This is a genomic window from Brevundimonas sp., assembly GCF_036732845.1.
GTDB lineage: Bacteria > Pseudomonadota > Alphaproteobacteria > Caulobacterales > Caulobacteraceae > Brevundimonas.
This window is the reverse complement of record NZ_DAINBO010000003.1, coordinates 56666-111896: the sequence shown is the minus strand read 5'-3', so window position 1 is coordinate 111896 and position 55231 is coordinate 56666. Positions and strand designations below refer to the sequence as shown.

The window sequence follows — 55231 nt, the reverse complement described above, 5'->3', positions numbered from 1 at the left end:
GCATGACGCTGAGGCCCTTCAACACCATCAGCCGGAGCGCGCCGCCGACCCTGCTGATCCACGCCCAGGACGACGCGGTGGACGATCCCCGGCACTCCATCGCCTACGCCCGCGCGCTGGAGGCGGTCGGCGTTCCGGTTCAGACGCACATCTTCCCGAAGGGCGGCCACGCCTTCGGCATGCGGCCGACCGGCCAGGCCGTCGACCAGTGGCCGGACGTGATGGAGGCCTGGCTGAGAAGCCGCGGCGTGCTGCCGAAGGAAGCAACATGAAAACCCTCGGCGTGATCGGCGGCATGGGACCGGTGGCGACCGTGGCTTTTCTGGAGCGGCTGCAGGCCCTGACGCCCGCGACGCGCGACGAGGACCACATCCGGGTCCTGGCCGACATCCATCCGCGCATTCCCAACCGTCACACGGAGCCAGAGGCGGCGGGCGAAGAGATCGGGTGGATCGCGGTGCGGCTGGCCGCCATGGGGACCGAGGTCCTGGCCATGCCGTGCAACACCGCCCACGCCCATGCGGATCGGATACGGGCGGCGGGCGTCCCCTTCATCGACATGATCGCCGAGACGGTGAAGGTCGTGGCCGACGCGGGCGGGCGGCGCGTCGGCGTGCTGGCGACGCCGGGCGGAGAGGCGCTGTATGTCGCGGCCCTGACGGCCGCGGGGATGACGCCGGTGGTGCTGGAAGGCCAGGATCGGGCGGCCTTCATGAGCGCGATCTTCGGCGTCAAGGGCGGCGAGGCGGAACGGTCGCGGGCCGAGATAATCCGACTGGCGCGGGCGCTGGAGACGGCCGGGGCGGACCATCTGATCGGCGGCTGCACCGAGGTTCCGCTGTTGCTGAAGGCCGAGGATGTGAGCGCGCCTCTGACCGACTCGGCTGAGGTGCTGGCGGCGGCCTGCGTGGCGGCCTGCGCCTGACGACGGTTGCGGCGGGCGGCGGCGCGGGTCAAAGCTGAGACCGTGAAAAAACAGTCCCTGATCATCGATTGCGACCCCGGCGTGGATGACGCCGTCGGCCTGATGCTGGCGCTCAATGCGCCCGAGCTGGAGGTGCTGGCCGTCACCGCCGTGGGCGGAAACGTGCCGGTGTCGGCGACCAGCCGCAATGCGCGCATCCTGAGACAGGTCGCGGGACGAACGGATGTGCCGGTGTTCGCCGGGGCCGAGCGGCCGCTGGTGCGCGAACCGGCCGGAGCGGGCGAATTCCACGGCGCCGAGGGACTGGGCGACCTGAAGCCGTTCGAGCCGCAGGGCGCCCTGGCGTCCGGTCCTGCGGCGGACGCCATCATCGACATCGTCATGGCCCGGCCGGAAAAGAGCGTGGCTCTGGCGGTCATGGGACCGATGACCAATCTGGCCCTGGCGTTGCGCAAGGAACCGGCCCTGGCGGCGCGGCTGGGACCGGTCTCGGTCATGGGCGGGGCGCGCAGCGAGGGCGGCAACATCACCGCCTCGGCCGAGTTCAACGTCTGGGCCGACCCGGACGCGGCGGCCGAGGTTCTGGCGTCCGGCTGCGACGTGGTGATGTTCGGCCTGGACGCGACGCATCAGGTGCGGGCCACCGACGCGCGGATCGCCGCCATAGAAGCCGTCGACAGCGACAGCGCGCGCTGGGCGGCGTCGATGATGCGGTTTTCGCAGCGGGTGGAGCGCAAGATCGTCGGCTGGGACGCGCCGCCGGTGCACGACCCCTGCACGGTCGCCTGGCTGATGGCGCCGGAGCTGTTCACCCTGAAGCCGTGCGACATCCGGGTGGAGACGCAGTCGGACCTGACGCGCGGCCATACGGCGGTGGAGTTCCGGGTCGCGCCGGGCCAGGCGCGGCATCGCTGGGCCACGGCGGCGGACGGCCAGGGGGTGTTCGACCTGATCACCGAGACCCTGAAGCGGGCCGCGTCATGACGGCGATCACCGTGGTCGGCTCGATCAACCTGGACTTCGTGGCGACGGGACCGGCCCTGCCCGCGCCCGGCGAGACGGTGACCGGCGCCACCCTGGCGCGGCATCCGGGCGGCAAGGGCGCCAACCAAGCCCTGGCGGCGCAGCGGCTCGGTGGAGACGTGGCCATGATCGGCCGGGTCGGGCGCGACGCCCTGGCCGAAGAGGCGCTGGCCCTGTTGCTGGAGGCCGACGTCGATGTCGGCGGGGTGATCGCGGACGACGCCCTGACCACCGGCGTGGCCCTGATCGCGGTCGACCCCGAAGGCGAGAACCAGATCGTGGTGGCGGCCGGGGCCAATCACGCGGTCACGCCCGAGCAGTTGCCGCAGCGGATCGAGACGCCGCTGATCGTGCAGTTGGAGCTGCCGATAGAGACGGTGGAGGCGGCCGTGGGCCGGGCCACGGGCTTCGTCTGCGCCAATCTGGCGCCCGCCGCGCCGGTGTCGGAGGCGTTGCTGCGCCGGGCCGACCTGATCGTGGTCAATGAGACCGAGGCGGCCTTCTACGGCGACCTGCTGCATCACGGCGGCGGGCGGGTGATCGTCACCCGAGGCGCCAGGGGCGCGACCCTGTATCAACGCGGCGTCGAACTGGCCCGCGCGGCGCCGCCCAGGGTGACGGCGGTGGACGCCACCGGGGCCGGGGATGGCTTCGTCGGCGCCGTCGTCGTGGCCCTGTTGGAAGGGATGGAGCCGGCGGACGCGTTGAGGTTCGCCTGCGCCGCCGGGGCCTTGGCGGCGACGCGGCCGGGGGCGCAGAGTTCGCTGCCGACACGCGACGAGGTCGACGCCATTGTGGAGCAGGACGCATGAGCGAGCGCGAAGTCTATCCGGTCGATCCCAAGGTCGCGGCCAGATCGCACATGGACCAGGACGCCTATCAGGCGGCGCGCCGGGCGGCGCGGCACGAACCGGACGCCTTCTGGGCCGACAAGGCCAAACGACTGGACTGGATCAAGCCCCCGACGGGGATCAAGGACGTGTCGTTCCACGCCGACGACTTCCGCATCCGCTGGTTCTGGGACGGGGTGCTGAACGTCAGCGCCAACTGCATCGACCGGCATCTGGCGACGCGGCGCGACGAGACGGCCATCCTCTGGGAAGGCGACGATCCGGCGGACTCCAAGGCCATCACCTACGGCGAGTTGCACACCGCCGTGTGCCGCATGGCGAACGTGCTGAAGGCGCACGGCGCCCGCAAGGGCGACCGGGTGACCATCTATCTGCCGATGATCCCCGAGGCCGCCTACGCCATGCTGGCCTGCGCGCGGATCGGGGCGGTGCATTCGGTGGTGTTCGGCGGCTTTTCGCCCGACAGCCTGGCCGGACGGATCGAGGACTGCGGCTCGACCCTGGTCATCACCGCCGACGAGGGTCTGCGCGGCGGCAAGACCGTGCCCTTGAAGGCCAATGTCGATGCGGCGCTGAAGAAGGTCTCGGGCGTGACCTCGGTGCTGGTGATCAAACGCACCGGCGCCGACGTGCCGATGGATGCGGATCGGGACTTTGACTATGCGCTGGAGGCGGCGCGGGTGAAGGCCGACTGCCCGCCCGAACCGATGGGGGCCGAGGACCCGCTGTTCATCCTCTACACCTCCGGCTCGACCGGCAAGCCCAAGGGGGTGCTGCACACCACGGGCGGATACCTGTTCTGGGCCGCCTGGACCCACGAGATCGTGTTCGACCACCGGCCGGGCGAGGTCTTCTGGTGCACCGCCGACGTGGGCTGGGTGACCGGCCACAGCTATGTCGTCTATGGCCCGCTGGCCAACGGCGGGACGACGCTGATGTTCGAGGGGGTGCCCAACCATCCCGACGTCAGCCGCTTCTGGCGGGTGGTGGACAAGCACAAGGTCGACGTCTTCTACACGGCGCCCACCGCCCTGAGGGCCTTGATGCGCGAGGGCGACGGGCCGGTGAAGGCGGCGTCGCGCAAGAGTCTGCGCCTGTTGGGCACGGTGGGTGAGCCGATCAACCCGGAGGCCTGGCGCTGGTATCACGAAGTGGTCGGCGAGGGCCGCCTGCCGATCGTGGACACCTGGTGGCAGACCGAGACGGGCGGCATCCTGGTGTCGCCCCTGCCCGGCGCGACCGACCTGAAGCCCGGTTCGGCGACCAAGCCCCTGCCGGGGGTGGAGCTGGAGATCGTCGACGCCGAGGGCGCGCCGCTGGTGGGCGCCGTCGCGGGCAATCTGTGCATCACCGACAGTTGGCCGGGCCAGATGCGGACGGTCTATGGCGATCCGCAGCGGTTCTTCGACACCTATTTCTCGACCTATCCGGGCCGGTATTTCACCGGCGACGGCTGCCGCCGCGACGCGGACGGATACTATTGGATCACCGGACGGGTCGACGACGTCATCAACGTCTCGGGCCACCGCATGGGCACCGCCGAGGTGGAAAGCGCCCTGGTGTCGCACGACGCCGTGGCCGAGGCGGCGGTGGTCGGCTTTCCCCACGACATCAAGGGCCAGGGCATCTACGCCTATGTCACGCTGAAGGCCGGGGTCGAGGCGACCGAGGCGTTGCGGGCCGAACTGGTCAAACACGTCCGCACCGAGATCGGACCCATCGCCGCGCCCGACGTCATCCAATGGGCGCCGGGCCTGCCCAAGACGCGCTCGGGCAAGATCATGCGGCGGATATTACGCAAGATCGCGGAGAATGAGCTGGGGTCGCTGGGGGATACGTCGACCCTGGCCGATCCGGCGGTGGTGGACGATCTGGTGCGGAACCGGCACGTGTGATCCTTCTCCCCTCGGGGGAGAAGGTGGGCCGCGGAGCGGGTCGGATGAGGGGGCTGTGTCAGATGCGCTGACTGGCTGACAGTTATCGCGGATCTGGCTTACCCCTCATCCGTCATGCTCCGCATGACACCTTCTCCCCCAAGGGGAGAAGGAAGACTCAGAATCTCACCACCAGCCGCACCACCTCTGCGTCCGCCAGCCGGTCGAAGCCTTCGTTGATCTGGTCCAGCGGGATCGTTCCGCTTTTCAGCCGGTCCACCGGCAGACGGCCCTGGCGGTACAGGGCGACGTAGCGGGGCAGGTCGCGGCTGGGGACACAGGTCCCGACATAGGACCCTTTCAAGGTGCGCTCCTCGCCGACCAGGGCGGCGATGTTGACGGCGGCGGCGGCGTCCGGCGGAGGCAGGCCGGCGGTGACCGTGGTTCCGCCGCGGCGGGTCATGGCCCAGGCCGCTTCCAACGCGCGGATCGAGCCGGCGAATTCCAGGGCCGCGTCGGCGCCGCCGCCGGTCAGGGCGCGGACCCGGTCCACCGCATCGGCGTCGCCCGCATTGACGGTCACGACCGGCCCGAGCGAACGAGCCAGGGCCAGCTTGTCCTCGGCCAGGTCGACGGCGACCACCGGCGACGCCCCGGCGGCCAGGGCGCCCAGCACGGCGGCCAGGCCGACCCCGCCCAGACCGACGATCACCACCGACTGACCCGCCCGGACACCCGCCGTATTCACCACCGCCCCGACCCCGGTCAGGACGGCGCAGCCGAACAGGGCCGCGTCCTCGAACGGCACGGCCTTGTCGATGGGGGTGACCGAACGGCGCGACACCACCGCCCGCTCGGCGAAGGTGGAACAGCCCAACTGGTGATGCAGCGGCCCCTCGGCGTTCGACAGACGCACGCCGCCGCCCAGAAGCCCGCCCGCGACATTGGCCTTCAGCCCCGGTTCGCACAGGGCCGGGCGCCCCTCGGCGCAGGGACCGCAATGGCCGCACGAGGGCATGAAGACGGTGACGACATGGTCGCCGACGCTCAGATCGTCGACGCCCGCGCCCAGAGCCTCGACCACGCCGACGGCCTCGTGGCCCAGGACCATGGGCATGACGCGCGGCCGGTCGCCGTTGATGACGGAAAGGTCCGAATGGCACAGACCCGCCGCGCGCACCGCGATCAGGACCTCGCCGGGACCGGGCGGGTCCAGGCTCACCGTCTCGACCGACAGGGGCCGGGTTTCGGCATAGGGCCGGGCGGCGCCCATGGCGCGAAGGACGGCGGCGCGGGTCTGCATGGTGGCGATCTCCCCGACCGCAGGCTAAGCGGTCCAGACCGGTACGGCCAAGGGGAGTTTCGGATGAGCGAGAGAGCGCCGCGCGGCGTACGGTCGGATTATGTCCGCTTCGTCGCCCTGACCACGCGCTGGGCCGACAACGACGCCTACGGCCACGTCAACAACGTCGTCTATTACGCCCTGATCGACACGGCGGTGAACCAGCTTCTGATCCAGGCGGGCCTGCTGGACGTGACGAGCGGCGCGGTCATCGGCGTGGCGGCCGAGAGCGGCTGCCGTCACCACGCCTCGGCGGCCTATCCCGACGTGATCCATGCGGGCGTGCGGGTGGGCCGGGTCGGAACCTCCAGCATCCGCTATGAGGTCGGCCTGTTCCGAAACGACGAGGACCAGGCCTGCGCCGAGGGCTTCTTCGTCCACGTCATGGTGGCGCGCCAGACGATGCGGCCGGTGGAGATCCCGGCCGGGCTGCGCGGGTTTGTGGAGAGGCTGGCGCGGTAATCTCCCTCCTTCTTTGTGAGGAGGGAGATTTTCTGTTTAGTCGTCCAGACGGCCCGTCAGGGCCAGGGTCCCGACGGCGGTCAGAACGCCCAGGGCGAAGGCGGCGACGAGGGCGCCGGCGGCGACGGCAGTGGGCACCGTCACGGGCCGGGTCTCGTACCATTCGACGATGTCGGCCTCGCCAAAGGCGTCGCCGTGCAGGTCGCCGTCATAGAGGTCGTCGATCAGAGCTTCTTCGGCGCCCATGGCGTCATCTCCCGTTCGGCGGGGATAATACGCCGCCAACCCTTGCGGTTCCGTGACCGTGACAGGACGCCCGACCTGCGTTAGACGGGCGCGCCCGCCCACGCGGCTCGCGCTCAAGCAGCGAGCGGCCGCGCCGCGAGCGTTAGCGCACCAAAAGAGACTTCCATGGCCGGCCATTCCAAATTCAAGAACATCATGCACCGCAAGGGACGCGCCGACGCGGTGCGCTCCAAGCTGTTCTCCAAACTGTCGCGCGACATCACCGTGGCGGCCAAGTCGGGCATGCCCGACCCGGCCCTGAACCCGCGCCTGCGCCTGGCGGTCAACAACGCCAAGGCCGAAAGCCTGCCCAAGGACGTGATCCAGCGCGCCATCAACAAGGCGGCGGGCGGCGACGTCGATACGATGGAGGAGATCCGCTACGAGGGCCGCGGGCCGGGCGGAGTCGGAATCATCGTCGAGGCCCTGACCGACAACCGCAACCGGGCCGGATCGAACATCCGCGCCGCCTTCACCAAGAACGGCGGGGCGCTGGGTGAAATGAACTCGGTCGCCTTCATGTGGGACCGGGTCGGCAAGATCCACTATCCGGCCGAGGCGGGCAGCGAGGACGCCGTGATGGAGGCCGCCATCGAGGCCGGGGCGCAAGACGTCGAGAGCGACCTGGTCAAGCCCGACATCTATGAGGACGCGCCGGGCCACACGATCTGGACCGCCTTCGAGGACCTGAACGAGGTGGCCGAGGCCATGTCCAAGGTGCTGGGCGACCCGAAGTCGACGGCCATCGTCTGGAAGCCCCAGTCCGAGGTTCCCGTCACGGGCGAGGCGGTCGCCACCCTGATGAAACTGTTGGACGCCTTGGACGCCGAGGACGACGTTTCGGCCGTCTATTCCAACGAAGACGTCTCGGATGAGGACTTGGCGACATACGCGGGGTGATCTGACCGTCACCGAGCGACGCACCCGACTGTCGGAAGCCGGGGCCTGGGCCGTCGTGGTCGGGATCGTGGGCCTGTTCTCGGCCCTGGTCGGGGCTATGATTTGGCAGGCCGAGACCTCGCTGAACATGACGGCGGAACGCGACGTCGACCAACCGGCCATCCTGGTGGTCCCTGACCCCGTCCCCCCGCCCCAACCCGCCCCGGTGACGCGCGACGGCCGGGTGCTGATGATCCGCAACCCGGCCTGGGCCGTGCGGCCGACGCCCGAATACCCCGCGCGCGCCATCGCCGCCGGGATCGCCGAGGGCGAGGTTGAACTGGAGTGCGAAGCCCTGGCCGAAGGCCGGGTCGGCGTCTGCCGCATCATCCGCGAGACCCCGCGGGATGTGGGATTCGCTGGGGCCGCCCAGGTCTCGATGCGCGCGGCGCGGCTGCACGCCAGCCAGATCGACGGGACGGACGTCGATTCCCGCATCCGCTTCCGGGTCAGGTTCCGATTGCAATAGCGCCCGCCCGGCACGCGCGCCGCTTGCGGTGCGGCGAGGCGCGGGCGTAGGCTGGCGATTCGTCAGTTTGCGGAGCGAAAATTGCATTTCGACCTGAACCTGATCTGGCCCGTCGGCGCGGCCATGGCCGCGGGCGGCCTGATCGGGGTGGAGCGCACCTATCACGGCCATCCGGCCGGGTTCCGCACCCACACCCTGGTGTGTCTGACGTCCTGCATCCTGATGCTGGCGGCCATGCATCAGGCGACCTGGGACTTCGTCGCCCTGCCCGGCCAGAATGTGGTGATCGACCCGACGCGGATGGCGCACGGGCTTTTGACCGGCATCGGCTTCCTGTGCGCCGGGGTGATCTTCCGCGAGGGGTTTTCGGTCAAGGGACTGACCACGGCGGCGTCGCTGTGGACCACCTCGGCCATCGGCGTGCTGTTCGGCGTGGGCATGACCGAGCTGGCCCTGGTCGGGGCCGGGGCGACGCTGACGGTGCTGGCCATATTGCGCCTGCTGGACGCGCGCCTGCCGCACATCGCGGTGCTGGACATCACCCTGACCTGGGCGCGGGGCCGGGCGCCCAGCGAAGGCGCGCTGCGCGATCTCTTGGCCGGGTCCGGCATCCAGGCCATGCGCATCGGCCATGTCGTCAGCCGCGACGGCCTGGACCACGAACACACGGTCAAGGCCAAGGGACCGACGCCGGTGGATGTCGACGGCCTGTGCCGCCGCCTGTCGGACCAGCCCGATCTGATCGCCTATTCGGTCATTCCGCGCGACGAATAGGGCGCGCGGCATCCGGTCCCAAGAATCCGGTCATTGTCCGTCAACCTTGTTTGCGGCATGACTGGAACGGATGGCGAACGAAACGACTCGAATCCTGGGGCTGGACCCCGGTTTGCGGCGCACCGGATGGGGCGTGATCGCGGCCGAGGGATCGCGCCTGCGCTGGATCGCCCACGGCGTGGTGACCCCGCCCGAGAGCGCGCCGTTCAGCGAGCGGCTGCTGCATCTGCTGGAGGCGGTGTCGCAGGTCTGCGCCGCCCACGCCTGCGACGAGGCCGCGGTGGAGGAAGTGTTCGTCAATATGAACCCGGTCTCGACGCTGAAGCTGGGCCATGCACGGGCGGCGGTGATGCTGGCCCCGGCGCGGTGCGGCCTGCCGGTGGCGGAATATGCGCCCAATCTGATCAAGAAGGCCGTGGTCGGCGCCGGCCATGCGGACAAGGGCCAGATCGCCTTCATGGTCAAACGCCTGCTGCCCGCCGCCGGAGAGGTGAAGGCCGACGCCGCCGACGCCCTGGCCGTGGCCCTGACCCATGCGCAGATGAGGAAGCGGGCGATGATCCTCCCCCGTGCAACGGGGGAGGGGAACCACGAAGTGGTGGAGGGGGCGACCCCAGACACCGGCCGTGGCCCTCGCCCCCTCCACCGCCTTCAGCGGTCCCCCTCCCCTGCTTCGCTACGCTCGCTGGGGAGGATCGTGACATGATCGGGCGGCTGCGCGGGGTGCTGGTCGAGGTCGAGGCGGACCATTGCGTCATCGACTGCGCCGGGGTGGGCTATGTCGTGGCCTGCGGGGCGCGGACCCTGCAACGGCTGCCCGCGCCCGGCGACGAAGCGATCCTGCATATCGAGACGAACTGGAGCCAGGAGAACGGGCCGCGCCTGTACGGTTTCCTGACCCGCGACGACCGCCGCGCCTTCACCACCCTGACCGGCATCCAGGGGGTCGGACCCAAGGCGGCGCTGAGCGTGCTGGACGTGTTGCCGCCCGGCGATCTGGCCGGGGCCGTGGCGCGCGAGGACAAGGCGGCGGTGGCGCGCGCCAATGGGGTCGGGCCGAAACTGGCCCTGCGCATCGTCACCGAACTGAAGGGCAAGCCGCTGGGCGACCCCAGCTTCACCCCCTCGGCGCCCGGCGTGCACGCGCCGGTTTCGGCGCCGGCGCCCAGCCTGACGGGCGAGGCGGTGTCGGCCCTGCTGGGCCTGGGCATGGCCGAGGTCAACGCCCGCCGCGCCGTGGACCAGGCCGTCCTGCGCCTGGGCGAGGACGCCGAACTGTCGGCGGTGATCAAGACGGCCTTGCAGGAGTTGGGGCGGTGATGGGCTTCCAACACGCCCTTCCCCCCGCGAGAGGGGAAGGGTCATGAACGACCGCATCATCTCCGGCGCCCCCGCCCCCGGCGAGGCGCACGATCGCGCCCTGCGGCCGCAGACGCTGGATGAATTCGTCGGCCAGCCCCAGGCCAAGGGCAATCTGAAGGTCTTCATCGAGGCGGCGCGCGGGCGGGCCGAGGCGCTGGATCACGTGCTGCTGTTCGGCCCGCCGGGGCTGGGCAAGACCACCCTGGCCCAGATCGTGGCGCGCGAACTGGGCGTCGGCTTCCGCGCCACCTCCGGCCCGATCCTGGCCAAGGCGGGCGACCTGGCGGCGATCCTGACCAATCTGGAGCCGCGCGACGTCCTGTTCATCGACGAGATCCACCGCCTGGCCCCGGCGGTCGAGGAGATCCTGTATCCGGCCATGGAGGACCATGTGCTGGACCTGATCATCGGCGAGGGACCCTCGGCGCGCAGCGTGCGCATCGACCTGGCGCCCTTCACCCTGGTCGGGGCGACGACGCGGGCGGGGCTGCTGGCGACGCCGCTGAGGGATCGGTTCGGCATTCCGCTGCGGCTGGAATTCTATTCGCCCGAGGACCTGACCCGGGTCGTTCTGGGCGCCGCGCGCAAGCTGGGCGCGGTCATGACCGAGGACGGGGCGCTGGAGATCGCGGCGCGGTCGCGGGGCACGCCGCGCGTGGCCGGGCGGCTGTTGCGCCGGGTGCGCGACTTCGCCGACGCGGAAGGGGCGACGCGCATCGACAAGATGGCGGCCGCGCGCGCCCTGGCCCGGCTGGAGGTCGACGAGGCGGGGCTGGACAGCCTGGACCGCCGCTTCCTGAAGGCGCTGATCGAGAACTATGGCGGCGGGCCGGTGGGCATGGACACCTTGGCGGCGGCCATCGCCGAGGCCCGCGACGCGGTCGAGGACGTGATCGAACCCTATCTGCTGCAACAGGGCTTCATCCAGCGCACGCCGCGCGGCCGCATGGCCTGCGCCAGGGCCTATGCCCACCTGGGCCTGGCGGAGCCGCCCAAGACGCCCGGCGCGGGCGCCCCGGATCTGTTCGAGGGCAAGTAGGACTTGCCGTGGGGCGCAACCCCGGCATGATCGCGGTCCATGAGCGACCGTCGCCGCCGGACCGACCGTCTGATCGCCGTCCTGGGCCTGCTGGTTCTGGCCCTGGGCGCCGCGGCCGTGTGGCGGGTGGCCCAGGACGGCGGCCTGGGGCGCAGGCCCGAGAGCGCGGGCGAACGCGCCCTGCGCCAGGTGCGCACCGAACTGGGGCGCACGGCCGAGGTCCGCTATATCGAGCCGGGCGTGGGTCCCGTGTCGTGCGGCTATGCGGCGCGCGGGCCGGGCCAGGCGGCGGTGGCCTTCGTCTCGCGGCCCCAGCGCATCCTGTTCGGCGACGATCCCCTGCCCCGCGAATTCGCCGAGACGCGCGACAAATACTGCCCCGGTTTCGCGCGGCGGCCGGGCGCGACGACGCCCTGATCCGCGCCGTCTTGCCAGGGACGCGGCGCCGCTCTTAGGCTGCGGCGACAGGAGTTCGCCCCATGATCCTTCGCCTTCTCGCGGCCCTGGCCGTGCTCGCCGGCGCTTCGGCCCTCAGCCACCCGGCCCAGGCCGCCGATCCCGTGTTCAGCGACACCGCCTGCCCGGCCGATTGGCCCAGCGGCGTGCGCGAAGTGCGCTGTGGGACCCTGACGGTCGATGAGGCGCGCGACGGCTCCAGCGATCGGCGCATCGACATCGCCGTGGTCATCGTCAAGGCGTCCCGTCCCTATCGCGACGCCTCGGGCCGCCTGCTGCCCCCGGTGGTCAATTTCCACGGAGGACCGGGCGGCGACTCGACCCCCGGCGTCGGCGGCGCCCTGCGCGCGGCCCAGCAGAACCCCGACATCTTCGCCGTCGATCAGGACATGATCTTCTTCGACCAGCGCGGCGCCGGACGCGGGTCGCCGTCGATGGACTGCCCCGGCGTGGAGCTGACCGACGCCGGCCCCCCGTCCGACAAAGACCGCGACGGCCTGATCGCCTGCCTGAAGGACTGGCAGGCCAAGGGCGTGGATCTGAACTGGTACAACGCCGCCGTCATCGCCGACGACGTGCGCGATCTGGTCCAGACGCTGGGCCTGGAGAAGATCGACCTGAGGGGCGGCTCCTACGGGCCGCGCATCGAGGCCGCCGTCATCACCCACCAGCCCCAGATCGTCCGCGCGGCGGTGATGGACAGCCCCTGGCCGCCCGAGGGCAACTGGGCCGTCGGCACGCCCGAACAGGTCTCGGCCGCCGTTCGCATCATCCTGGACAAATGCGCGGCCCAGGCCGATTGCGCGGCGCGATACCCCGACATGCAGGCCCGTTTTGAAACCGAGGCGCGCCGCTGGCTGGCCGGGCCGGTCACCGGCGCGGACGGCCGCACCTTCACCGTCGATGACCTGTCGGCCTTCCTGATGGACACGACCTACAGCCGCGTCGGCGTGCGCCGCCTGCCCGCCGACATCGCCAAGATCATCGCCGGGGACCTGACCCCGATCGCCGAGATCGCCGAGGATCGGACCTATTATTTCGAGGGCCAGCACATGGCCCATCTGTGCAAGGAGGAGCTGCCGTTTGAATCCAAGGCGCGCCTGATCGCGGGCGCGGCGGGCGATCCGGTGGCCCAGGTGCTGGTTCCGTCTCTGTCGCGCCTGTTCGACGTCTGCGCCGCCGTGGGCGAACGCCCCGCCGATCCGATCGAGAACGCGCCGGTGACGACCGACATCCCGACCCTGTTCGTCGCCGCCGAGATCGACCCCGGCTGTCCGCCGCCCCTGACCGAGGCGGCCGCGCGCGGCTACGCCAACGGCCAGGTGGTCATCGTCGTCAACGCCACCCACGGCGTGATCGGCGCCAGCCCCTGCACCCGCGCCATGGCCCGGGACTTTCTGCGCGATCCCTATGCGCCGGTGGACCGTAGCTGCCTGCCGGCGGCCAACACCCCCCTGGCCTTCATCCTCGACCCGCCCGCCGCATGAGCGAAACGCCAACCGCTGGTCGATTCGAAGGCCGCGAGCATCGGCTGCCGGTGCGGGTCTATTATGAGGACACCGACTTCACCGGCCTGGTCTATCACGCCAACTATCTGCGCTTCTTCGAGCGGGGGCGGTCGGACTTCCTGCGGGCGGCGGGGGTGGGCCATGCGGAGCTGCTGGAGGCCGAGCCGCCGTTGGCCTTCGTGGTGGCCGAGATGGCGGTGAAATTCGTCAAACCCGCGCGCATCGACGACGCCCTGATGGTGCGCACCCGCTATGAGGCGGTCAGGGGACCCCGGCTGATCATCGAACAGACGATCACGCGCGGCGACGAGGTGTTGTGCACGGCCTCGGTGACGGCGGTCTGCATCCATCTGGACGGGCGGCCCCGGCGGCCGTCGGCGGGGCTGATGGACAAGGTGCGGCCGTGGCTGTCCGGCGAAAGCTGAACCGATCACGCCCCTGTCAGGCGCAAGGGCGTGACGCAACGGCCACGGCCCGCTAGACCCGGCGCCACACAACCGCCACGCCGTCCCGGAGATAACGGGACGAACGAGACCTCCAAGGACCGCGAGCACCGCCCATGACCACGCCCGCCGACGCCGCCATGCTGAACCCCGTCGAGCTGTTCATGACCGCCGACTGGGTGGTCAAGGCCGTGATGGTGGGTCTGGCCGGGGCCTCGATCTGGTCGTGGGCGGTGATCATCGACAAGGCCGCCCGCTTCACCGCCCTGAACCGTCAGGCCGACGCCTTCGAGCGCGCCATCGGCTCGGGCCGGTCGCTGGAGGATGTGGCGGCCCAGGCGGGTCCCGATCCGGCCCACGCCCTGCCGCGCATGCTGGTCATCGCCCTGACCGACTGGCGCGAGGCGCGGGCGCGCGGGGCGCTGAACGAGCATCAGTCGAACCTGCTGATGGCCCGCATCGACCGGGCGCTGGACAGTTTGATCGCGCGCGAGGGCCAGCGGATCGAGAACGGTCTGGGCGTGCTGTCGGTGGTGGCCACGGCCTCGCCCTTCATCGGCCTGTTCGGCACGGTGTGGGGCATCATGAACGCCTTTGGGCGCATCGCGGCGGCGGGCAACACCAATCTGACCACCGTGGCGCCGGCCATCGCCGAGGCCCTGTTCGCCACGGCCATCGGCCTGGCGGCGGCCATCCCGGCCTATATCGCCTACAACAAATTCTCGATCGACGCGGGCAAATTCACCGGTCGGCTGGAAAGCTTCGCCGACGATCTGCAGGCGGCCGTGGCGCGGCGTCTGGGCGGCCCGTCCGCGCCCGCACCCCAGCCCGAACACCGGGGCTTCTGAGCATGGCCCTGGGCGGAGCGGGCGGCGGCGGCCATGTGCGCGGCCGCAGGCGGGCCAGAAAACGGCCCCTGAGCGAGATCAACGTCACGCCGCTGGTGGACGTGATGCTGGTGCTGTTGATCATCTTCATGATCTCGGCGCCGCTGCTGACGGTGGGGGTTCCGGTCGAACTGCCCAAGACCGAGGCCAGCGCGGTCGAGACCAACAACGAGCCGCTGAGCGTGTCCATCGACCGCGACGGGCGCATCTTCGTCGGCGACAGTGAGACGCCCTACGACAGCCTGGCCCAGCGTCTGGCCGAGAGCGCCGACGGAAACGGCGCGGCGACCGAGCGGGCGGTCTTCATCCGCGCCGACGGCCGCGCGCCCTATCAGGCCGTGGCCCGGGTGATGGCGCGGCTGTCGGCCACCGGCTTCACCAAGCTGAACCTGATCACCGACACGGCCGCCGGGGCGCCCGCCCCCGTGCCGCAAACCCCGCCGGTCGAAGCGCCGGCCGAGGGCTGAGGTGGCTGGGGCCTCGAACCGAACGACGTCCTGGCCCGCCGTGGCGGGGGCCGTGGGGCTGCATGTCGCGGTCGCGGGCCTGTTGCTGCTGTCCGGCCTGCATGAGGCCAAGGAGATTCAGCCGCTGGTGAATTCAGTGCCGGTGTCGATCGTCTCGGACCAGGTGATCGAGGCCGCCGCCCCCGACAATCCGCAGGAGACGCCCAGCCAGGAGGACGGCGCCGCGGCCCCGCCGCCCGAGGTGGTCGCGCCGACCCCGCCCGCGCCCACGCCCGCGCCGCCCGCGCCCGCCCCGACGCCCAGGCCCGCCGAAAAGGCGACGCCGCGCCCGCCGACGCCCCGTCCGCCCGCGCCGACGCCGCCGACCAAGGCCCAGCCGACCCCGCCGCGCCCGAACCCCGCGCCGCCGCGTCCCGCGCCGCGCCGCGAGGAGCCGTCGCTGGATCTGGACGCCCTGGCCGGGCCGCCGCGTCCGAACCCGAACCGGGGCCGCCCCGCCCCCGGTCAGCAGGGTCGGGGCGCCGCGCCCCAGGCCACGGGTCCGCAGGTCACGGCCATCTTCAACCAGGTCTACAGTCACTGGAACGTCTTCATCGCCTGCAACATGCCGGGCGGCGACCAACTTCGGATTCAGGTCGACGTCAGCCTGTCGGCGAGCGGGCGGATCACGGCGGGACCGACCCTGGTCAATCCGCGCGCCGATCCGGTCTATCGCGCGGCGGCCGAAGAGGCCGTGCGGGCGCTGCGCGCCACCGCCCCGTTCGACGTGCCCGACGGCTTCCAAGGCGGCGCCTTCCGCCCGACCTTCAACACCGAACGAGCCTGCCGGGACCGCTGATCAAACGGGGATCATGTGCAACGCCGCAGCGCCGCCTCGAACCGCACGCGGCGAAAGACGGCGGTCCAGGGTCGCCAAGGCCCCGCCCCGACTGACCGCCAGGGCCAGCAGATAGGTGTCCGTGACCTGGCCCGAGGTCTTCACCATCTCTCTGTCGATAATCGGCGAGGTCATCAGACTGAGGTCTTCGGCCCAGAACTGATGGCGTCCTTGGGCCAAAACCGTCGCCAAGATCGGCGCGACGGCTGCGGGCGACGTCGTTGCACTGGGATAGCGCGAATGGCCGACGATACGCAGGACGCCGTTCTCGGTTATGGCGCAACTGGCCCAGCTCGTCCGGCCCTCTCGAGCGAACCAATTATGGGTGATGGCGTGGGCGATGTGATTTTGGTCGATCAGAGCGATGAGAACGCTGACGTCCAGCAGGAAGGTCACGGCAGTTCATCGCGCAAGACGTTGATCATTTCCGTGGTCACGACGACACCGGGTCGATGCGGCAAAAGCAGGATGCCATTTCGATACTCCGGCGTGCTGGACGGAGTCAGCGCCTGGCGTGCGAGCGCCGAGATGACGGCGCCCAGGCTGAGCCTCTGCTGACGCGCCATGGCCTTGGCCGTTTCCAGCACGTCGTCGTCGATGGTCAGGGTGGTGCGCATGCCGAAACGGTAGCGCATCACGCATCACGCATCAATGTTGGCGCGCCCCCGACCCCAAAGTCGCCCCATTCGCCGCCATGCTGGTTTTCGGTAACCGGTCTGGCGATAAGGACCGGGGTAGGTCATCGCCGCTGAGAGATTCGTCATGCGTCTGCAACTGCTTCTGGCCTCGGCCGCGGCCCTGGTCGTCGGCTCTCCGCTCGCGGCCCAGACCCAACCCGCTCCGACCCAGGCGGCGCCCGCCCAGCAGGGACCGATCGAGGTCGACATCGACCAGGGCGTGCTGCGCCCGCTCCAGATCGCCGTGGCCCCCTTCAGCGGCCAGAGCGGGTCCGAGATCGCCAATGTCGTCTCGGGCGACCTGCGCCGCTCGGGCTTCTTCGAGCCGCTGAACCCGTCCAGCTTCGTCGAGACCGGCCTGACGGTCGCCAATGCCCCCAACTTCCCGCAATGGACCGCCATCGGCGCCCAGGCGGTGCTGTACGGCAGCGTCACTCCGCGCGCCGACGGCCGCAACGACGTGGGTTTCCGCCTGTACGACCCGTACCGCCAGTGCCAGCTCGTCAGCTATCAGTTCACCGCCACGCCCGAGCAATGGCGCCGCATCGCCCACAAGATCGCCGACGTCGTCTATCAGCGCATGACCGGCGAGAGCGGCTTCTTCGACACCCGCGTCATCTATGTCGCCGAGAGCGGCACCCAGTTGAACCGCCTCAGCCGCCTGGCCATCGTTGATCAGGACGGGTTCAACCCCGTCTATCTGACCCAGGGCGACGAGGTGATCATGTCACCGCGCTTCTCGGCCTCGAACCCGGAAGAGATCACCTATGTCGCGCTGGGCCGCGATTACAGCCGCATCTATCTGTACAATCTGTCGACCGGCCGCCGTGAGAGCCTGGGCGAGTTCGACGGCCAGGTGCTGGCGCCCCGCTTCTCGAACGACGGGTCCAAGATCGCCTTCTCGATCATCCGGGGCGGCAACACCGACGTCTATGTGATGAACCTGCGCACCCGCCAGTTGTCGCGCCTGACGTCCGACCCCGGCATCGACACCTCGCCCTCGTTCAGCCCCGACGGATCGATGATCGCCTTCAACTCCGACCGCTCGGGCAGCCCGCGCATCTATGTGATGCGGGCCGACGGCGCGGGTCAGCGGGCGGTGTCGCGCGGCGGCGGCGTCTACACCGCCCCGGCCTGGTCCCCGCGCGGCGACCTGATCGCCTTCACCAAACAGCAGGGCGGGCGTTTCCACATCGGCGTGATGGATTCCAGCGGCGGCGGCGAGCGCATCCTGTCGTCCAGCTATTTCGAGGAAGGCCCGTCCTGGGCGCCGAACGGCCGCTACATCATGTTCGCGCGCCAGACGCGCGGCGGCGACACCCGGCTGTGGACCGTGGATCTGTCAGGGCGGGTGACCGCCCAGGCGGGCTATGACGGACGCGGCTCGGACCCGGCCTGGTCGCCGTTGCTGGACGCGCCGCCGGCCAGCCTGGGCCTGAACCAGGGCGCAGATAGCTGCCCGGCCTGATCTTTTGAGGGGCGACCGTCGGGTCAACTGTGCGTTATCATGGCTGGCGCCCCATTCCCGCCACCGCTAGCAGACTGAATACAGTCACGCTTCGCCGCCGCCGTTTCAGGAGACGACCCATGATGAAACCCACCACCCTGGCCCGCCTGTCCGTCGTGGGCCTGGCCGTCGTGGCCATGGCCGCCTGTACGCCGCGCCGCCCCGCCGTCGAGGGTTCGACCCCCGGCGGCCCGACCGCGCCCGGCGGCGACACCTATCCGACCCGCCCCGGCGGCGGCGTCGAGGGCGGAAACATCGGCTCGGCCGTTCCCGGTTCGGAACAGGATTTCGTCGTCAACGTCGGCGACCGCGTCTATTTCGACCTGGACAGCTATGAGGTCCGTTCGGACGCCTTCCCGCGCCTGGACGCCCAGGCCGCCTGGCTGAACCGCTATCCGACCGTGCGCATCCGCATCGAGGGCAACGCCGACGAACGCGGCACCCGCGAATACAACCTGGCCCTGGGCGCCCGCCGCGCCGAGTCGGTGCGCAACTTCCTGGTCGAGCGCGGCATCGCGCCCGGCCGCATCGACACCATCAGCTACGGCAAGGAGCGGCCGATCGCCGAGGGGGCGAACGAGGACGCCTGGGCGCGCAACCGCAACGCCCACACGGCCATCGTCTCGGGCGCGCCGCGCTGATCGCATCCCGGTCGTCCTGGCGGGACGGCCGGTCTTCAGAGGGCGGGAAGACGGCGCATTCCCCCGGCGTCGGCTTCCCGCCTTTTTTGTTTGCCCGGATGGATGCGACTTCATTAGACGACCGTGGCGATGCGGGAACTCCGCGCCGCGCTGACGGGGGACGCATTCCATGGACATCGACGCAGCGGGCGGAGCGGCCACGGCCGGGCTGATCGGCGGGGCGCTGGAACGGCCGTCCGGCCATGCGGGCGAGACCCACGGCGAGTGCACGGACTGCGGCGCGGCGACCGAGGGCAATTTCTGCTCCAACTGCGGCCAGCCGACCCATGTGCATCGCACCCTGCTGCATCTGGCCGAAGAGGTGCTGCACGGCGTCGTCCATTTCGACGGCCGCATCTGGCGCACCCTGCCGCTGCTGTTTCTGAACCCCGGACGGCTGACGCGCGAGTGGATTGCGGGCAAGCGCACCCGATACGTCTCGCCGTTGGCCATCTTCCTGTTCGTCGTCTTCCTGATGTTCTTCGCCTACAGCTTCCTGGGCCACAGGGAGGACGGCGGGGCGGTCCCGATGACGATCGACCAGCAGATCGCCAGCACGGAGGCCGGCCTGGTTGTCGCCCGGCGCGAGTTGGCGCAGGCGCAGGCGGGTCTGGAGCTGGCGGTTGGGGAAGAGGGCAAAACCTATACGGATGCGGCCCAGCGAGCCGCCATCGCGGGTCTGGAGCGGCGCCTCGACCAGCAGAAGGCCGCCAAGGCGAGCGGTCAGACGACTGTCGTCGCCGGTGATGGCTGGATGGCGACCTTGTCGGAATCCGTCCGCACCGGTCAGACGAAGATCAACACCGGGAACAAGGCTCTCGACAAGACCCTGACCAAGAAGGCGCTGAACCCGGAGCTGGCGCTCTACAAGATCCAGCAGACGGCCTACAAATTCAGCTTCCTGCTGGTGCCCTTCTCGATCCCGTTCCTGGCCCTGCTGTTCCTGTGGAAGCGCGGCTTCACCCTCTACGACCACGGGGTCTTCGTGCTGTATTCGATCACGGCCATGTCGATCCTGTTCACGGCCGCCATCCTGATCGGGTCGCTGTGGGGACCCCTGGCCGTGCTTGCGGGTCTGGTCGTCTGTTTCGGGCCGCCGGTGCATATGTACGCCCAGTTGAAGGGCGCATACGGGCTGTCGGTCTTCTCGGCCCTGTGGCGGACCCTCGTGCTGCAAGTCCTCTGCGTCATCGTGGTGGGACTGTTCCTGACCACCATCGTCATGATGGGGCTGACCGGCTGACGCCTTGCCCGCGCCGCAAATCGGTGGGATGGCTGACGCCATGTTGAAGCTTTCCCGAAACATCGTCCTGACCGCCGTGGGCGTGGCCCTGATCGGGGGGATCGTCGTGGCCCAGACCGCGCCGATGGAGCCGATCCAGTGGGACAAGCGGCGGCTGGACCAGTTGGACCGCAACGTGCGCCGCCTCGAACGCGCGGTGACCCAGCGCAACGCCGCCGGCCAGCCCGTGCTGGTCGAGCCGGACCCCGAGGTCGTCGCCCTGCAAGGCCGGGTCGAATCCATGGATCGCCGCCTCAGCGATCTGGAGGACACCCTGCGCCGGGTGAACGCCGAGACCGAGCGCCTGACCTTCGGCATCGACGAGGCCCAACGCGACAACACCGCCCTGCGCAACCGGTTGGTCGACGCCGACCGCCGCATCAAGGCCATCGAGGACGCGGCCGCGGCCGAGGCCGAGCTGAACGCCCCGATCGTCGCCAACTCTCCCACCGGAGCGGCGCCCACCGACATCGCCGCCGCCGTGCGCCTGTTGGAGACCGATGCGGCGCGGGGCGAGCGCGCATTGCAGACCGTCATCGCCACCTGGCCCGACACGCCCCAGGCGCGCGAGGCCAATTCGCGCCTGGGCGACCTCTATGTGTCGCGCGATCAGCGGGCCGACGCGGTGCGGGTGTACGCCGCCGCCCTGCAAGGCTGGCCGACCATCAACTGGGCCGGCGAGACGACGCTGAAGCTGGCCGACGCCCTGATCGCCACCGACCGCAAGACCCAGGCCTGCGCCGCCCTGGGCGAGTTCCAGCGCCGCTATTCCCAAGGCGGCACGGCGGCCCAGCGCACCCGCGCCGGCCAGCTTCGCGGCCGGGCCGCGTGTCCGGCCAACTGACAGGCCTTCTGACCGAGCGCGTCTTTCGGGCGCTGGACGCCCGGCTGGAGCGCGATGTGGACCGCCCGGTCGCCCTAGCCCTGTCGGGCGGCGGCGACTCCATGGCCCTGCTGGACCTGGCCCGCGCCTGGGCCGGGGCGCGCGGACGGCGCCTGCTGGCCCTGACCGTCGATCACGGCCTGAACCCCGACAGCCCAGACTGGAGCCGCCGCGCCCAGACCGCCGCACGCGCGATGGGCGCGGACTGGCGCGGCCTGTCCTGGGACGGAGCCAAGCCGACGACCGGCCTGCCCGCCGCCGCGCGCCAGGCCCGGCACCGGCTGCTGGCCGAGGCGGCGCGGGCGGCCGGGGCGCGGGTGATCCTGACCGGCCACACCGCCGACGACGCGATCGAGGGCGACTGGATGCGGGCCGAGGGTTCGACCCTGGGCGCCCTGCGCGCCTGGTCGCCGTCTCCCGTCTGGCCGCAGGGGCGCGGCCTGATGCTGCTGCGGCCGCTGCTGGATGAGACGCGCCAGGCCCTGCGCGACCATCTGACGGCGCGCGGCCTGGACTGGATCGAGGACCCGGCCAACGCCGATCTACGCTTCGCGCGCGGCCGGGCGCGGGCGGCCCTGGCGGCGGCGCGCGAACGAGCACCCTCGGCGCCCGCGTCGCAGGCCGTCCCGCCTCCTTCATCGATCCAGAACACCACCGGGGGCCTGATCGTAGTTCGCGGCGCCTCGGCCCGCGTGCTGGCGGCGGCGGCGGTGTGCGCGGGCGGCGGCGACCGGCCGCCGCGCGGCGAACGGCTGGGGCGGGTGATCGATCGGGTTGAGAACGGCGGTCCCTTCACCGCCACCCTGGGCGGCGCGACGATCCATGGCGCGGGCCACGGCGCGGGCGGCGAGATGGTTCTGGTCAGGAACGCCGGGGAATACGCCCGGCGGCCGACGCCGCCCCTGGCCCTGACGCCCGGCGTCGCGGCGGTCTGGGACGGCCGGTTCGAGATCACGGTTCATGACGCCGGCTTTTGCGTCGCGCCCGCCGCCGGACGGATGGCGGCCCTGCCGCGCGCCGACCGCGCCGGGCTGAAGACCCTGCATCCGGGCGTGCGGGGCGGCCTGCCCGTCCTGATCCGGGACGACGGCTCTGACCCGGTTCTTGCATGGGGACGAGCCGAGGTTCGCTGTCTGGTGGGACCGCGCCTGGCCCAGGCGCTGGACCAAACGCCGCACGAACGCGATCTCGATCCCGCGCCGAATGGCGCAACGCCGGGGAACACCCTATCTTCGTTCCCGAACATCCATTGATCCGCGCCGACCCGGCGCAGGACGACCGAGGCTGCGAATGAATCTGCGTAATCTGGCGATCTGGGGCGCCGTCATCCTGGTCTTGCTGGCCGCCTATGGGGCGATGAGCCAGAACGGCGGACCCGCCATGCCGGGCGCCAAGGGCGTGGCCGCCGCGCGGCCGACCGCCATCTCCTATTCCGAACTGCTCAGCCGCACCAAGGCAGGCGAGGTGAAGTCGGTCGTCATCTCGGGCGATCAGATCGCCGGCGTGCTGAAGGAAGGCGACAAGCGGTTCACCACCGTCGCCCCGCTGTCGGACACCAGCCTGGCCCCGCGCCTGAACGAGGCGGGCGTGCTGGTCGAGGTCAAGACCGTCAAACAGGCCTGGTGGATGGGTCTGATCGGCCTGTTGCTGCCGATCCTGATCATCGTGGCCATCTGGATCTTCTTCATGCGCCAGATGCAGGGCGGCGCGCGCGGGGCCATGGGTTTCGGCAAGTCCAAGGCCAAGCTTCTGACCGAACACAAGGGCCGCAAGACCTTTGACGACGTCGCCGGCGTGGACGAGGCCAAGGACGAACTGCAAGAGGTCGTCGACTTCCTGAAGGACCCCGGCAAATTCCAGCGTCTGGGCGGCAAGATTCCCAAGGGCGCCCTGCTGGTCGGCCCTCCGGGCACCGGCAAGACCCTGCTGGCCCGTGCCGTCGCGGGCGAGGCGGGCGTGCCCTTCTTCTCCATCTCCGGCTCGGACTTCGTGGAGATGTTCGTCGGCGTCGGCGCCAGCCGCGTGCGCGATATGTTCGAACAGGCCAAGAAGAACGCCCCCTGCATCATCTTCATCGACGAGATCGACGCCGTCGGCCGCCATCGCGGCGCCGGCCTGGGCGGCGGCAACGACGAGCGCGAGCAGACCCTGAACCAGTTGCTGGTCGAGATGGACGGCTTTGAGTCCAACGAGGGCATCATCCTGATCGCCGCCACCAACCGGCCCGACGTGCTGGACCCCGCCCTGCTGCGCCCCGGCCGGTTCGACCGCCAGGTGGTGGTGCCCAACCCCGACGTCTCGGGCCGCGAGCGCATCCTGCGCGTGCACATGAAGGACGTGCCCCTGGCCGCCGACGTCAACGTCAAGACCATCGCGCGCGGCACGCCCGGCTTCTCGGGCGCCGACCTGGCCAATCTGGTCAATGAGGCGGCCCTGACGGCGGCCCGCAAGGACCGCCGCATGGTCACCCACCGCGACTTCGAGGACGCCAAGGACAAGGTCCTGATGGGGTCCGAGCGCAAGTCCATGGCCATGAACGAGGAAGAGAAGCGCCTGACCGCCTATCACGAGGCCGGCCACGCCATCGTCGCCATGAACGTCAAGATGGCCGACCCGGTGCACAAGGCCACCATCGTGCCGCGCGGCCGCGCCCTGGGCATGGTCATGCAGTTGCCCGAGGGCGACCGCTATTCGATGAAATACCAGCAGATGGTCGACCGCATCGCCATCATGGCCGGCGGCCGGGTGGCCGAGGAGCTGATCTTCGGCAAGGAGAACATCACTTCGGGCGCCAGTTCCGACATTGAACAGGCCACCAAACTGGCGCGGGCCATGGTCACGCGCTGGGGCTTCTCGGATCAGTTGGGCACGGTGGCCTATGGCGAGAACCAGGAGGAGGTCTTCCTGGGCCATTCGGTCTCGCGCACCCAGAACATCTCCGAGGAGACGGCCCGGATCATCGACGCCGAGGTCAAGCGGCTGGTCACCAACGGCTGGGACGAGGCCCGCAAGATCCTGAAGAAGAAGAAGGCCGACCACGAGAAGCTGGCCCAGGGCCTTTTGGAATACGAGACCCTGTCGGGCGACGAGATCCGCGACCTGCTGGAAAAGGGGCTGGCCCCCAGCCGCGACGCGGACAACTTCCCCAATGCCGGTCCCTCGGTCTCGGTGCCGGTGACCCCGGCGGCGGAGGGCGCCGAGGCGTCGCAGCCGACCGTCCACTGACGCCGATCTGAAGACGAGAACGCCCGCCCGGTTCGCCGTGCGGGCGTTCTTTAGATGAACTAGTTTGCATTATAAACTTGTCTGTGCGATACGCCGCTTCTCTCGACCGAGGAGGAGGATCGTCGATGTCGACCCATGAACCCGCCGAGCGCCTGCACGGCCTGGACGCCCTGAGGGCGGGCGCCCTGTTGCTGGGCGTGGTGCTGCACGCCAGCCTGTCGTTCTTTCCCGAGCAGATGTGGATCGTCGCCGACGACAGCCGCTCCATCGGCGCGGCCTGGCTGTTCTTCGCCATCCACCTGTTCCGCATGACGGCCTTCTTCCTGATCGCCGGACTGTTCGCCCACATGATGCTGGCGCGCAAAGGCTGGTTCGGTTTCGCCAAGGACCGGGTGATCCGCATCGCCGGGCCGCTGGTCGCCTTCTGGTTTCCGGTCATGGGCGGGATCGTCGCGGCCCTGGTCTGGAACGCCCAGGTCAACGGCCTGATCACGCCGGGCGCGCCGCCGCCGCCGACGCCGACCTATGACTGGACCAATCTGCCGCTGACCCACCTGTGGTTCCTGTGGGTGCTGATGATCTTCTACGCCGCCCTGTTGATCCTGCGCCTGCCGTTCGCGGCGCTGGACCGCGGCGGCGGCTGGGGCCGGACGGTCGACCGGCTGACCGATCTTCTGACCGGGCCGTGGACGCCGTTCATCCTGGCCGCTCCCCTGGCCTACGCCCTGTGGCTGGACCCGAAATGGATCGCCTACTTCCTGGTGCCGACGCCGGACACGGGCCTGGTTCCCAACACCGCCGCCCTGGTCGGTTTCGGCCTGGCCTTCGGCTTCGGCTTCCTGCTGGACCGTCGCCGGGACCTGTTGGACCGGATCGCCGCTTGGTCGCCGCTGTTCCTGATCACGGCCGCGGCCGCCGGCGTCGCCGCCTATGGCCTGGCGGGCGGGCCAAGCCTGATCCCGATGGCCGAACCCACGCAACAAAAGGCCGTCGCGGCCATCGTCGCGGCCGTAGCGGTCTATTGCTCCGCCTTCGCGGCCATGGGTCTGTCGCTGAAATTCCTGTCGGGCCACAGCGCGATCCGGCGCTATCTCGCGGACGCCTCCTACTGGATCTATATCCTGCACCTGCCGCTGGTCATGCTGGCCCAGGTCTGGGTGCAGGACTGGCCCGCGCCCTGGTGGCTCAAGCTGGGCGGCGTATCGCTGGGCGTGCTGGCGGTCTGTCTGGCCAGCTATGAGCTGACGGTTCGGCACGGTTTCATGGGCCGGTGGCTGAACGGCCGCCGCATCCCGTGGAAACGCGCGGCCCAGGCCGACGCCGAATAACTTGCCAAGGCCGGTTCGCTGGTTCACGCCGGACGAACCGGTCGCACGAGAGAATCGCCCATGCCCGCCGCGCCCCGCCCACCGTCCATAGAGGCTGACCTGGCCTTCCTGCGCTCCATCGTGGAGGGCGGCGGCAAGCCGTCGATCACCATGGCCATCGCCTATCTGGCGGGGGGGCTGTTGTACGGACTGCAGTGCCTGTTCCACATCGGCCAGATCATCGGCGTGGTGAACTGGCCGGGCCTGGCGAACCTGGCCTTCATCCTGGCGATCAACCTGGCGGTCTGCGCGGCCATCGTCTGGGCGGTCATCCGCGACAAGAGCGACGGCGTCAGTCGCGGGCCGCTGGCGTCGCGAGTGCTGAACGCGGGCTTTTCAAGCGCGGGCATGGTCAATCTGGCCATGGTCATCATCTTCGGCGTGGGCGCGGCGCGCGACGGCGACTTCGCCATCTGGCTCTATTATCCGGCGGTCGTGTTCGGATTGCAGGCCGCGGCCTGGGTCGTCGCCTGGGTGCTGAAGAAGAAGGTCTGGATGCTGGCCACCGCCGTGGGCGGCTGGCTGACGGCCGTGGCCCTGGGCCTGCTGGTGCGTCAGTCGGAGTTCTATCTCTACGTCTGCACCGCCGCCCTGTTCCTGCTGTTCGCCCTGCCGGGATGGATCATGCTGCGCGAGGCCCGCGCGAGCCAGGCCGGCTGATCCATGTCTCTGGGCGATCTCGGCAAGATCGACGACGTCATCCACGGCCGGATGCGGCTGGGGATCATGGTCTATCTGGCCGATGTCGAGACCGCCGACTTCACCGAGCTGAAGACCGTGCTGGAGGCGACCCAGGGCAATCTGTCGGTGCATCTGAAGACGCTGGAGAAGGCCGGATACGTCGAGATCGACAAGAGCTTTCGCGACAACAAGCCCCTGACCCGCGTCAGCATCACGAGCGCGGGGCGCAAGGCCTTCTCGGCCTATCTGAAGGCCCTCAGCGGCCTGATCGGACGGGAGTGAGCGATGGCGCGCCCCCTGGTCATGGGCATCGTCAATGTGACGCCGGACAGTTTTTCGGACGGCGGGCGGCTGGGTTCGGCGGCGGCGGCCGTCGATCATGCGTTGCGGCTGGCGGCCCAGGGCGCCGACATCCTGGACATCGGCGGCGAAAGCACCCGGCCGGGGGCCGAGCCGGTCGACGAACACGAGGAGATCGCGCGCGTCGCCCCGGTGATCGCCGGCGTCCGCGCCCGGTGGGGCGGGCCGATCAGCATCGACACCCTTAAACCCGGCGTGGCGCGGGCGGCCGTCGCGGCGGGCGCCACGATCTGGAACGACGTCAGCGGCCTGACCTGGGCCGAGGACGGTCTGGCGACGGCGGCCGCGCTGGGCTGCACGGTCTGTCTGATGCACATGCAGGGCGAGCCGCGCACCATGCAGGCCGACCCCCGCTATGACGACGTGGTCGCCGAGGTGTTCGGCGCCCTGGCCGCGCGGGCCGAGGCGGCCAGGGCGGCGGGGGTGGCGCGCGACCGCATCTGGCTGGACCCCGGCGTCGGCTTCGGCAAGACGGCCGAACACAACCTGGCCCTGACGGCGCATCTGGACCGACTGGCCGCCCTGGGCTTTCCAGTGCTGTACGGCCCCAGCCGCAAGCGGGTGATCCAGGCGGTCGATCCGACGGCGGCCGATCCCGACGACCGGATCGGCGGGTCCCTGGCCCTGGCGCTGGAGGCGGCGCGGCGCGGCGCCGCCGTGATCCGGGTTCACGACGTGCGTCAGACAGTCCAGGCGTTGAAGCTTCAGGCGGCCGTGGCGAACGCGGCCAAGGGGTGACGCAAGCGGCGATCCCGGCCTATCAAGGCCGTTCAATCCCCATGGAGTCGCCATGACCGCCCCGCTCGGCCGCGTCCTGATCATCGCCGGTTCGGATTCCGGCGGCGGCGCGGGAGTGCAGGCGGACGTCAAGGCGGTGACCATGCTGGGCGGCCACGCGGCCACGGCGATCACCGCGATCACAGTGCAGAACACCCTGGGGGTGCACGGGGTGCATCCCCTGCCGCTGGACCTGATCACGGCTCAGGCGCGGGCGGTGCTGGACGACATCGGAACCGATGCGGTCAAGACCGGCATGCTGGGTTCGGTCGAGACGGTCGAGGCGGTCGCGGCCATTCTGGACACGGCCCATGCCCCCGCCGTGGTCGATCCGGTGATGATCGCCAAGGGCGGCCATCCGCTGCTGGAGGACCGGGCGGTGGCGGCGGTGCGCGACCTGATGATCCCGCGCGCGGCCCTGCTGACGCCCAATGCGCCGGAGGCCGAGGCCCTGACGGGGTTGGCGGTCATCGACCTGGACGGGCAGCGGCGGGCGGGCGAGGCCTTGCTGAAGCTGGGCGCGCGGGCCGTGCTGATGAAGGGCGGCCATGTGCCGGGCGACACGGTGGTCGACCTGTTGCTGACGTCGTCGGGCGAAACCCTGTTGGAGGGACCCAGGGTCGAGACGCGCAGCACCCACGGCACCGGCTGCACCCTGGCCAGCGCCTGCGCGGCGGGAATCGCCCAGGGCAAGCCGGTCGAGGTCGCGGTCGCGGAAGGGTGGGCCTATGTCGCCGAGGCCATCCGCCGCGCGCCGGGCCTGGGCGGCGGACATGGGCCGCTGGATCACGCCTGGCCGGTCAGGAGGTCATGATGAGCGGCGACCTGGAAGCGCGGCTGGTCGAGATCGTTCGCGCGAACCCGGACCTGATGCAGGTGCTGCGCGTCGTGCGCGGGCTGGGCCTGCCGGACTGGCGGATATTCTCCGGCGCCGTCTATCAGGCGGTGTGGAACGCCCAGACCGGCCGGCCCGCCGGCTATGGGATCAAGGACTACGACCTGGGCTATTTCGACGCCTCGGACATCGGCTGGGACGCCGAGGACGCGGTGATCCGGCGCGTCGCCGCCGCCTTCGACGAGCCGTTCAAGAGCCAGGTCGAGGTGCGCAATCAGGCGCGGGTGCACGTCTGGTTCAAGGATCGGTTCGGCGAGGACTATGATCCCCTGCCCGACACCGACGCGGCGCCCGCCCGCTTTGTGGCCCCGGCCTTCGCCGTGGGGGTGCGGCTGGAGGCGGACGACGCCATCAGCGTGATCGCGCCCTTCGGTCTGCAAGACGTGTTCGACATGGTCATCCGGCCCAATCCGAACCGGCCGCTGGCCAAGGGCTGGGCGCGGACCCTCGACAACGCCCGCGGCCGCTGGCCCGAGATCAGGGTGGTTCAGCCGTGACATCGAAAGCGATCCGTCGTGCGGGGATGCTGGCCGTCCCGTTGCTGCTGGCCGGGTGCGGGTGGGCGGGCGAACGGGCCGAGACGCCGGTTTCCGCCTCGGGCGAGCGCTGCGTGATTCCCGCGAACCTGACCCCCGCCCGCGCCTATGCGCCGCCCGCCGACGAGATCGAGACCGACGTGGCGACGGCGCACCATCTGCTGGCCGTCAGTTGGTCGCCCCAGGCGTGCCGCAGCGGCGCCGACTATCCCGACGCCGAGCATCAGTGCCGCGACAACCATTTCGGCCTGACGCTGCATGGACTGTGGCCGAACGGGCCGACGCGGACGCGGCATCCGCGCTATTGCGCCGCCGCCCCGGCGATCCGGGCCGAGACGGTCAGGCGGAATTTCTGCATGACCCCCTCGCCGTCGCTGCAACAGCATGAGTGGGCCGCGCACGGGACCTGCGGCTGGGCGACGCCGGAGGCCTATTTCGACCAGGCGGCGCGGCTGTGGAACGGGCTGGAGCGGCCGGACCTGGAGGCCATTCCGGCCGCCGATCTGACGGCGGGAGCGATCCGCCGGGCCTTCGCCCAGGCCAATCCCGGCCTGCCTGAGCGTGCGGTCTGGGTGGTGCTGGCCGACGGCTGGTTCCGCGAGGCGCGCATCTGTTACTCCAAGACCTTCGCCTGGGAGCCGTGCCCGCACGGCGTCGGGCCGGGCGATGCGACGCCGGTCAGGCTGGCGCCCAGGGGGGCCGACGACTGAGGAACCGACGACTGGGGGACCGGGCGGAGTGACCGCAACGCGGCGTTAACCGACGAGGCGCAGCCTGATCCCATCCGCGACCGGAGACGCGCGCTCGGAGACCGCCATGTCGACCATCGCCACGTCGAGCTATCGCCGCACCCGCGACCACTTCGAGCCGCAGGACGCCGACCCGCAGGAACAGCGACGGCTGCGCGGCCAGATGGAGCAGATCGACTACACCGCCTTCGTGGCCAATCGCGAAGTGCTGAGCCAGATGCTGGGCAAGGCCAATCCCGCCAGCTTTCAGAAGCTGGCGACCCTGACGGCGGCGGCGCGCGGACGCTGGGCGGCCGAGGCGTTGCGGCTGGCGGAATCGGGTTCGCCGGTGACGCCGGATCAGGCGGCGCGGCTGACGGCGTTTCGCACCGCCTATGAAGAGCTGGCGGAATCCTATGAAGCCCTGCGCCGGATGGTCGAGCGCGGCTATCTGGTGCTGAACCCCTAGCCTAGCGGCTGAGGCCGGGTCACGACCGGGGCGTCCGGGTCGTCGGGCTGGGACCGGGCGGCCGTAGGCGGCGAATCGGCGGGCAGCTCGACCGGAGCGGGCGTCGGTTCGACGGCGGACGGTGCGGGCGCGATCACGACGGGCGCGGCGGTCGTCGGCGCGGGCCGGGCCGACGGCGAGGGCGCACGCGGCGGCGTCTGAACGGCGGGCGCCGGGACCGGGGCGGCGGCGGACGGCGCGGGCGGCGTCGCGATCACGGGCGAGACGGTCTCGACAGGCGCGGTCTCGACAGGCGACGGCGGGACGGGTTCGGCGACGACGGCGACGGGCGGCGTTTCGATCGCGGCCGGTGCGGGCGGCTCGGGCCGGGTCAGAAACCAGACGGCGGCCGCCCCAATGACCAAGGCGGCGGCCAGGACGCCCACATACAGCGGCCAACGCCCCTTGGCCGCATCCTGGGCCGACGGGGCGGGGGCGGCGGGCGAAGCGGCCGGAACCTCGGCCGCCGGAGCGGCGGCTTGTGCGACGACGGGCGCGGCCGGACGCGCGGCGGGCGGCGCCTCGGGCAGGGGTTCGGGCGCGGCGACGGGGGCGGCCGGGACCGGCCTGGGCGCGGGCGTCGGCGTCAACGTGGGGACCGCGGCGGCGCGCGGCGCGGCCTGGGGGATCAGCGAGCCGGAGAAGATGCCCCCGCCAGGGCGGGCGGACGCCGTCGCGGCGGGCTTGGCGACCAGACCCGCCGGATCGGGCCTGGGCTGAGGCATGGGCTGCGGCCTGGGCAGAGGCTGAGGCTGAGGTTCGGGCATGGGCATGGACAATTGCTCGGCGACGCGGGCCGAGGCGGGCGGCTCGGCCGTGGCCACGGGCTTGGCCGGACGCGGCGGAACCGCCAGCCGATTGACCGCCGTCGGCAAGGGACCGACGCGGAAGGTGGTCTGGGGCGGACGACCCCATTGCAGGCCCCCGCGAGGCGGGTTCGGCGGCGTGTCGGCGGGCATGGCGGCTCCGGCGCCGGGCGGGCGCGGTCAGATCAAGGTTCAAACACGAGGCTGGATTCTGAACCGGGCGCCTTTATGACGATCAGGTCTTCAGCCGGTATCCGGTGCGGAACATCCAGCCGACGACGGCCAGAAGCACCAGGAAGAAACCCAGGGTCGCGGCCAGGCTGAGCGCCACCGGCACGTCGCCGACGCCGAAGAAGGCCCAGCGGAAGCCCGAGATCAGATAGACCACCGGATTGAACAGGCTGACCGTGCGCCAGACGCCCGGCAGCATGTCGATCGAATAGAAGGCCCCGCCCAGGAAGGTCAGCGGGGTGACGATCAGCATGGGGATGAAGTTGAGCTGTTCAAAGCTCTGCGCCCAGACGCCGATGATGAAGCCGAACAGGCTGAACGTCGCCGAGGTCATCACCAGGAAGGCCAGCATCCACAACGGATGCAGGATCTGCAACGGCACGAACAGGGCCGCCGTGGCCAGGATGATCAGCCCCAGGATCACCGACTTGGTGGCGGCGGCGCCGACATAGCCCAGCACCGTCTCGAACGGCGAGATGGGGGCCGACAGCAGCTCGTAGATGGTGCCGGTGAATTTCGGGAAGTAGATGCCGAAACTGCCGTTGAAGATGGAGTTGGTGAACAGGCTGAGCATGATCAGCCCCGGCACGATGAAGGCGCCGTAGGGGACTTCGCTGACCTCGGTCATGCGGCCGCCGATGGCCGTGCCGAAGACCACGAAATACAGGGCCGTGGTCACCACCGGGGTGATGATCGACTGCCAGAAGGTGCGCAGGGCGCGCGCCATCTCGAAACGATAGATGGCCCAGACGCCATAGCCGTTGAACCCCATCAGGCGGCCTCCTCACGCGACTGGTGCACCAGGTCGACGAAGATGTCCTCCAGCGAACTCTGGCGGGTCGACAGGTCCTTGAAGCCGATCCCCAGATCCGACAGGCGGCGCAGCAGGGACGGCACGCCGGTTTTCTCAGCGTTGGAATCGAAGACGTATTCCAGTTCGTTGCCCTCGCCCTTCAGGTCCAGCGTCCAGTCCGACAGTTCAGGCGGCAGGTCGGCCAGGGGTTCCTGCAATTGCAGGGTCAGGGTCTTCTTGCCCAGCTTCTTCATCAGGGTCGCCGTCTCTTCGACGATCACCAGCCGGCCCTTCAGGATCACGCCCACGCGGTCGGCCATCTCTTCGGCCTCTTCGATGTAGTGGGTGGTCAGGATGATGGTGACGCCCCTGTCGCGCAGGTCCCGCACCAGGGTCCACATGTCGCGACGCAGCTCGACGTCGACGCCGGCGGTCGGTTCGTCCAGGAACAGGATGTCGGGTTCGTGGCTGAGCGCCTTGGCGATCATGACGCGGCGCTTCATGCCCCCCGACAGGGTCATGATCTTGGCGTCCTTCTTGTCCCACAGGGAAAGGTCGCGAAGGATCTTTTCGACAAAGGCCGGGTTCGGCGCCTTGCCGAACAGGCCCCGGCTGAAATTGACCGTGGCCCACACGGTCTCGAAGGCGTCGGTGGTCAGTTCCTGGGGCACCAGGCCGATCTTGGACCGGGCCGAGCGATAGTCGCTCTGGATGTCGTGTCCGTCGGCGATCACCGCGCCGCCCGACGGGGTGACGATGCCGCAGATGATGGAGATCAGGGTGGTCTTGCCCGCCCCATTGGGACCCAGAAGGGCGAAGATCTCGCCCCGGTCGATGGTCAGGTCGACGGCCTGAAGCGCCTTAAGCCCCGAGGCGTAGGTCTTGGTCAGCCCCTTGACCGAAATCACCGGCGCCATGCGCATTCTCCCCGTTCAGTCTCGCGCCCAGATATGAAGCGGCGCCCCGCGTCTCAAGGGCGGGGCGGGCCGCCGATGCGAAAACCCCGCCGCCATGATCGAGGCGACGGGGTCCACGCGGCGTCTTTCGCCCGACGTCGGAGGGTCAGAAGTTGGTGATTTCCGAGATCGAGACCACGGCGGGCTTGGTGTCGCCGCTGGAATAGGTGCCGACCCAGATCTCGTAGCGGCCGGCGACGGGGCTGAGCGTCACCACCGGATTGGAATCGTCGCCCGAATCGTCGTCGCAGTACCATTCGCCGTTCGGGCCGTTGACCACGATGGTGGTGTCGGCGTTTGAAATGGCCGAGATGCGCAGGTTCATCGTGCCCTTGCCGTCCCAGAACAGACGCATGTCCGGCTGTTCGGTGATGAAGCCGCGGCATTCGTTGAACCGGGTCGAGGCGTCGATGGTGCCGCCCGCGCGCATGCTGGTCAGATGCGGATCGGGCGTGAAGCCCGGCGACAGGCGCACTTCGCCGTAGTTGGGCGTGCTGTTGTAGTCCTGGGCGACAGCCGGAGCGGCGGCGGCCAAGGCCAGTCCGACAGCGGCGAAAAGGGTCGTCTTCATGGTCTAATTCCCCCGACCGGTCCCGGCCCCATGCCGCCGACCGTCGTTAGGCGGATTAAGCGCTTGCAAATCGGCATGTTCAACCCTTCCAGGTCTGACGCGTCTTAACCCGGCGTCACCCGACGCATCGGCGCCACGGCGGCCTGACAAAGGCGTGACGAGACCGGCTGGTTTTCGCCTGCCGGTTGACCGCCCCGGCCGCCTTGTCCATCACGGGTGCGAGGGATCGTTCCGTTGAAAGGAAGACGCGGCCATGGGCCTGATGGCGAACATCAAACGCGACCTGCGTTTCGTCGCCGGCCTGCGTCGCCTGCTGAAGCGGATCAAGCCGATCGAGCTGGACAGCGACGTGCTGGTTCCCGACGACTTCGAGGAGGCGGTCGACAAATTCCCTGACAACGTCGCCGTCGAGGACGAACAGCGCAGCCTGACCTATCGCGAGCTGGACGCCCTGGCCAACCGCTACGGCCACTGGGCCAAGGGGCGGGGTCTGCGCCGGGGCGAGGTCATCGCCCTGGTGATGATGAACCGGGCGGAATATCTGGCGGCCTGGCTGGGCTTTTCCAAGGTCGGCATCGCCACCGCCCTGATCAACACCAATCTGTCGGGCCAGGCCCTGGCCCACTGCCTGACCATTTCGGGGGCCTTCAACGTGGTCGCCGACGAGGATTGCTGGCGCCAGGTCGAGGAGGCGCGGCCCTTCGTCAAACAGAATCTGATGCTGTGGGTGCTGGGTTTGCAGGCGGCGGACGAGGCCAGCGAACGGCGCGGGCTGGACAACGCCGTGCGCGGCGGCTCGTCGGTGCGGCCCGCCAGGACCGCGCGCGAGGGCCTGACCAACCGCGACACCGCCCTGTTCATCTACACCTCGGGCACCACGGGCCTGCCCAAGGCGGCGCGCATCCCGCATTCGCGGGCGCGGACCTATATGCGCGCCTTCGCCGGCTGCACGGAATCGACGCCCGAGGACCGGATCTACAACTGCCTGCCGCTGTATCATTCGACGGGCGGACTGGTCGGGGTCGGCGCGGCCCTGCTGAACGGGGCGCGGCTGATCGTCAGGAAACGGTTCTCGGTCAGCAATTTCTGGCCGGACGTGAAGACCAGCGGGGCGACCATGTTCGTCTATATCGGCGAGCTGTGCCGCTATCTGGTCAATGGCGCGCCCAATGAGGACGAGCGGGCGCACAAGCTGCGGCTGGCCTTCGGCAACGGCTTGCGGCCGGAGGTCTGGCCCGAGTTCCAGTCGCGCTTCGCCATACCGCGCATCCTGGAGTTCTACGGCTCGACCGAGGGCAATGTCTCGCTGTTCAACTTCGACGGCAAACAGGGTTCGATCGGCCGGGTGCCGAAATTCCTGAAGAACAGGATCAACATCCGCCTGGTCCGGTTCGACGTGAACGAGGAACAGCCGATCCGCGGCGCCGACGGCCTGTGCCAGCCGGTTTCGGTCGGCGAGGTCGGCGAGGCCATCGGCATGATCGGCGAGGACATCCGCCACGACTTCTCGGGCTATGCCGACAAGGCCGCGTCGCAGAAGAAGATCCTGACCGACGTGTTCAAGCGCGGCGACCGCTGGTTCCGCACCGGCGACCTGATGCGCCAGGACGCCGACGGCTATTTCTATTTCGTCGACCGCATCGGCGACACCTTCCGCTGGAAGGGCGAGAACGTCTCGACCGGCGAGGTCGAACAGCGCCTGGCCGAGGCGCCGGGCGTGCGCGAGATCATCGCCTATGGCGTGCCGGTGCCCGGCCATGACGGCAAGGCGGGCATGGTCGCCGTGGTCCCCGAGGGCCGGTTCAACGCCAAGGCCTTCTCGGACTACGCCGATCAGGAGCTGCCGGCCTATGCGCGGCCGGTGTTCGTGCGGCTGATCAAGGCGGTCGACACCACCGGCACCTTCAAATACCGCAAGGTCGATCTGGTCGCCGACGGCTATGACCCGGACAAGGTCGAGGGCCAGCTCTACGTCCGCGGCGGCAAGAGCGGCTATCAGAAACTGACGCCCAAGGCCCTGGCCGATGTGACCTCGGGCGCGACGCGGCTCTAGATCGCAACCGCCCCTTAATCATTAACGGCGATTTTCGGCGTCTCTCTTCGCGTCGGGCCGCCCCCATATGTTTCAGATCATCGGCATCGTGCTGCTCTTCGGCATGGTCTTCGGCAGCTATCTGCTGGCCGGGGGCAAGATGGCGGTCATCCTGCACTCGCTGCCGTTCGAGCTGATGGGCATCGGCGGTTCGGGCCTGGCGGCCTTCATCATCGGCAACTCCATGGGGACCATCAAGGCGACCCTGGGCGGGTTCGGCCGCATCTTCGGCGGCAACAAATGGAAGAAGCAGGACTACAAGGACCTGCTGTCGCTGTTGTTCCAACTGACCAAGACGATGAAGTCCAAGGGCGTGATCGCCCTGGAGAGCCACATCGAGAAACCGGCCGAGAGCACCATCTTCCAGAAATATCCCAAGGTGCTGAAGGACCATTTCGCCGTCGACTTCATCTGCGACACCCTGCGGATGATGACCATGAACCTCGAGGATCCGCACCAGATCGAGGACGCCATGGAAAAGCAGCTCGAAAAGCACCACCACGAGGCCCTGGCCGGCGCCCACGCCTTGCAGAACCTGGCCGACGCCCTGCCCGCCCTGGGCATCGTCATCGCCGTTCTGGGGGTCATCAAGACCATGGGTTCGATCACCGAGCCGCCGGAAATCCTGGGCGGCATGATCGGCGGCGCCCTGGTCGGCACCTTCCTGGGCGTGTTCCTGGCCTATGGCCTGATCGGCCCGTTCGCCAACCGGCTGAAGGACATCATCGAAGGCGACGGCGCCTATTATAAGATCATCCAGTCGGTGCTGGTGGCCCACCTGCACGGCAACGCCGCCCAGATTTCGGTCGAAATCGGCCGCGGCGACATCCCCTCCAGCGCCCAGCCGTCCTTCATGGAGATGGAAGAGGCCCTGTCGGCGGCCCCCGCCGAGGCCTGACGAACCGCGCCGAATCCGCCCGAACGGCGGCGATTCAGGCCCGCGGACGCGCGATTCCCTGTGGAATTGAACGGCCGGACCTTGCATCCGACCTCACGGACGCGTTACCGATAGGCTGAAAGCTCGAGCTTTCGCTGATTCCAACCCTAGGATTCCATCATGCGCATCACCGCTCTGATCGCCGCCTCGGCCGCCGCTCTGGCCCTGGCCGCTTGCCAACCCGCCGCCGAAGAAAAGACCGAAGCCGCCGCCGCTGACGCCGCTGCCGCTCCGGCCGCCGACGCCGCCGCCGCCGCTCCGGCCGCCGACGCCGCCATGGCTCCGGCTGCTGACGCCGCCGCCGCTGCTCCGGCCGCTGACGCCGCCGCCGCTCCGGCCGCTCCGGCTCCGGCTCACTAAGCCTTACGGTTCAGACGCCCGTTCGCGGGCGTTTGGGGAAAGGGGTCGCTTCGGCGGCCCCTTTTTTCGTGCGCGTCTTCGCCCGGCGGCCGATCACGACTCCGTGAGAATTCCCCTTGCGCACCTCCTCACGATTCCGTTATCAAGAGGGTGCGGGGAGTTCATGACCTCGCATAACCTTCTGAAGGACATCCCCCCATGCGCATCACCGCTCTGATCGCCGCCTCGGCCGCCGCTCTGGCCCTGGCCGCCTGCCAACCCGCCGCCGCCGACAAGGCTGAAGACGCCGCCGCCGCCGCCGACACGGCCGCTGACGCCGCCGTCGCCGCTGACGCCGCCGCCACCGACGCCGCCGCCGCCGCTGGCGAAGCCGCCGCCGCCGCCACGGCTCCGGCCGCTGACGCCGCCGCTGCTCCGGCCGCTGCCGCTCCGGCCGCCCCGGCTGCCCCGGCCGCCGCTCACTAAGAGCGACACGCCGTTCGGACCTTCGGGTCCAGACGAGAAGGGCCGTCCCGAAAGGGGCGGCCCTTTTTCGTCGCCCGCCTCTCAGAGACTTCGGCGAGCGCGATTCAACGCGACCGCCGAATGGGCTAAACCCCGGCCATGACCGACGACCGCTCGCCGCACCTGATCTGGACGCCCGAGGGCGCGCCCCGGTCGGGCCGGTTCGACGACGTCTATTTCTCACGCGAGGACGGGCTGGCCGAGAGCCGGGCGGTGTTCCTGGCGGGGTGCGGCCTGCCCCAGGCCTGGCGCGGGCGGCGCGACTTCACCGTCGGCGAGCTGGGGTTCGGCACCGGATTGAACATCGCCGCCCTGCTGGACCTGTGGCGGCGCGAGGGACCGCCCGACGGGCGGCTGCACGTCTTTTCCATCGAGGGCTTCCCCCTGAGCCGTGACGAGGCCGCCCAGGCCCTGGGCGCCTGGCCCGAGATCGCCGAGGCGGTCCAGGCCCTTTTGGCCGCCTGGCCCGCCGCAACGCCCGGCTTTCACCGGCTGGACCTGCCCGGCTTTCGCGCCAGCCTGGATCTGGCGGTCGGCGAGGCGGCCTGGGCGCTGGATCAGTGGCGCGGCCGGGCCGACGCCTGGTTCCTGGACGGTTTCGCCCCCTCGACCAATCCCGGCATGTGGTCCGACGCCGTGCTGGACGGCGTGCGGGCGCGTTCGGCGCCGGGCGCGCGCCTGGCCACCTTCACCGTCGCGGGCGCGGTGCGGCGGGGTCTGGCCGAGCGCGGCTTCGCGGTCGACAAACGCCCCGGCCACGGCCGCAAGCGCGAACGGCTGGAGGCCCGGCTGCCGGGGGAGGCGCCGGACAGTCCCGGCGGCCGCGTGGCCGTGATCGGCGCGGGCGTGGCCGGGACGGCGACGGCGCGGGCGCTGAAGGCCCTGGGCCGCGACGTCGTGGTGGTCGAGACCGAGGCGCCGGGCGCGGGCGGATCGGGTTTTCCCGCCGGCCTGGTCACGCCCCGGCTGGACGCGGGCGACGCCGGGATCGCCGGTCTTTACGCCCAGGCGCTGGCGCGCGCCGGAACCCTGTACCGCCGGGTCGACGGCGCGGTCACGGCCGAGGGGGTGCTGCAGTTGCAAGGCGCCCCGCGCGACGCCGTCCGCTTCGACAAGGTGGCGGCCCAGGCGATCTGGCCCGAGGGGGCGATGCGGCCGCTGGACGCGGGTCAGACCGGGACGAGGCTGGACGAGACATCGACCGTCGGCGGGCTGGACATGGCGGGCGCCCTGGCCGTGCGGCCCAAGGTCGTGCTGCACGCCTGGCTGGACGGGATCGCCGTTCTGACGGGCCGAGTGGATCGGATCGAGACCGCGGGCGACGGCTGGCGCCTGCTGGACGCCGACGGCGGCCTGATGGCCGAGATCGCCCAGGTGGTGATCGCCGCCGGCTGGGGGACCGACGCCCTGGCGCCCGCGCTGAAGCTGAAACCCGTGCGCGGCCAGGCCGACTGGATTTCGGGCGTCGCCCCGCCGGGCGCCGTCGCCTGGGGCGGCTATGTCGTTCCGACCGAGGACGGCCTGTTGTTCGGGGCGACGCACGACCGGGGCGACGTCGGAACCGACACGCGGCCCGAAGCCAGCGCCGACAATCGGCGAAAACTGGCCGAACGCCTGCCGGGCCTCGCGGCGCGGATCGGGGGGCTGGAGAGCCGGTCACGCGCCGCCGTGCGGGCGACGACGGCCGACCGCCTGCCCCTGGCCGGAGCGATCGCGCCGGGCCTGTTCGTGCTGACCGGCCTGGGGTCGCGCGGCCTGTGCCTGGCGCCGCTGCTGGGCGAACATCTGGCGGCGGTGATGAGCGGGACGCCCAGCCCCCTGCCCGGCGACCTTGTCACACGGATTGATCCCCAACGGATCACGCAACCGACCGCGCGTTCAGACGCTGGGCTATAGAGGGGTCTCAGTTGATCGGGAGTACGTCATGCGCCGTCTGACCACCGCCGTCCTGTCCACCGCCGCCGTCGCCATGGCCGCCTGCGCGCCCACCCCAGCCGGAAGCGCCATGAACGGTCCCGAGCGCGCGCCGCGCGCCTGTTTCGCCGTCAGCCAGGTCACCAATTTCCGCGCCGGCGAGAACCAGACCCTGTATCTGCGCGCCGGGCGGACGGGCGTGTTCGAGTTGCAGACCGTCGGCTGGTGCCGCGATCTGGACTGGGCCAACGCCCTGGCGATCACGTCCGAGTTCGGCGGCGGCTCGCGCCTGTGTACGGGCGATCCGGTGCAGATCGTCTATGCCGGGGGCGGGGCCATGCCCAACGGCCCGTGCCGCGCCCGCGTGACGCGCCAGTTGACCGCCGCCGAGATCGAGGCCCTGCCGGGATCGTCGCGGCCTTAGGGGCGTCAGCCCTTCTGGGCGTAGCCCAGGCGGATGTTCAGCTTTTCGATCAGGTCCGCCGCCGTCTCGGCCACCACCGAGCCGGGCGGATAGACGGCGGCCACCCCGGCGTCGAGCAGGGGCTGGACGTCGGCGGGCGGAATGACGCCGCCCACCACCACCACGATGTCTTCGCGGCCCAGCCGTTTCAGCTCGGCGATCAGGGCGGGCGCCAGGCTGAGATGCCCGGCCGCCAGGGACGAGGCGCCGACGGCGTGGACGTTCTGCTCGACCGCCTGACGCGCGGCCTCTTGCGGCGTCTGGAACAGCGGCCCGGCGACGGCGTCCAGCCCCAGGTCGGCATAGCCGGTGGCGACCACCTTCTGGCCCCGGTCATGGCCGTCCTGGCCCAGTTTGGCGATCAGGATGCGCGGCGGCCCCCCGTCGTTCTCGACGAAGGCGGCGACCATCTGGCGAGCGCGGGCCACGCGCGGTTCGTCGCCCGCCGCCGCGCCATAGACGCCGCGCACCGTCTTCACCTCGGCGACGTGACGGCCGAAGGCGGCCTCCAGGGCGTCGGAGATCTCGCCCACCGTGGCCTTGGCGCGGGCGGCCTGGACCGCCAGCTCCAACAGGTTGGCGTTTCCGCGCGCGCCGGTCGTCAGGGCGGTCAGGGCGGCGTCGACGGCGGCGGGATCACGCTCGGCGCGCAGGCGCCGCAGCTTCTCTATCTGGGCGGCGCGGACCTGGGCGTTGTCGACCTTCAGCACCGGAATGTCGTCGGGCGCGTCGGACAGATAGGCGTTCACGCCCACGACCGTCTGTCGGCCGGTGTCGATGCGGGCCTGGGTCTTGGCCGCGGCCTCTTCGATGCGCAGCTTGGGCACGCCGGTCTCGATGGCCCTGGCCATGCCGCCCAGAGCCTCGACCTCGGCCATGTGCGCGCGGGCGCGTTGGGCCAGATCGTGCGTCAGCCGCTCGACGTAGAGGCTGCCGCCCCAGGGGTCGATGACGCCGGTGATCCCGGTCTCGTTCTGGATCAGAAGCTGCGTGTTGCGGGCGATCCGGGCCGAAAAGTCGGTCGGCAGGGCCAGCGCCTCGTCCAGAGAATTGGTGTGCAGGCTCTGGGTCTGGCCCGCCGCCGCCGCCATGGCCTCGACCATGGTGCGCGGCACGTTGTTGAACACGTCCTGAGCCGCCAGCGACCAGCCCGAGGTCTGGCAGTGGGCGCGCAGGGCCAGGGATTTCGGATCGGTCGGTTGAAACTCGGACTGGATCGCCTCGGCCCACAGTAGGCGGGCGGCCCGCATCTTGGCCGTCTCCATGAAGTAGTTCATGCCGATGGCCCAGAAGAACGACAGGCGCGGCGCGAACCGGTCCACCGGCATCCCCGCGGCGACCCCGGCGCGGACGTATTCGACGCCGTCGGCCAGGGTGTAGGCCAGCTCCAGATCCGCCGAGGCCCCGGCCTCCTGCATATGATAGCCGCTGATCGAGATGGAGTTGAATTTCGGCGCGTGCTCGGCCGTCCAGGCGAAGATGTCCGAGATGATCCGCATCGAGGGTCCGGGCGGATAGATGTAGGTGTTGCGGACCATGAACTCCTTGAGGATGTCGTTCTGGATGGTCCCGGTCAGGGCCGCATGCGGCGCGCCCTGCTCTTCCGCCGCCACGACATAGAGGGCCAGGACCGGCAGGACAGCGCCGTTCATGGTCATGGACACCGACATCCGGTCCAAGGGGATGCCGTCGAACAGGGTCCGCATGTCCAGGATGGAGTCGATCGCCACGCCCGCCATGCCGACATCGCCCGCCACGCGCGGATGGTCGGAATCGTAGCCGCGGTGCGTCGCCAGATCGAAGGCGATCGACAGCCCCTTCTGCCCCGCCGCCAGATTGCGCCGGTAGAAGGCGTTGGATTCCTCGGCCGTCGAGAAGCCCGCGTACTGGCGCACCGTCCAGGGGTTGGACGCATACATGGTCGGATAGGGACCGCGCAGATAGGGGGCGATCCCCGGCAGGCCCTGGATGAAGTCCAGCCCGTCGCGCGCGGCAGGGTCGAAGGCCGAGGGAATGTCGATCCCCTCGGGCGTGGCCCAGGTCTCGCGCGGCGCGGCGGCCGGAAGCGACGACAGGTCCAGCGGCGCGGCGGCGAAATCGAACAGACGGCTCATGCCCCGGTCCCTTCAAAGGCTTCGGCCCAACGGACGGGGGTCAGGGGGACGCAAGCGTCGCCAGGCGACGGAGCGGCGGGTTCGCGCGGCGCGGCCGTGGCCGGGCGCGGCTCGGGATCGACGAAACGATTGACGCCGATCAGCACCGCGCCGCCTTCCGCATAGGCCGCTTCGCGCGCGGATCGGGCCTGGGCCACGCGCGACTGGATCGTTCCGGCCTTCAGGGCGGCGACCAGGCCGCCTTCGGTCTCGATGCGCTGGAACTCGGCCCAGCCGGCCTGGGCCAGGTCGCGGGTGCGGGCGTCCAGGAACCAGGACCCGGCGGCCGGATCGTCGACCCGGCCCAGATGCGCCTCTTCCATCAGCACCAGTTGCGTATTGCGCGCCAGGCGGCGGGCGAAGGCGTCGGGCGCGCCGACGGCGGCCGTGAAACCGTCCAGGATCACCGCGTCGGCGCCGCCCACGGCCCCCGCGAAGCCCGCCGCCGTCAGCCGCAGCAGATTGGGCCAGGGATCGCGCGCGCCCAGCATCCGGCCCGACGACCGCGCCTCGATGATCGCCGCCGTCTCCACGCCCGCCGCCCGGGCGAACGCGCGCCACATCAGGCGCGCGGCCCGCAGCTTGGCCACCCCGTCCAGATATTCGGCATCGACCGACAGGCCCAGGACGGTCCCAGCCAGGGTCCGCTCGACCGACAGGCCCGCCTCGGTCCCCGCACGCAGCCAGTCCGCCGCCGAGGCCAGGGCGAAGCCCAGCTCCTGGCCGATCGTCCCGCCCGCCTCGTGCGCCGCGCGGCCCGAGGCCAGGAACAGGGTCGCGGCCGGATACGGCTGGGCGTGGCGCGCCGCCGTGGCCGCCGCCTGGGCGACCTCGGTCTCTATCGCGCGGGGCGCGCCGCCGTCGCGGGCGAAGGCCGAGACCGGATCGAGATGCAGCATCAGGCGGGCGCGAGGCGACCCCTTGGCGGCGACCGCCAGAGCGCCGGCGGCCAGGGCGCCCTGGACCCCCGCGTCGAGACCGATCGGCGCCAGCTCCAGCGCCACGCCCTCCAGCGCCCTGGACAGGACATCGGGATCGGCCAGGGCCGCGCCGGTCAGGACGGCCGAGGCGGCCCCGCCGTTCAGTTCATCCAGGATGGCGGCGTTGGTCTGAACCGGCGCCTCCGCCTCGACCAGGACCCGCAGATCCCAGGCCCGCCCCTCGACGCGGCTCGGGCGCGGCGCCGACAGAACGGGCGCGCCGCCGTCCACGTACAGGGATGCGATCTCCAGCCCGTCGCCGTCCGTGCGCGAAAGTCCTTCCAGGGGCGCGTCCTTCAACGCCTTGCGCGCCAGGGCGGTCCAGCGGTCGAGGGTCGGCAAAGGGAAGTGGGCGGCGGTCATGGGTGCTCCGAAACCTGCGTCCCCGGTAGCCGAGACCGGCGTCCTTCGTCCAGTTCGCGTCGGATGTCACCGGTTGACAAGCGCCCGCTCGGCAGGACACGAAGCACAGGCGCAAGATTACGAAACGGTAACAATGAAAACCGACGCATCGGAAATCGACCTGATCGCCGACCCCGCTCAGATCCGTTGTCTGGCCGGCGCCCGTCGGTACGACATCCTGTCCCGGCTGCAGATCGCCGGCGCCTTGTCGGTGCGCGAACTGGCCGAATGGCTGGGGGCCAAACCCTCGGCCCTGTATCACCATATCCAGCAACTGCTGGATGCGGACCTGATCCGCACCGACGGACACCGCGTGGTCAACCGGCGACGCGAACAACTGTACGCCGCCCGCTCGCCGCGCATGGGCATCAGCCGCGATCTGAAACTGCCGGCCGTGCGCGACAGCCTGACCGAGGTGGCCGCCGCCTTCTCGCGCCAGACCGAACGCGATTTCCGCCGCGGCTTCGCCGAGAGCACGGTCCAGGCCTCGGGTCCGGGGCGGGCCTTGGGCTTCGGCCGGGCCTTCGGACGACCGGACGCCGCGCGGTTGAAGCGGATCAACGCCCTGCTGGACGAGGCCACCGCCCTGATGGCCCAGGACGACGGCGAGACCGGATCGGCCGTGGTGCTGAGCTGGGCGCTGACCCCCGCCCTGCGCGGGGACGACTGAGGCGGAGAACCGCCGCCCGGCCAGAAACGAAGAACGTTAAATCTTATTCAGAATGAGATGCAGGTGTTGATCCGTCCGAAACGGAGGATCAAGATCATGCATCACGTGCATATTTGCAAACGATGCACGCACCGTACGGCTGATTGCATAGATTAGCTTAGCCGTTTGCTTGCTCGCGATAAGATTTACATAGACGCAAGCTTCGATCATTACGCCGATTTAAGCAAAATCTATTCAATTTTAGAGCAATTCTTGTGATACAGAGGGTGTAATTGGCAATGTTCTCATTGCCTTCTGTATTAGAGACCCGAAAGGTGACACATGAAATTGCGCGCGACGATCGTCATCGACATCGATGCGGCCGATTTCGTTGAAGCGGCCGACCATCAGCGCACCATCGAAGGCTTCCTGATCGATCTGAAGCGGAACTACGGCGACGCCGCCCTGGACTTCCGTGAAAGCCGCACCACGCGCCGCGGCCGCCAGAAGGCGCCGTCCCGTCTGCTGCCGCAAAGCCAGGCCGTGGGCCGCATGAGGCCCTATGTCGATTGAGACCGAGCTTCGGGCCGACGTCGCGCCGGTGTCGGCCGGGCGTCGGCGCGACGCGGTTCTGGCCGCGCTGGAGATCTTCCGCGCCCTGGACGTCGGCATCACCACCAACAACATCGTGACCTTCCTCTATCTCTGCGAGAACGAGGGGATCAGCGTCACCGAACTGGCGGCCTTGGCGGGCTTGAACCCGGCCACGGCCTCGCGCTCGATCCGCTCTCTGGCGGCGCCGGGCGCGCGCTGGTCCTTGCCGCCGCACCTGGGCCTGATCGAGGTGCTGGGCTACGGCGCCAGCCGCAATTCCAAGACCCTGCGCCTGACGCCCCTGGGCGTCGAGGTCCGCGACCGCGTCAACGCCTTGATCGAACAGGGCGTCCGCATCGAATCCTGATCCCGGCGCCGCGCCCGCCGCGCCTCTATGGGCCGCTCCTTCGCGGGGGCGGCCTTTTCGTGCGCCGCATCCGTTGAACAGAAGGGGCTGCGGGCGCGGATCGGTCGTGCGCCAGGAACCGACGCCCGCACCGCGGGGCGCCCCCCCGCACATAGAAAAAGGGGCGGCTCTGACGAGCCGCCCCAGGCGTTCCAGTGATGCCTTTGGGGGGCTTACCAGACCTTGTAGTTGAAGTTGACGAAGAAGCGTCGGCCGAACATGTCGAAGTTGTCGTTGGTGTTGCGGCCCAGCCAGTGCGCCGGTTCGGCGTCGAAGGCGTTGACCACGCCGGCGCGGACCCGCAGGTCGTCGTTCACCTGATAGGCCATCGTGAAGTCGTGCTGGCTGAAGTCGCCGGTCTCCAGATATTTGCGCGAGGCGCGCAGATCCAGATTGGCCACCAGGGCGTCGGCGTCGCCGATCTCCTGGCTGCCCTGCCAGTCCCAATCCCACGACACGGTCAGGCGATCGCTGGGCTGCCACGAGACCGTCGACAGGAACCGCACATAGGGCGAACCGATGCCGTCCTCGTAGTCGGTCGAATCCGTCGGATCGCCGATGTTGACGAAGTCATGCTGCTCGATCGTGTAGGAGCCGCGCAGGTTCCAGTTGATGCGGCCCCAGTCCTGGCCGATCACATCGACGATGTCGAAGCGGTATTTGGCTGAGAAGTCGACGCCTTCCGCGGTCAGCTTGGCGTAGTTCAGCGAACCTTCGATGAAGGTCGAGATCATCCAGGTGGTCGGATCGCGCGTGATGGTGTCGCACGCCGCCTGGTTGATCGTATTGCCGTTCACGCACTGGACCGCGTTCTGAAGCCCGGTGGTGGTGTCGATCGCGTCGTCGATCTCGATCTTGTAGTAGTCCAGCACCAGCGAGAAGTTGGGGAAGTACGACGGCGTCCACACCACCGAGGCGGTGAAGGAGTCCGAGGTTTCCGGGACCAGGAACGGGTTGCCGCCGCTCAGGCCCGAGGTGCCGACCGTGCTGTAGGTCGGTTGGAAGGCGTCCGGCGCCGAAGGATCGTTGAACGAGAAGTTGAAGCCCGCCGCCAGCGACAGGGCGCGGCAGTTGGCGCGGCGGTTGGCCTGGGCCGTCGGGTCCGCGACCGCATTGATCACGGTCACGACGCAAGGGTCGTTGCCCAGGAAGTTGCGGAACGTCTCGCCCGCCGGCTCGTACAGTTCGCCCAGATCCGGCACGCGGATGGCCGTGTTCTGGGTGAAGCGGAACAGCAGGTCGTCGATCGGACGCCAGGAGGCCTGGATCGAATAGGTGTCCTGGATGCCGACGGTGGTGTAGTCGGCGGTGCGATAGGCGCCCGAGATTTCGGCCGAACGGCCCAGCCAGCTATCCTGGAACAGCGGCACGCGCAGTTCGATGAAGGCTTCGCGCGTCTCGTAGGACACGGCCGGGAAGTCCGGGCCTTCGTTCAGGAACAGCATGCGGCCGCCCGAGGGAGCGCTGCGGCCGGTGCCCGAGGTGGTTTCCTTGCGGCTTTCGACGCCCATGGCGAAGCCGATCGGGCCGGCGCCCCAGAAGTCCCACAGCTCGCCGGACATGAAGCCCAGGAAGTCCTGCTGGCGGTTCTGATCCGTCACCCGGATGGTGGCGTTGATGTAGTTCAGGGCCGCGTCCGAGAAGCCGCCTTCGCCGAAGATGCGCACGGGCACGCAGTCGTTGACCACGGCGCCCTGGCGCGAATAGCCCGAGACGTCCGGCGCCGGCGTGCCCTGGGCGCGCAGAAGCTGCACGCGGCAGACGATCTCGCCCGGACGGCCGTGGACGATGCCGGCGGTGTCGACCACAGCATCGGCCGCAGCCTGCATGCGGATGGAGTCCGCCCCCATTTCGGCGTTCTCGTTGTTCATCTCGCCGTAGGTGTAGCCGACTTCCCAGTTCAGGTTCTTGATGAAGCCGACGTCGCCCGCGTCGCCGCGCAGACCCAGGACATAGCGTTGCAGATTGCGGTTGTTCAGTTGCGACCGCGTGGTCGGATACGACTTATGCTGAGCGCGCGGGTCGGCGACGGTCGAGGTGACCACGCCGGCCGCGTTGAAGGTCTGGCGCATGTTGTTCTGGATCGCCAGGCGCACGTTGGACGGCAGATAGGCGTTGTCCAGGCCGATCTCGAACACGTTCGAGGACGAGATGCCCCCCATGGTTCCGGGCGCCAGTTGGCGGATGTTGAAGTCGTAGAAGGTGCGCTGGCCTTCGTCGTAGGTCTCTTCCTCGGCGTATTTGGCCTCACCGAAGGCGGTGACGTTGTCCGACAGATCCCAGGTGAAGCCCGCCTGGGCGCGCCATTCCTCGGACTGCGGCAAACGCGAGGCGCCGCCCTGATCGGTGTTGAGGGGCTGGCCGTTGCCGCCGTTGGAGATGATGCGGTTGCCGGTGCCCTGACGGATCGAACCGAACACCAGGGCCTCGGACTGGCCCTGGTTGTTATAGACGAAGGCGTTGTTCGGATTGTTCGACGGCGCGACGTAGAAGCAGCCGGCCGAGAAGGTCACGGCAGAACAGGTCACGGCCGTCACGTCCGGGTCGCTGGCCGGGGACGGCTGGACGCCGGTAGCCAGGATGGTGATGCCGCCGCGGCCCGGACCACGCTGGAAGGTGCGGGCGTTGTTGATCAGGATGGCGTCGGTCACGCCGTCGTTGTTCGGCGTCGTGGGATCGGCGTCGACGGCGAGCAGGGTCCAGCCTTCGCGCAGCCAGTCCATGTCGGCGTCGATGACCTGATCGTTCTCCTTGTACTCACCCGTCAGATAGACGTTCAGGGTGTCGTCGAACAGGTTTTCGCCCCACAGGAAGCCGATGCGCTTGGAGGTCTGGCCGTCCTGGTTGATCTGCGAATAGGCGCCATCGATCTCCAGGCCTTCGTAGTCGTCCTTCAGGATGAAGTTGACCACGCCCGACACGGCGTCCGCGCCGTAGACCGAGGCGGCGCCGCCGGTGATGACCTCGACGTTCTCGATCAACAGACGCGGGATGGTGTCGACATCGACCGCCAGCGAGGCGGGGGCCGAACCGACGTGACGACGGCCGTTGACCAGCACCAGGGTGCGCGCCGCGCCCAGGCCGCGCAGGTTCAGCAGCGACAGGCCGCCGTCGTTCAGGTTCGAGCCGGTGGTGTCTTCCGGCACCTGCGAGAAGGTCAGGGCCGGGATGTCGGCCAGATAGTCGACGACGTTGGCCTCGCCCGACTGGTCCATCTCTTCGCGGGTGATCTGGATCAGCGGCGTCGGGGCGGTGGTGGCGTCGCGGCGGATGCGCGAGCCGGTGACCACGACCTCCTCGACCTGAGAGGCGGTCCCGGCCGGGTCCTGGGCGGCGGCGACGGCGGGCAGGGCGCCCAGGCCCATGGCGACGGTCGCACCGGCGATCATGGTGGTGTTCAGCAGTCTGGATTTCGTGATGGCCACTTGAGGCTCCCCCAATATCGAACGGCGCCGACATTCGGGCGCTTGGGGTCACAATATTGTCTTGCTTCACACTAGCAACGAGAAAGCTTCATTTGTGACACGTTGCTGATCCAATTGATGCGCAGCGATCACAAGTTCATATCGGTATCAGTATTTATAGGTAATGCGGATTATTTTATACTCTATTTGTATTTCGGTATTTACCGATTGGCATATCCGCCGCGGCCTTGGCCCCGGCCGAGCCGGACCAGCTTGCCGTCATCCTCGTCGGTGATCGCCCAGACCGCGCCGTCGGGACCGATGGCGACGTCGCGAATGCGGGCGTCCAGATCGGTCAGCAGGCGCTCCTCGCCCACGACCCGGCCGTCGCGGATGACCAGGCGGGCGACGTGCTTCTCCTTCAGGGCGGCGACCAGCAGGTTTCCGCGCCATTCGGGAAACAGGGCGCCGTCATAGAAGACCGCCCCGCCCGGCGCGATCACCGGGTCCCAGTAATAGGCGGGCTGCTCCACGCCCTCGCGCGCAGTGACGTCCTGACCAAGCGGAGCGCCGGAATATTCGACGCCGTAGGCGACGTCGGGCCAGCCGTGGTTGGTCCCCGCGCGCGGCCGGTTCAGTTCATCGCCGCCGCGCGCGCCGTGCTCGACGGTCCATAAGGCGCCGTCGGGACCGATGGCCGCCCCCTGGACGTTGCGATGACCCAGGGACCAGATCTCGGGCAGCGCCCCCTCGCGGCCGACGAAGGGGTTGTCGGGCGGAACCGAGCCGTCGGCGTTGACGCGGATCACCTTGCCCAGGTGCGAATCCAGCCGCTGGGCGTGGGACCGCATGGCGCGGTCGGAACGCTCGCCCAGGGTGATGAACAGGGTCCCGTCCGGGGCGAAGGCCAGGGCCGAGCCGAAATGCAGCCGCCCGGCGTAGGTCGGGCGGGCGCGGAAGACCACCTGAACGGTCTCGACCCGCGCGCCGTCGTCGGACAGGCGGCCGCGCGCCACGGCCGTGCCGTTGCCGCCCTCTCGCGGTTCGGCATAGCTCCAATAGATCAGGCGGTCGCTCGCGAAGGTCGGGCCGACGGCCACGTCCAGCAGGCCGCCCTGGCCCTGGGCGTCGACGGCGGGCAGGCCCTGGATCGGCGCGCCGACCGCGCCCTGGGCGGTGACCAGGCGCAGCCGCCCCGGCCGCTCGGTCACCAGCCAGCGCCCGTCGGGCAACAGGGCCAGGCCCCAGGGATGCGACAGGCCGGACGCCACGACCGTGTGCGACAGGGCCGCCTGGGTGTGGACCGCGGGCGCGCGGGTCTGGCCGGGGAAGGCCGGTCTCTGGTCCGGCGCATTGGCCGGCCGGGTCTCCAGCGGCGCGCCCGGCGGCGGCGTCTGGCCGTCGGCGCGGCAGGCGGCGGACAGGGCCGTCAGGCCCAGGGCGGCGGCGACGATCAGGCGCATGGCGGTCTCCGGCGTGAGAGGTCTGGAACGGACCAGCTTGGAACGCGCGGAACGCCGGAGCGATGCGGCGTCGCACCGCAGGCGCGTCGATGCCGTCAGGCGACTTGAACCCCCCGGCCCGGCCCTATATAGGCACGCCTCTCGCGCGCGGACACACGGCGCGCGGGCCTTCCGATCCGGGATCGAGAGGCTGGGTAGCTCAGATGGTTAGAGCGGTGGATTCATAACCCACAGGTCGGCGGTTCGATCCCGCCCCCAGCCACCACCGGACGCCTTCCATGACAATGGCGGTCCCGGCGAACCCCTCGGCTCAAGCTCCCTCGGCCAACAGGGCGTCGATCAGGGCGCGGGCCTGGGGGCTGGCCCAGTCGGCCTCGCCCGAGAAGGCGGCGCGCACCCGGCCCCGGCGGTCCAGCAATATGGTCTGGGGCATCTTGCCCTTGCCGGGGAACAGGAAGGGCATCTGGAATTTCGGGTCCGAATACATCGGCAGCGGCTCGTGCACGCCGATGAAGCTGCGCGCGTCGGCGATGGCGTCTTCGCCCACGTCGACATTGATCGGCAGGACCACCAGGTCGCCGCCCGGATAGGCCTGGGCCAGGCGCGCCAGGGTCGGCATCTCGGTGCGGCAGGGCGCGCACCACATGGCCCACAGATTGACCACCACCACCCGCCCCCGGAAATCGGCCAGGCGCACGTCGCGCCCCTGATCGTCCTTGAACACATGGTCGGGCGCGGGCGTCAGGACGGCGGGGGTTTGCAGACTGGCCAGGGGACCGACGGCGAACCGGGCCAGATCACTTTGACGAGGCGCATTTGTCTGGACCTCGAACTTGGCCTCAGACAAGTAAGTCGATAGCACACCAAAAAGGACGAACGGCGCGGCAATCGCCAAGACGCCCGCCACCGCCAACCCGATCATCCAGGGCTTCACGCCCCTTTTCTTTGCTGGTTCGCTCATGCCCGACCACTCCGACGCCAATGCTGAGACTAAGGCCAAGCCTGGGCACGGGGGTCAAGACATGTGGGGCGGGCGCTTCTCCGCCAAGCCCGCCGACATCATGCAGGCGATCAATGTCTCCATCGGCGTCGATAGACGCCTGTGGGCGCAGGATCTGGCCGGGTCGCGCGCCCATTGCCGCATGCTGATGGCGCAGGAGATCATCACGGCCGAGGACGGCGAGGCCATCCTGAACGGACTGGAGACCATCGAGGGCGAGATCACCGGCGGGACCTTCCCCTTCCGCGACCAGTTCGAGGACATCCACATGAATGTGGAGGCCCGGCTGGCCGAGCTGATCGGCGAGCCGTCGGGGCGTCTGCACACGGCGCGCAGCCGCAATGACCAGGTGGCGACCGATTTCCGCCTGTGGGTGCGCGACGCCTGCGACCGGACGGGTCAGCAGTTGAAGACGCTGCAACGCGCCCTGCTGGATCGAGCCGAACAGCACGCCGACGATCTGATGCCCGGCTTCACCCATCTGCAACCGGCCCAGCCGGTGACCTTCGGCCACCACCTGATGGCCTATGTCGAGATGATCGGCCGCGACGCGGGGCGGTTCGCCGACGCCCGCGCGCGCATGAACGAATGCCCGCTGGGCGCCGCGGCCCTGGCCGGATCGCCCTTCCCCATCGACCGTCAGGCGACGGCCCGGGCGTTGGGCTTCGACCGGCCGATGGGCAACAGCCTGGACGCGGTGTCGGATCGCGACTTCGCGCTGGAGAGCCTGGCCGCCGCCTCGATCTGCGCCGGGCATCTGTCGCGCCTGGCCGAGGAGATCGTGATCTGGATGACGCCGCAGTTCGGTTTCGTCACCCTGCCCGACGACCTGACCACCGGTTCGTCGATCATGCCGCAGAAGCGCAACCCCGACGCGGCCGAGCTGGTGCGGGCCAAGACCGGACGCATCACCGGCGCCCTGGTCGCCCTGTCCACCGTGATGAAGGGCCTGCCGCTGGCCTATTCCAAGGACATGCAGGAGGACAAGCCGCCGGTGTTCGAGGCCTTCGACGCGCTGGACCTGGCCCTGACGGCCATGACGGCCATGGTCCTGGCCCTGACGCCGAACGTCGAGCGGATGCGGGCGGCGGCGGGTTCGGGCTATTCGACCGCCACCGATCTGGCCGACTGGCTGGTGCGCGAACTGAACCTGCCCTTCCGCAAGGCGCACCATGTGACCGGCGCGGCGGTGAAGCGGGCCGAGGCCCTGGGCGTGGACCTGATGCAACTGCCGCTGACCGAATTGCGGGCGATCGAGCCTGGCGTGAAGGACGCGGTTTACAAGGTGCTCAGCCCTGAGGCTTCCTGCGCCAGTCGCATGAGTTTCGGCGGCACGGCGCCGGATCAGGTTCGGGCGCGCATCAAGGACTGGAGGACGCGCCTGTGAAGATGATGACCCTGACGGCCGTTGTGTTTCTGGCGCTCGGCGCCGCCGCCTGCGGCCGCATGGCCGATCTGGAGGCCCCGCGCGCACGCCAGACCGAGCGCGCGCCGCGCGACGCCTCGGCCCCGAAACTGCCCGAACCGGCGACCCTGAACCGTCCGTCCAGCCAGGTGCCCATCGACGGCGGCCCGCCGAACCTGATCGGCGGCACGGCGGCCGGACGCGGGCCGCAATAGGCCTTGCATCATTTCACGCCGAGGGACGGCGCCCTTCACGCCGAAAACGCGTCGCTGGAGACGATCGCGGCCCAGGTCGGCACGCCGGTCTATGTCTATTCCGCCGCGACCCTGAGGCGGCATTACGGTGTGCTGCGCGCGGCCTGCGACGCACGGCGGGCGGATCTGGGCGACGCTCTGATCGCCTTCGCGGTGAAGGCCAATTCCAACCTGTCGGTGCTGGCGACCCTGGCGGCCGAGGGCTGCGGGGCCGACACCGTGTCCGAGGGCGAGATCCGGCGCGCCCTGGCGGCGGGAATTCCGGCCGAACGGATCATCTTCTCGGGCGTCGGCAAGACGGACGCCGAACTGACCTTCGCCCTGGACGTCGGGGTGCGCCAGATCAATGTCGAGAGCGGGATCGAGCTGGAGCGGCTGGCGGCCGCGGCGGCGGCCAAGGGCGTGCAGGCGACGCTGGCGATCCGGGTCAATCCGAACGTCGGCGCCGGCGGCCACGCCAAGATCACCACCGGCGGCGCAGGCGACAAGTTCGGCGTGCCGGTTCGCGAGGCCCTGGACCTGTACGCCCGCGCGGCGGCGTCGCCCCATCTGAACCCCGTCGGCCTGGCCTGCCACATCGGCAGCCAGATCAAGGACCTGACCCCGTTGCGAGCCGCGTTCGAGGTGTTGCGCGACATGACGCAGACCCTGCGCGGACAGGGGCTGACGGTCACGCGGCTGGACCTGGGCGGCGGGCTGGCCGCGCCCTATGCCGACACCGACCAGACCCCGGCGGTCGAGACCTATGTCGATATGGCGGCCCAGGTGTTGCGCGGACTGGAGGTCGAGGCGGCCTTTGAACCGGGCCGCCTGCTGGCCGCCAACGCCGGGGTGCTGGTCAGCCGGGTCATCCAGGTCAATGAACGCTCCGACGGACGGCGCTTCCTGGTGTTGGACGCGGCCATGAACGATCTGATGCGCCCGGCCCTGTACGACGCCTTCCACGGCCTGGTCCCGATCCGGCCGCGCGCGGGCGAGGTTCGGCCGTACGACGTGGTCGGCCCGGTCTGCGAGACCGGCGACACCTTCGCCCGCGACCGCGCCCTGCCGCCGCTGACGGCCGCAGACCTGGTCGCCTTCACCGGCGCGGGGGCCTATGGCGCGGTGATGTCCGGGGAATACAACAGCCGCCCCCTGGTCCCCGAGGTGCTGGTGGACGGCGACCGCTGGGCCGTGGTGCGGCCGCGCCCGACCTATGACGCCATGCTGGCACGTGAGCCGCGCGCCCCCTGGCTGAGCTGACGCTGGACCCGCCGCGCGGGCCGTGTCAGATCGCGATCCATGGACAGCCGCATCGAGAGCCGCGTCGGAATCCGCGCCGACAGCGAGGTCATCTGGAACATCGTCACCGACCTGGACGGGTGGAGCCGGTGGAATCCCTATGAGACCGAGGTCTCCGGCGCCATCGCCTATGGCGGCGCGATCCGCCTGACCGAGCGCCTGCCCGGCCTGCCCGAACGCTTCGCCGCCCACGGCGTCGGCGAATGGCAGCCGCTGGCCCAACTGGTGCTGATCGAAAAGCGCGGCTGGCTGTTCAACACCGTGCGCTACATCGAGATCGAGGAGCTGGAGCGCGGAAACTGCATCGTCGCCAACGGCGTCATCTTCTCGGGCCTGCGCGGCGAGCTGTTCCACGACAAGCACCGCAAGGCGATCAAGGCCGCCTATGCCGAGATCGGCGAGAACCTGCGCAAACTGGCCGAGGGTTGAGGCGTCAGCCCATCACGCGGCGCAGGGCCGCGTTGATCCGCGTCTGCCAACCCGGCCCGGTCTTGCGGAAATAGTCGACCACGTCGGCGTCCAGCCGAAGCGAGACGGCGGTCTTGGTTGACGCCTTCTGGGCGCCCCGCGTGCGCGGAAAGGCGGCCAAGACATGGGCGGGCAAGGCCTCGGGACCCTGGGCGCGTGCGAAGTCCGCCTGGGTCCATTCGGGGTTTTCGGGATCGGGCGGATCAACGGACATGACGGCGATACTCTTTCAAATGACTACGCCTCAAACTGATGGCGCGAACTTGGTCGGCGCGATAGCGAACCTCGCCATAGTCGGCGCGATCATCGACGATGAACGCCTCGATCACCATCGCTTCCGCCAGCGCCAATGACACGCCATGCTTGGCCCGATTGGCCGCATCCCTGTCGGGGTCGAAAGTGACGGCCACGACAGATCGTATATACAATTAGCTGCATGAACACAAGGATGACGGCAAACGTCGGGCGCCCCTGGTCCCTCACGGGCCGACCGCCGGTCAGCCGCCCTTGGCCATCGTGTCCTGGATGTTGATGATCGCCGGTCCCAGGATCACCACGAACAGCACCGGCAGGAAGAAGACGATCATCGGCACGGTCAGCTTGGCCGGAAGCGCGGCGGCCTTCTTCTCGGCGGCGGCCAGGCGCAGGTCGCGGTTCTCCTTGGCCATGACGCGCAGGGCCGAACCCAGGGGCGTGCCGTATTGTTCGGCCTGGGTCATGGCGGTGGCCACCGACTTGACGCCCGGATGATTGGTCCGCCGGGCCAGACCCTCATAGGCCATGCGGCGTTCCGGCAGATAGCTGAGTTCGGCCGACAGCAGGGTCAGCTCCTCGGCCAGGTCGATGGACTGGCCGCCGACCTCCTGGCCCACCTTCTGGATGGCGGCCTCGATCGACATGCCGGATTCGACGCAGATCAGCAGCAGGTCCAGGGCGTCGGGGAAGGCCTGCATGATCGAGGTGCGGCGCTTGGCGATGCGGTTCGACAGATACAGGTTCGGCGCATAGTAGCCGGCCACGGCGGCGGCCACGACGGCCGTCACCCGGCTCATCACC

The 55231-nt window shown here is 69.7% G+C and carries 60 protein-coding genes, 1 tRNA gene and 1 pseudogene (2 of these 62 cut by a window edge); 46 read left to right on the top strand and 16 right to left on the bottom strand.

What is annotated here, in order from left to right; genetic code table 11:
- The 5 genes in view from V7D63_RS02390 to acs are tightly spaced (at most 42 nt apart) and all read left to right on the top strand, a layout consistent with a single transcriptional unit that may run on beyond the window.
- A protein-coding gene (locus V7D63_RS02390; protein ID WP_333590648.1) for an alpha/beta hydrolase crosses the window boundary here: on the top strand, positions 1 to 272 show its 3' portion. 694 nt of this gene lie to the left of the window's left edge; 272 of the gene's 966 nt are visible here — the last part of the coding sequence; the start codon falls outside the window, past its left edge; it ends in the stop codon at positions 270 to 272.
- A complete protein-coding gene (locus V7D63_RS02385) occupies positions 269 to 925 on the top strand; it encodes an aspartate/glutamate racemase family protein (protein WP_333590647.1) in 657 nt (218 codons plus the stop codon). The genes V7D63_RS02390 and V7D63_RS02385 overlap by 4 nt, the downstream gene beginning before the upstream one ends.
- A gap of 42 nt (positions 926 to 967) precedes the next feature.
- Positions 968 to 1909 (top strand): nucleoside hydrolase, encoded by a 942-nt coding sequence (locus V7D63_RS02380; RefSeq protein ID WP_333590646.1) that lies wholly within the window; start codon positions 968 to 970, stop codon positions 1907 to 1909.
- The gene (locus V7D63_RS02375) at positions 1906 to 2760 is read left to right on the top strand and encodes a ribokinase (RefSeq protein ID WP_333590645.1); all 855 of its coding nucleotides are present in this window, start codon (positions 1906 to 1908) and stop codon (positions 2758 to 2760) included. The genes V7D63_RS02380 and V7D63_RS02375 overlap by 4 nt, the downstream gene beginning before the upstream one ends.
- Positions 2757 to 4694, top strand: coding sequence for an acetate--CoA ligase (gene acs, locus V7D63_RS02370; protein WP_333590644.1), 1938 nt, complete (start codon positions 2757 to 2759; stop codon positions 4692 to 4694). Before V7D63_RS02375 ends, acs begins: the two co-directional genes overlap by 4 nt.
- Positions 4695 to 4851: 157 nt before the next feature.
- Here the strand turns inward: acs and V7D63_RS02365 are convergent, their stop codons facing one another.
- Entirely contained in the window at positions 4852 to 5976 is a 1125-nt protein-coding gene (locus tag V7D63_RS02365) for a zinc-dependent alcohol dehydrogenase family protein (protein WP_333590643.1), read from the bottom strand.
- 63 nt (positions 5977 to 6039) lie between these two features.
- Here V7D63_RS02365 and V7D63_RS02360 point away from each other — a divergent pair, with 63 nt between their 5' ends.
- Positions 6040 to 6477 (top strand): acyl-CoA thioesterase, encoded by a 438-nt coding sequence (locus tag V7D63_RS02360; protein ID WP_333590642.1) that lies wholly within the window; start codon positions 6040 to 6042, stop codon positions 6475 to 6477.
- 36 nt (positions 6478 to 6513) lie between these two features.
- Here the strand turns inward: V7D63_RS02360 and V7D63_RS02355 are convergent, their stop codons facing one another.
- The gene (locus V7D63_RS02355) at positions 6514 to 6723 is read right to left on the bottom strand and encodes a hypothetical protein (protein WP_333590641.1); all 210 of its coding nucleotides are present in this window, start codon (positions 6721 to 6723) and stop codon (positions 6514 to 6516) included.
- Positions 6724 to 6888: 165 nt separating this feature from the next.
- Between V7D63_RS02355 and V7D63_RS02350 the strand changes: the two genes are divergently transcribed.
- The 12 genes and pseudogenes from V7D63_RS02350 (at position 6889) to V7D63_RS02295 (ending at position 15944) form a co-directional block, all read left to right on the top strand.
- A complete protein-coding gene (locus V7D63_RS02350) occupies positions 6889 to 7662 on the top strand; it encodes a YebC/PmpR family DNA-binding transcriptional regulator (RefSeq protein WP_333590640.1) in 774 nt (257 codons plus the stop codon).
- Entirely contained in the window at positions 7634 to 8170 is a 537-nt protein-coding gene (locus V7D63_RS02345; RefSeq protein ID WP_333590639.1) for an energy transducer TonB, read from the top strand. The genes V7D63_RS02350 and V7D63_RS02345 overlap by 29 nt, the downstream gene beginning before the upstream one ends.
- A gap of 81 nt (positions 8171 to 8251) precedes the next feature.
- Positions 8252 to 8944: an MgtC/SapB family protein gene (locus tag V7D63_RS02340; RefSeq protein WP_333590638.1), complete on the top strand. Its 693-nt coding sequence runs from the start codon at positions 8252 to 8254 to the stop codon at positions 8942 to 8944.
- Between the two features lie 70 nt (positions 8945 to 9014).
- Positions 9015 to 9494: pseudogene (gene ruvC, locus V7D63_RS02335) on the top strand (crossover junction endodeoxyribonuclease RuvC); the annotation flags it as partial.
- A gap of 152 nt (positions 9495 to 9646) precedes the next feature.
- Positions 9647 to 10264, top strand: a complete 618-nt coding sequence (ruvA, locus tag V7D63_RS02330) for a Holliday junction branch migration protein RuvA (protein WP_333590637.1) — start codon at positions 9647 to 9649, stop codon at positions 10262 to 10264.
- A 43-nt stretch (positions 10265 to 10307) separates the two neighbouring features.
- Positions 10308 to 11345: a Holliday junction branch migration DNA helicase RuvB gene (gene ruvB, locus V7D63_RS02325; RefSeq protein ID WP_333590636.1), complete on the top strand. Its 1038-nt coding sequence runs from the start codon at positions 10308 to 10310 to the stop codon at positions 11343 to 11345.
- Between the two features lie 39 nt (positions 11346 to 11384).
- A complete protein-coding gene (locus V7D63_RS02320) occupies positions 11385 to 11762 on the top strand; it encodes a hypothetical protein (protein WP_333590635.1) in 378 nt (125 codons plus the stop codon).
- 62 nt (positions 11763 to 11824) lie between these two features.
- Complete coding sequence (locus V7D63_RS02315; protein ID WP_333590634.1) at positions 11825 to 13288, top strand: alpha/beta hydrolase; 1464 nt, start codon at positions 11825 to 11827, stop codon at positions 13286 to 13288.
- Positions 13285 to 13734 carry a tol-pal system-associated acyl-CoA thioesterase gene (gene ybgC, locus V7D63_RS02310; RefSeq protein ID WP_333590633.1) on the top strand — a complete coding sequence of 150 codons (450 nt, stop codon included), beginning with the start codon at positions 13285 to 13287 and terminating at the stop codon, positions 13732 to 13734. The genes V7D63_RS02315 and ybgC overlap by 4 nt, the downstream gene beginning before the upstream one ends.
- Before the next feature lie 134 nt (positions 13735 to 13868).
- Entirely contained in the window at positions 13869 to 14600 is a 732-nt protein-coding gene (gene tolQ, locus V7D63_RS02305; RefSeq protein WP_333590632.1) for a protein TolQ, read from the top strand.
- A 2-nt stretch (positions 14601 to 14602) separates the two neighbouring features.
- Positions 14603 to 15106: a protein TolR gene (tolR, locus tag V7D63_RS02300; RefSeq protein ID WP_333590631.1), complete on the top strand. Its 504-nt coding sequence runs from the start codon at positions 14603 to 14605 to the stop codon at positions 15104 to 15106.
- A gap of 1 nt (position 15107) precedes the next feature.
- Positions 15108 to 15944 carry a cell envelope integrity protein TolA gene (locus tag V7D63_RS02295; RefSeq protein WP_333590630.1) on the top strand — a complete coding sequence of 279 codons (837 nt, stop codon included), beginning with the start codon at positions 15108 to 15110 and terminating at the stop codon, positions 15942 to 15944.
- Here V7D63_RS02295 and V7D63_RS02290 read toward each other — a convergent pair whose 3' ends face one another.
- Together V7D63_RS02290 and V7D63_RS02285 are read right to left on the bottom strand one after the other, a co-directional pair.
- Positions 15945 to 16379, bottom strand: a complete 435-nt coding sequence (locus V7D63_RS02290) for a TA system VapC family ribonuclease toxin (protein WP_333590629.1) — start codon at positions 16377 to 16379, stop codon at positions 15945 to 15947.
- Complete coding sequence (locus V7D63_RS02285) at positions 16376 to 16618, bottom strand: CopG family transcriptional regulator (RefSeq protein WP_333590628.1); 243 nt, start codon at positions 16616 to 16618, stop codon at positions 16376 to 16378. Before V7D63_RS02285 ends, V7D63_RS02290 begins: the two co-directional genes overlap by 4 nt.
- A 127-nt stretch (positions 16619 to 16745) precedes the next feature.
- On the opposite strand from V7D63_RS02285, the gene tolB reads away from it, so the two are divergent.
- From tolB to V7D63_RS02215, 14 genes are all read left to right on the top strand, one after another.
- The gene (gene tolB / locus V7D63_RS02280) at positions 16746 to 18128 is read left to right on the top strand and encodes a Tol-Pal system beta propeller repeat protein TolB (protein WP_333590627.1); all 1383 of its coding nucleotides are present in this window, start codon (positions 16746 to 16748) and stop codon (positions 18126 to 18128) included.
- A gap of 122 nt (positions 18129 to 18250) precedes the next feature.
- Positions 18251 to 18808: a peptidoglycan-associated lipoprotein Pal gene (gene pal, locus V7D63_RS02275; protein WP_333590664.1), complete on the top strand. Its 558-nt coding sequence runs from the start codon at positions 18251 to 18253 to the stop codon at positions 18806 to 18808.
- A 169-nt stretch (positions 18809 to 18977) separates the two neighbouring features.
- Positions 18978 to 20090: a DUF3667 domain-containing protein gene (locus tag V7D63_RS02270; RefSeq protein ID WP_333590626.1), complete on the top strand. Its 1113-nt coding sequence runs from the start codon at positions 18978 to 18980 to the stop codon at positions 20088 to 20090.
- 40 nt (positions 20091 to 20130) lie between these two features.
- A complete protein-coding gene (locus V7D63_RS02265; protein ID WP_333590625.1) occupies positions 20131 to 20973 on the top strand; it encodes a tol-pal system protein in 843 nt (280 codons plus the stop codon).
- Positions 20958 to 22265 (top strand): tRNA lysidine(34) synthetase TilS, encoded by a 1308-nt coding sequence (gene tilS / locus V7D63_RS02260; RefSeq protein WP_333590624.1) that lies wholly within the window; start codon positions 20958 to 20960, stop codon positions 22263 to 22265. The genes V7D63_RS02265 and tilS overlap by 16 nt, the downstream gene beginning before the upstream one ends.
- A gap of 37 nt (positions 22266 to 22302) precedes the next feature.
- A complete protein-coding gene (ftsH, locus tag V7D63_RS02255) occupies positions 22303 to 24237 on the top strand; it encodes an ATP-dependent zinc metalloprotease FtsH (protein WP_333590623.1) in 1935 nt (644 codons plus the stop codon).
- A 125-nt stretch (positions 24238 to 24362) separates the two neighbouring features.
- Entirely contained in the window at positions 24363 to 25565 is a 1203-nt protein-coding gene (locus V7D63_RS02250) for an acyltransferase family protein (RefSeq protein ID WP_333590622.1), read from the top strand.
- A 60-nt stretch (positions 25566 to 25625) separates the two neighbouring features.
- Positions 25626 to 26264 (top strand): hypothetical protein, encoded by a 639-nt coding sequence (locus V7D63_RS02245; protein WP_333590621.1) that lies wholly within the window; start codon positions 25626 to 25628, stop codon positions 26262 to 26264.
- 3 nt (positions 26265 to 26267) lie between these two features.
- Entirely contained in the window at positions 26268 to 26567 is a 300-nt protein-coding gene (locus V7D63_RS02240) for a winged helix-turn-helix domain-containing protein (protein WP_333590620.1), read from the top strand.
- Positions 26568 to 26570: 3 nt separating this feature from the next.
- On the top strand, positions 26571 to 27383 hold the full coding sequence (folP, locus tag V7D63_RS02235; protein ID WP_333590619.1) for a dihydropteroate synthase: 813 nt from the start codon (positions 26571 to 26573) through the stop codon (positions 27381 to 27383).
- Between the two features lie 52 nt (positions 27384 to 27435).
- Positions 27436 to 28236, top strand: a complete 801-nt coding sequence (gene thiD / locus V7D63_RS02230) for a bifunctional hydroxymethylpyrimidine kinase/phosphomethylpyrimidine kinase (protein ID WP_333590618.1) — start codon at positions 27436 to 27438, stop codon at positions 28234 to 28236.
- Complete coding sequence (locus tag V7D63_RS02225; protein WP_333590617.1) at positions 28236 to 28814, top strand: nucleotidyltransferase family protein; 579 nt, start codon at positions 28236 to 28238, stop codon at positions 28812 to 28814. Before thiD ends, V7D63_RS02225 begins: the two co-directional genes overlap by 1 nt.
- Positions 28811 to 29563, top strand: a complete 753-nt coding sequence (locus tag V7D63_RS02220; protein ID WP_333590616.1) for a ribonuclease T2 family protein — start codon at positions 28811 to 28813, stop codon at positions 29561 to 29563. The genes V7D63_RS02225 and V7D63_RS02220 overlap by 4 nt, the downstream gene beginning before the upstream one ends.
- 106 nt (positions 29564 to 29669) lie before the next feature.
- A complete protein-coding gene (locus tag V7D63_RS02215) occupies positions 29670 to 30050 on the top strand; it encodes a hypothetical protein (protein ID WP_333590615.1) in 381 nt (126 codons plus the stop codon).
- Here the strand turns inward: V7D63_RS02215 and V7D63_RS02210 are convergent.
- The 4 genes from V7D63_RS02210 to V7D63_RS02195 all read right to left on the bottom strand — a co-directional run bounded on the left by V7D63_RS02210 (position 30047) and on the right by V7D63_RS02195 (position 33446).
- Complete coding sequence (locus V7D63_RS02210; RefSeq protein ID WP_333590614.1) at positions 30047 to 31048, bottom strand: hypothetical protein; 1002 nt, start codon at positions 31046 to 31048, stop codon at positions 30047 to 30049. The two genes, V7D63_RS02215 and V7D63_RS02210, sit on opposite strands and share 4 nt — an antisense overlap.
- An 82-nt stretch (positions 31049 to 31130) precedes the next feature.
- A complete protein-coding gene (locus V7D63_RS02205; RefSeq protein WP_333590613.1) occupies positions 31131 to 31898 on the bottom strand; it encodes an ABC transporter permease in 768 nt (255 codons plus the stop codon).
- Positions 31898 to 32836, bottom strand: a complete 939-nt coding sequence (locus V7D63_RS02200) for an ABC transporter ATP-binding protein (RefSeq protein ID WP_333590612.1) — start codon at positions 32834 to 32836, stop codon at positions 31898 to 31900. The genes V7D63_RS02205 and V7D63_RS02200 overlap by 1 nt, the downstream gene beginning before the upstream one ends.
- Before the next feature lie 145 nt (positions 32837 to 32981).
- A complete protein-coding gene (locus V7D63_RS02195) occupies positions 32982 to 33446 on the bottom strand; it encodes a peptidase S1 (RefSeq protein WP_333590611.1) in 465 nt (154 codons plus the stop codon).
- Between the two features lie 253 nt (positions 33447 to 33699).
- Between V7D63_RS02195 and V7D63_RS02190 the strand changes: the two genes are divergently transcribed.
- The 6 genes from V7D63_RS02190 (at position 33700) to V7D63_RS02165 (ending at position 39677) form a co-directional block, all read left to right on the top strand.
- The gene (locus V7D63_RS02190) at positions 33700 to 35499 is read left to right on the top strand and encodes a long-chain-acyl-CoA synthetase (protein ID WP_333590610.1); all 1800 of its coding nucleotides are present in this window, start codon (positions 33700 to 33702) and stop codon (positions 35497 to 35499) included.
- Positions 35500 to 35566: 67 nt separating this feature from the next.
- Positions 35567 to 36436 (top strand): flagellar motor stator protein MotA, encoded by an 870-nt coding sequence (motA, locus tag V7D63_RS02185; RefSeq protein WP_333590609.1) that lies wholly within the window; start codon positions 35567 to 35569, stop codon positions 36434 to 36436.
- A gap of 159 nt (positions 36437 to 36595) precedes the next feature.
- Positions 36596 to 36835, top strand: a complete 240-nt coding sequence (locus V7D63_RS02180) for a hypothetical protein (RefSeq protein ID WP_333590608.1) — start codon at positions 36596 to 36598, stop codon at positions 36833 to 36835.
- A gap of 198 nt (positions 36836 to 37033) precedes the next feature.
- Positions 37034 to 37300 (top strand): hypothetical protein, encoded by a 267-nt coding sequence (locus V7D63_RS02175; protein ID WP_333590607.1) that lies wholly within the window; start codon positions 37034 to 37036, stop codon positions 37298 to 37300.
- Between the two features lie 138 nt (positions 37301 to 37438).
- Positions 37439 to 39235, top strand: a complete 1797-nt coding sequence (gene mnmC / locus V7D63_RS02170; protein ID WP_333590606.1) for an FAD-dependent 5-carboxymethylaminomethyl-2-thiouridine(34) oxidoreductase MnmC — start codon at positions 37439 to 37441, stop codon at positions 39233 to 39235.
- 28 nt (positions 39236 to 39263) lie between these two features.
- The gene (locus V7D63_RS02165) at positions 39264 to 39677 is read left to right on the top strand and encodes a DUF6491 family protein (RefSeq protein WP_333590605.1); all 414 of its coding nucleotides are present in this window, start codon (positions 39264 to 39266) and stop codon (positions 39675 to 39677) included.
- Positions 39678 to 39682: 5 nt separating this feature from the next.
- On the opposite strand, the gene scpA is transcribed toward V7D63_RS02165, so the two are convergent.
- Together scpA and V7D63_RS02155 are read right to left on the bottom strand one after the other, a co-directional pair.
- Entirely contained in the window at positions 39683 to 41830 is a 2148-nt protein-coding gene (gene scpA / locus V7D63_RS02160; protein WP_333590604.1) for a methylmalonyl-CoA mutase, read from the bottom strand.
- Positions 41827 to 43212, bottom strand: a complete 1386-nt coding sequence (locus V7D63_RS02155; RefSeq protein WP_333590603.1) for a methylmalonyl-CoA mutase family protein — start codon at positions 43210 to 43212, stop codon at positions 41827 to 41829. The genes scpA and V7D63_RS02155 overlap by 4 nt, the downstream gene beginning before the upstream one ends.
- 133 nt (positions 43213 to 43345) lie before the next feature.
- On the opposite strand from V7D63_RS02155, the gene V7D63_RS02150 reads away from it, so the two are divergent.
- The 3 genes from V7D63_RS02150 (at position 43346) to V7D63_RS02140 (ending at position 44861) form a co-directional block, all read left to right on the top strand.
- Entirely contained in the window at positions 43346 to 43921 is a 576-nt protein-coding gene (locus tag V7D63_RS02150; protein WP_333590602.1) for a helix-turn-helix domain-containing protein, read from the top strand.
- A gap of 321 nt (positions 43922 to 44242) precedes the next feature.
- Positions 44243 to 44473: a hypothetical protein gene (locus V7D63_RS02145; RefSeq protein WP_333590601.1), complete on the top strand. Its 231-nt coding sequence runs from the start codon at positions 44243 to 44245 to the stop codon at positions 44471 to 44473.
- The gene (locus tag V7D63_RS02140; RefSeq protein WP_333590600.1) at positions 44463 to 44861 is read left to right on the top strand and encodes a MarR family winged helix-turn-helix transcriptional regulator; all 399 of its coding nucleotides are present in this window, start codon (positions 44463 to 44465) and stop codon (positions 44859 to 44861) included. The genes V7D63_RS02145 and V7D63_RS02140 overlap by 11 nt, the downstream gene beginning before the upstream one ends.
- A 212-nt stretch (positions 44862 to 45073) precedes the next feature.
- On the opposite strand, the gene V7D63_RS02135 is transcribed toward V7D63_RS02140, so the two are convergent.
- A complete protein-coding gene (locus V7D63_RS02135) occupies positions 45074 to 48325 on the bottom strand; it encodes a TonB-dependent receptor domain-containing protein (RefSeq protein WP_333590599.1) in 3252 nt (1083 codons plus the stop codon).
- Positions 48326 to 48525: 200 nt separating this feature from the next.
- A complete protein-coding gene (locus V7D63_RS02130) occupies positions 48526 to 49767 on the bottom strand; it encodes a PQQ-dependent sugar dehydrogenase (RefSeq protein WP_333590598.1) in 1242 nt (413 codons plus the stop codon).
- 188 nt (positions 49768 to 49955) lie between these two features.
- On the opposite strand from V7D63_RS02130, the gene V7D63_RS02125 reads away from it, so the two are divergent.
- Positions 49956 to 50032 (top strand) — tRNA-Met (locus tag V7D63_RS02125).
- Positions 50033 to 50077: 45 nt separating this feature from the next.
- Here V7D63_RS02125 and V7D63_RS02120 read toward each other — a convergent pair.
- Positions 50078 to 50614: a TlpA family protein disulfide reductase gene (locus V7D63_RS02120; RefSeq protein ID WP_333590597.1), complete on the bottom strand. Its 537-nt coding sequence runs from the start codon at positions 50612 to 50614 to the stop codon at positions 50078 to 50080.
- Between the two features lie 112 nt (positions 50615 to 50726).
- Here V7D63_RS02120 and argH point away from each other — a divergent pair, with 112 nt between their 5' ends.
- From argH to V7D63_RS02100, 4 genes are read left to right on the top strand one after another with little or no spacing between them, the layout of a single operon-like run.
- Entirely contained in the window at positions 50727 to 52154 is a 1428-nt protein-coding gene (argH, locus tag V7D63_RS02115) for an argininosuccinate lyase (protein WP_333590596.1), read from the top strand.
- 2 nt (positions 52155 to 52156) lie between these two features.
- Positions 52157 to 52387 (top strand): hypothetical protein, encoded by a 231-nt coding sequence (locus V7D63_RS02110; RefSeq protein WP_333590663.1) that lies wholly within the window; start codon positions 52157 to 52159, stop codon positions 52385 to 52387.
- Positions 52388 to 52390: 3 nt separating this feature from the next.
- Positions 52391 to 53668: a diaminopimelate decarboxylase gene (gene lysA / locus V7D63_RS02105; RefSeq protein ID WP_333590595.1), complete on the top strand. Its 1278-nt coding sequence runs from the start codon at positions 52391 to 52393 to the stop codon at positions 53666 to 53668.
- 39 nt (positions 53669 to 53707) lie between these two features.
- Entirely contained in the window at positions 53708 to 54136 is a 429-nt protein-coding gene (locus V7D63_RS02100; protein ID WP_333590594.1) for an SRPBCC domain-containing protein, read from the top strand.
- 4 nt (positions 54137 to 54140) lie between these two features.
- Here V7D63_RS02100 and V7D63_RS02095 read toward each other — a convergent pair whose 3' ends face one another.
- The 3 genes from V7D63_RS02095 to V7D63_RS02085 all read right to left on the bottom strand — a co-directional run.
- Positions 54141 to 54389, bottom strand: coding sequence for a BrnA antitoxin family protein (locus V7D63_RS02095; protein ID WP_333590593.1), 249 nt, complete (start codon positions 54387 to 54389; stop codon positions 54141 to 54143).
- Entirely contained in the window at positions 54379 to 54585 is a 207-nt protein-coding gene (locus V7D63_RS02090) for a BrnT family toxin (protein ID WP_333590592.1), read from the bottom strand. Before V7D63_RS02090 ends, V7D63_RS02095 begins: the two co-directional genes overlap by 11 nt.
- 87 nt (positions 54586 to 54672) lie before the next feature.
- Positions 54673 to 55231, bottom strand: partial view of a type II secretion system F family protein gene (locus V7D63_RS02085; protein WP_333590591.1) — the 3' portion only. Its footprint extends 407 nt past the window's final position; only the last 559 of its 966 coding nucleotides appear in the window; its start codon lies off the right edge, out of view — the gene reads right to left on this strand; the stop codon is at positions 54673 to 54675.

Coding starts and splice junctions, on each gene's coding strand:
- V7D63_RS02385 (WP_333590647.1), top strand. CDS start 269: ATGAAAACCCTCGGCGTGATCGGCGGCATGGGACCGGTGGCGACCGTG.
- V7D63_RS02375 (WP_333590645.1), top strand. CDS start 1,906: ATGACGGCGATCACCGTGGTCGGCTCGATCAACCTGGACTTCGTGGCG.
- acs (WP_333590644.1), top strand. CDS start 2,757: ATGAGCGAGCGCGAAGTCTATCCGGTCGATCCCAAGGTCGCGGCCAGA.
- V7D63_RS02365 (WP_333590643.1), bottom strand. CDS start 5,976: ATGCAGACCCGCGCCGCCGTCCTTCGCGCCATGGGCGCCGCCCGGCCC.
- V7D63_RS02360 (WP_333590642.1), top strand. CDS start 6,040: ATGAGCGAGAGAGCGCCGCGCGGCGTACGGTCGGATTATGTCCGCTTC.
- V7D63_RS02355 (WP_333590641.1), bottom strand. CDS start 6,723: ATGGGCGCCGAAGAAGCTCTGATCGACGACCTCTATGACGGCGACCTG.
- V7D63_RS02350 (WP_333590640.1), top strand. CDS start 6,889: ATGGCCGGCCATTCCAAATTCAAGAACATCATGCACCGCAAGGGACGC.
- V7D63_RS02345 (WP_333590639.1), top strand. CDS start 7,634: ATGAGGACTTGGCGACATACGCGGGGTGATCTGACCGTCACCGAGCGA.
- ruvA (WP_333590637.1), top strand. CDS start 9,647: ATGATCGGGCGGCTGCGCGGGGTGCTGGTCGAGGTCGAGGCGGACCAT.
- ruvB (WP_333590636.1), top strand. CDS start 10,308: ATGAACGACCGCATCATCTCCGGCGCCCCCGCCCCCGGCGAGGCGCAC.
- V7D63_RS02320 (WP_333590635.1), top strand. CDS start 11,385: ATGAGCGACCGTCGCCGCCGGACCGACCGTCTGATCGCCGTCCTGGGC.
- V7D63_RS02315 (WP_333590634.1), top strand. CDS start 11,825: ATGATCCTTCGCCTTCTCGCGGCCCTGGCCGTGCTCGCCGGCGCTTCG.
- ybgC (WP_333590633.1), top strand. CDS start 13,285: ATGAGCGAAACGCCAACCGCTGGTCGATTCGAAGGCCGCGAGCATCGG.
- tolQ (WP_333590632.1), top strand. CDS start 13,869: ATGACCACGCCCGCCGACGCCGCCATGCTGAACCCCGTCGAGCTGTTC.
- tolR (WP_333590631.1), top strand. CDS start 14,603: ATGGCCCTGGGCGGAGCGGGCGGCGGCGGCCATGTGCGCGGCCGCAGG.
- V7D63_RS02285 (WP_333590628.1), bottom strand. CDS start 16,618: ATGCGCTACCGTTTCGGCATGCGCACCACCCTGACCATCGACGACGAC.
- tolB (WP_333590627.1), top strand. CDS start 16,746: ATGCGTCTGCAACTGCTTCTGGCCTCGGCCGCGGCCCTGGTCGTCGGC.
- pal (WP_333590664.1), top strand. CDS start 18,251: ATGAAACCCACCACCCTGGCCCGCCTGTCCGTCGTGGGCCTGGCCGTC.
- V7D63_RS02270 (WP_333590626.1), top strand. CDS start 18,978: ATGGACATCGACGCAGCGGGCGGAGCGGCCACGGCCGGGCTGATCGGC.
- V7D63_RS02265 (WP_333590625.1), top strand. CDS start 20,131: ATGTTGAAGCTTTCCCGAAACATCGTCCTGACCGCCGTGGGCGTGGCC.
- ftsH (WP_333590623.1), top strand. CDS start 22,303: ATGAATCTGCGTAATCTGGCGATCTGGGGCGCCGTCATCCTGGTCTTG.
- V7D63_RS02250 (WP_333590622.1), top strand. CDS start 24,363: ATGTCGACCCATGAACCCGCCGAGCGCCTGCACGGCCTGGACGCCCTG.
- V7D63_RS02245 (WP_333590621.1), top strand. CDS start 25,626: ATGCCCGCCGCGCCCCGCCCACCGTCCATAGAGGCTGACCTGGCCTTC.
- V7D63_RS02240 (WP_333590620.1), top strand. CDS start 26,268: ATGTCTCTGGGCGATCTCGGCAAGATCGACGACGTCATCCACGGCCGG.
- folP (WP_333590619.1), top strand. CDS start 26,571: ATGGCGCGCCCCCTGGTCATGGGCATCGTCAATGTGACGCCGGACAGT.
- thiD (WP_333590618.1), top strand. CDS start 27,436: ATGACCGCCCCGCTCGGCCGCGTCCTGATCATCGCCGGTTCGGATTCC.
- V7D63_RS02225 (WP_333590617.1), top strand. CDS start 28,236: ATGAGCGGCGACCTGGAAGCGCGGCTGGTCGAGATCGTTCGCGCGAAC.
- V7D63_RS02215 (WP_333590615.1), top strand. CDS start 29,670: ATGTCGACCATCGCCACGTCGAGCTATCGCCGCACCCGCGACCACTTC.
- V7D63_RS02210 (WP_333590614.1), bottom strand. CDS start 31,048: ATGCCCGCCGACACGCCGCCGAACCCGCCTCGCGGGGGCCTGCAATGG.
- V7D63_RS02205 (WP_333590613.1), bottom strand. CDS start 31,898: ATGGGGTTCAACGGCTATGGCGTCTGGGCCATCTATCGTTTCGAGATG.
- V7D63_RS02200 (WP_333590612.1), bottom strand. CDS start 32,836: ATGGCGCCGGTGATTTCGGTCAAGGGGCTGACCAAGACCTACGCCTCG.
- V7D63_RS02195 (WP_333590611.1), bottom strand. CDS start 33,446: ATGAAGACGACCCTTTTCGCCGCTGTCGGACTGGCCTTGGCCGCCGCC.
- V7D63_RS02190 (WP_333590610.1), top strand. CDS start 33,700: ATGGGCCTGATGGCGAACATCAAACGCGACCTGCGTTTCGTCGCCGGC.
- motA (WP_333590609.1), top strand. CDS start 35,567: ATGTTTCAGATCATCGGCATCGTGCTGCTCTTCGGCATGGTCTTCGGC.
- V7D63_RS02180 (WP_333590608.1), top strand. CDS start 36,596: ATGCGCATCACCGCTCTGATCGCCGCCTCGGCCGCCGCTCTGGCCCTG.
- V7D63_RS02175 (WP_333590607.1), top strand. CDS start 37,034: ATGCGCATCACCGCTCTGATCGCCGCCTCGGCCGCCGCTCTGGCCCTG.
- mnmC (WP_333590606.1), top strand. CDS start 37,439: ATGACCGACGACCGCTCGCCGCACCTGATCTGGACGCCCGAGGGCGCG.
- V7D63_RS02165 (WP_333590605.1), top strand. CDS start 39,264: ATGCGCCGTCTGACCACCGCCGTCCTGTCCACCGCCGCCGTCGCCATG.
- scpA (WP_333590604.1), bottom strand. CDS start 41,830: ATGAGCCGTCTGTTCGATTTCGCCGCCGCGCCGCTGGACCTGTCGTCG.
- V7D63_RS02155 (WP_333590603.1), bottom strand. CDS start 43,212: ATGACCGCCGCCCACTTCCCTTTGCCGACCCTCGACCGCTGGACCGCC.
- V7D63_RS02150 (WP_333590602.1), top strand. CDS start 43,346: ATGAAAACCGACGCATCGGAAATCGACCTGATCGCCGACCCCGCTCAG.
- V7D63_RS02145 (WP_333590601.1), top strand. CDS start 44,243: ATGAAATTGCGCGCGACGATCGTCATCGACATCGATGCGGCCGATTTC.
- V7D63_RS02140 (WP_333590600.1), top strand. CDS start 44,463: ATGTCGATTGAGACCGAGCTTCGGGCCGACGTCGCGCCGGTGTCGGCC.
- V7D63_RS02130 (WP_333590598.1), bottom strand. CDS start 49,767: ATGCGCCTGATCGTCGCCGCCGCCCTGGGCCTGACGGCCCTGTCCGCC.
- argH (WP_333590596.1), top strand. CDS start 50,727: ATGCCCGACCACTCCGACGCCAATGCTGAGACTAAGGCCAAGCCTGGG.
- V7D63_RS02110 (WP_333590663.1), top strand. CDS start 52,157: ATGATGACCCTGACGGCCGTTGTGTTTCTGGCGCTCGGCGCCGCCGCC.
- V7D63_RS02100 (WP_333590594.1), top strand. CDS start 53,708: ATGGACAGCCGCATCGAGAGCCGCGTCGGAATCCGCGCCGACAGCGAG.
- V7D63_RS02095 (WP_333590593.1), bottom strand. CDS start 54,389: ATGTCCGTTGATCCGCCCGATCCCGAAAACCCCGAATGGACCCAGGCG.